The organism is Pantoea sp. R13S299, from assembly GCF_048515925.1.
Taxonomy (GTDB): Bacteria; Pseudomonadota; Gammaproteobacteria; order Enterobacterales; family Enterobacteriaceae; genus Pantoea.
On sequence record NZ_JBLYEF010000003.1, the window covers coordinates 285,721 to 341,456 of the forward strand.

At 52.5% G+C, this 55,736-nt stretch carries 59 protein-coding genes (1 of these 59 running past the window's edge); 30 read left to right on the plus strand and 29 right to left on the minus strand.

Annotated features, from left to right (window positions below):
• Positions 1-135: 135 nt before the first annotated feature.
• Positions 136-684 carry an AAA family ATPase gene (locus ACN1CO_RS15705; protein ID WP_419139745.1) on the plus strand — a complete coding sequence of 183 codons (549 nt, stop codon included), beginning with the start codon at positions 136-138 and terminating at the stop codon, positions 682-684.
• 15 nt (positions 685-699) lie between these two features.
• Here ACN1CO_RS15705 and ACN1CO_RS15710 read toward each other — a convergent pair whose 3' ends face one another.
• From ACN1CO_RS15710 to ACN1CO_RS15720, 3 genes are all read right to left on the minus strand, one after another.
• Complete coding sequence (locus ACN1CO_RS15710) at positions 700-1,128, minus strand: GFA family protein (protein ID WP_419139746.1); 429 nt, start codon at positions 1,126-1,128, stop codon at positions 700-702.
• Positions 1,129-1,219: 91 nt separating this feature from the next.
• Positions 1,220-1,849: a LysE family translocator gene (locus tag ACN1CO_RS15715; protein WP_419139747.1), complete on the minus strand. Its 630-nt coding sequence runs from the start codon at positions 1,847-1,849 to the stop codon at positions 1,220-1,222.
• 134 nt (positions 1,850-1,983) lie between these two features.
• A complete protein-coding gene (locus ACN1CO_RS15720) occupies positions 1,984-2,493 on the minus strand; it encodes an N-acetyltransferase family protein (protein WP_419139748.1) in 510 nt (169 codons plus the stop codon).
• 63 nt (positions 2,494-2,556) lie between these two features.
• Here ACN1CO_RS15720 and ACN1CO_RS15725 point away from each other — a divergent pair, with 63 nt between their 5' ends.
• Positions 2,557-3,135, plus strand: coding sequence for a helix-turn-helix domain-containing protein (locus ACN1CO_RS15725; RefSeq protein ID WP_419139749.1), 579 nt, complete (start codon positions 2,557-2,559; stop codon positions 3,133-3,135).
• Between the two features lies 1 nt (position 3,136).
• Here ACN1CO_RS15725 and ACN1CO_RS15730 read toward each other — a convergent pair whose 3' ends face one another.
• From ACN1CO_RS15730 to ACN1CO_RS15745, 4 genes are all read right to left on the minus strand, one after another.
• Complete coding sequence (locus tag ACN1CO_RS15730; RefSeq protein WP_419139750.1) at positions 3,137-3,586, minus strand: GNAT family N-acetyltransferase; 450 nt, start codon at positions 3,584-3,586, stop codon at positions 3,137-3,139.
• A 301-nt stretch (positions 3,587-3,887) separates the two neighbouring features.
• Positions 3,888-4,919: a methionine synthase gene (locus tag ACN1CO_RS15735; protein ID WP_136196319.1), complete on the minus strand. Its 1,032-nt coding sequence runs from the start codon at positions 4,917-4,919 to the stop codon at positions 3,888-3,890.
• Positions 4,920-4,946: 27 nt separating this feature from the next.
• Complete coding sequence (locus ACN1CO_RS15740) at positions 4,947-5,927, minus strand: DUF1852 domain-containing protein (RefSeq protein WP_419139751.1); 981 nt, start codon at positions 5,925-5,927, stop codon at positions 4,947-4,949.
• Positions 5,928-6,206: 279 nt separating this feature from the next.
• Positions 6,207-6,917: an IclR family transcriptional regulator gene (locus ACN1CO_RS15745; RefSeq protein WP_419139752.1), complete on the minus strand. Its 711-nt coding sequence runs from the start codon at positions 6,915-6,917 to the stop codon at positions 6,207-6,209.
• Between the two features lie 173 nt (positions 6,918-7,090).
• On the opposite strand from ACN1CO_RS15745, the gene ACN1CO_RS15750 reads away from it, so the two are divergent.
• Positions 7,091-7,783 carry an RraA family protein gene (locus tag ACN1CO_RS15750; RefSeq protein WP_419139753.1) on the plus strand — a complete coding sequence of 231 codons (693 nt, stop codon included), beginning with the start codon at positions 7,091-7,093 and terminating at the stop codon, positions 7,781-7,783.
• Positions 7,783-8,733 (plus strand): hydroxyacid dehydrogenase, encoded by a 951-nt coding sequence (locus ACN1CO_RS15755; protein WP_419139754.1) that lies wholly within the window; start codon positions 7,783-7,785, stop codon positions 8,731-8,733. The genes ACN1CO_RS15750 and ACN1CO_RS15755 overlap by 1 nt, the downstream gene beginning before the upstream one ends.
• Positions 8,734-8,766: 33 nt before the next feature.
• Here ACN1CO_RS15755 and ACN1CO_RS15760 read toward each other — a convergent pair whose 3' ends face one another.
• Entirely contained in the window at positions 8,767-8,940 is a 174-nt protein-coding gene (locus tag ACN1CO_RS15760; protein WP_419139755.1) for a hypothetical protein, read from the minus strand.
• 164 nt (positions 8,941-9,104) lie between these two features.
• Here ACN1CO_RS15760 and ACN1CO_RS15765 point away from each other — a divergent pair, with 164 nt between their 5' ends.
• The gene (locus ACN1CO_RS15765) at positions 9,105-9,419 is read left to right on the plus strand and encodes a hypothetical protein (RefSeq protein WP_419139756.1); all 315 of its coding nucleotides are present in this window, start codon (positions 9,105-9,107) and stop codon (positions 9,417-9,419) included.
• A gap of 311 nt (positions 9,420-9,730) precedes the next feature.
• Here the strand turns inward: ACN1CO_RS15765 and ACN1CO_RS15770 are convergent, their stop codons facing one another.
• Together ACN1CO_RS15770 and ACN1CO_RS15775 are read right to left on the minus strand one after the other, a co-directional pair.
• Positions 9,731-10,270, minus strand: a complete 540-nt coding sequence (locus ACN1CO_RS15770) for an ester cyclase (protein ID WP_419139757.1) — start codon at positions 10,268-10,270, stop codon at positions 9,731-9,733.
• 81 nt (positions 10,271-10,351) lie between these two features.
• Positions 10,352-11,071 (minus strand): SDR family oxidoreductase, encoded by a 720-nt coding sequence (locus ACN1CO_RS15775; protein ID WP_419139758.1) that lies wholly within the window; start codon positions 11,069-11,071, stop codon positions 10,352-10,354.
• 215 nt (positions 11,072-11,286) lie between these two features.
• Between ACN1CO_RS15775 and ACN1CO_RS15780 the strand changes: the two genes are divergently transcribed.
• A complete protein-coding gene (locus tag ACN1CO_RS15780; RefSeq protein WP_419139759.1) occupies positions 11,287-12,198 on the plus strand; it encodes a LysR family transcriptional regulator in 912 nt (303 codons plus the stop codon).
• A gap of 74 nt (positions 12,199-12,272) precedes the next feature.
• Here ACN1CO_RS15780 and ACN1CO_RS15785 read toward each other — a convergent pair whose 3' ends face one another.
• On the minus strand, positions 12,273-13,613 hold the full coding sequence (locus tag ACN1CO_RS15785) for an MFS transporter (RefSeq protein ID WP_419139760.1): 1,341 nt from the start codon (positions 13,611-13,613) through the stop codon (positions 12,273-12,275).
• A 421-nt stretch (positions 13,614-14,034) separates the two neighbouring features.
• Between ACN1CO_RS15785 and ACN1CO_RS15790 the strand changes: the two genes are divergently transcribed.
• Positions 14,035-14,505, plus strand: a complete 471-nt coding sequence (locus tag ACN1CO_RS15790; RefSeq protein WP_419139988.1) for a DUF1203 domain-containing protein — start codon at positions 14,035-14,037, stop codon at positions 14,503-14,505.
• 234 nt (positions 14,506-14,739) lie between these two features.
• Here the strand turns inward: ACN1CO_RS15790 and ACN1CO_RS15795 are convergent, their stop codons facing one another.
• Positions 14,740-15,615 (minus strand): LysR family transcriptional regulator, encoded by an 876-nt coding sequence (locus ACN1CO_RS15795; protein WP_419139761.1) that lies wholly within the window; start codon positions 15,613-15,615, stop codon positions 14,740-14,742.
• A 100-nt stretch (positions 15,616-15,715) separates the two neighbouring features.
• Between ACN1CO_RS15795 and ACN1CO_RS15800 the strand changes: the two genes are divergently transcribed.
• A complete protein-coding gene (locus ACN1CO_RS15800) occupies positions 15,716-16,690 on the plus strand; it encodes a nitrilase family protein (RefSeq protein ID WP_419139762.1) in 975 nt (324 codons plus the stop codon).
• Positions 16,691-16,854: 164 nt separating this feature from the next.
• Here the strand turns inward: ACN1CO_RS15800 and ACN1CO_RS15805 are convergent, their stop codons facing one another.
• The gene (locus ACN1CO_RS15805) at positions 16,855-17,328 is read right to left on the minus strand and encodes an Lrp/AsnC family transcriptional regulator (protein WP_419139763.1); all 474 of its coding nucleotides are present in this window, start codon (positions 17,326-17,328) and stop codon (positions 16,855-16,857) included.
• A gap of 269 nt (positions 17,329-17,597) precedes the next feature.
• On the opposite strand from ACN1CO_RS15805, the gene ACN1CO_RS15810 reads away from it, so the two are divergent.
• A complete protein-coding gene (locus ACN1CO_RS15810; protein WP_419139764.1) occupies positions 17,598-18,224 on the plus strand; it encodes a LysE family translocator in 627 nt (208 codons plus the stop codon).
• A 156-nt stretch (positions 18,225-18,380) separates the two neighbouring features.
• On the plus strand, positions 18,381-19,181 hold the full coding sequence (locus tag ACN1CO_RS15815; RefSeq protein ID WP_419139765.1) for an SDR family oxidoreductase: 801 nt from the start codon (positions 18,381-18,383) through the stop codon (positions 19,179-19,181).
• Positions 19,182-19,360: 179 nt separating this feature from the next.
• Here ACN1CO_RS15815 and ACN1CO_RS15820 read toward each other — a convergent pair whose 3' ends face one another.
• Positions 19,361-19,909 (minus strand): TetR/AcrR family transcriptional regulator, encoded by a 549-nt coding sequence (locus ACN1CO_RS15820; protein WP_419139989.1) that lies wholly within the window; start codon positions 19,907-19,909, stop codon positions 19,361-19,363.
• Positions 19,910-20,037: 128 nt separating this feature from the next.
• Here ACN1CO_RS15820 and ACN1CO_RS15825 point away from each other — a divergent pair, with 128 nt between their 5' ends.
• The 6 genes from ACN1CO_RS15825 (at position 20,038) to ACN1CO_RS15850 (ending at position 25,987) form a co-directional block, all read left to right on the plus strand.
• A complete protein-coding gene (locus tag ACN1CO_RS15825; protein ID WP_419139766.1) occupies positions 20,038-21,126 on the plus strand; it encodes an alkene reductase in 1,089 nt (362 codons plus the stop codon).
• Between the two features lie 75 nt (positions 21,127-21,201).
• A complete protein-coding gene (locus ACN1CO_RS15830) occupies positions 21,202-21,984 on the plus strand; it encodes an SDR family NAD(P)-dependent oxidoreductase (protein WP_419139767.1) in 783 nt (260 codons plus the stop codon).
• A gap of 123 nt (positions 21,985-22,107) precedes the next feature.
• Positions 22,108-22,926: an oxidoreductase gene (locus ACN1CO_RS15835; RefSeq protein WP_419139768.1), complete on the plus strand. Its 819-nt coding sequence runs from the start codon at positions 22,108-22,110 to the stop codon at positions 22,924-22,926.
• A 55-nt stretch (positions 22,927-22,981) separates the two neighbouring features.
• The gene (locus ACN1CO_RS15840; protein ID WP_419139769.1) at positions 22,982-24,004 is read left to right on the plus strand and encodes an NADP-dependent oxidoreductase; all 1,023 of its coding nucleotides are present in this window, start codon (positions 22,982-22,984) and stop codon (positions 24,002-24,004) included.
• A gap of 168 nt (positions 24,005-24,172) precedes the next feature.
• On the plus strand, positions 24,173-24,649 hold the full coding sequence (locus ACN1CO_RS15845) for a glutathione peroxidase (RefSeq protein WP_419139770.1): 477 nt from the start codon (positions 24,173-24,175) through the stop codon (positions 24,647-24,649).
• A gap of 549 nt (positions 24,650-25,198) precedes the next feature.
• Positions 25,199-25,987: an alpha/beta fold hydrolase gene (locus ACN1CO_RS15850; RefSeq protein WP_419139771.1), complete on the plus strand. Its 789-nt coding sequence runs from the start codon at positions 25,199-25,201 to the stop codon at positions 25,985-25,987.
• A gap of 162 nt (positions 25,988-26,149) precedes the next feature.
• On the opposite strand, the gene ACN1CO_RS15855 is transcribed toward ACN1CO_RS15850, so the two are convergent.
• Together ACN1CO_RS15855 and ACN1CO_RS15860 are read right to left on the minus strand one after the other, a co-directional pair.
• Positions 26,150-26,698 carry a GNAT family N-acetyltransferase gene (locus tag ACN1CO_RS15855; protein WP_419139772.1) on the minus strand — a complete coding sequence of 183 codons (549 nt, stop codon included), beginning with the start codon at positions 26,696-26,698 and terminating at the stop codon, positions 26,150-26,152.
• A gap of 144 nt (positions 26,699-26,842) precedes the next feature.
• Positions 26,843-27,571, minus strand: coding sequence for an SDR family NAD(P)-dependent oxidoreductase (locus ACN1CO_RS15860; RefSeq protein ID WP_419139773.1), 729 nt, complete (start codon positions 27,569-27,571; stop codon positions 26,843-26,845).
• 98 nt (positions 27,572-27,669) lie between these two features.
• On the opposite strand from ACN1CO_RS15860, the gene ACN1CO_RS15865 reads away from it, so the two are divergent.
• Positions 27,670-28,053, plus strand: coding sequence for a winged helix-turn-helix transcriptional regulator (locus ACN1CO_RS15865; protein ID WP_419139774.1), 384 nt, complete (start codon positions 27,670-27,672; stop codon positions 28,051-28,053).
• 106 nt (positions 28,054-28,159) lie between these two features.
• Here the strand turns inward: ACN1CO_RS15865 and ACN1CO_RS15870 are convergent, their stop codons facing one another.
• Both ACN1CO_RS15870 and ACN1CO_RS15875 read right to left on the minus strand, forming a co-directional pair.
• Positions 28,160-29,407, minus strand: a complete 1,248-nt coding sequence (locus ACN1CO_RS15870; RefSeq protein ID WP_419139775.1) for a diguanylate cyclase domain-containing protein — start codon at positions 29,405-29,407, stop codon at positions 28,160-28,162.
• Between the two features lie 283 nt (positions 29,408-29,690).
• Complete coding sequence (locus ACN1CO_RS15875) at positions 29,691-30,092, minus strand: nuclear transport factor 2 family protein (protein ID WP_419139776.1); 402 nt, start codon at positions 30,090-30,092, stop codon at positions 29,691-29,693.
• A 272-nt stretch (positions 30,093-30,364) separates the two neighbouring features.
• Between ACN1CO_RS15875 and ACN1CO_RS15880 the strand changes: the two genes are divergently transcribed.
• The 4 genes from ACN1CO_RS15880 to ACN1CO_RS15895 all read left to right on the plus strand — a co-directional run bounded on the left by ACN1CO_RS15880 (position 30,365) and on the right by ACN1CO_RS15895 (position 33,816).
• The gene (locus ACN1CO_RS15880) at positions 30,365-30,919 is read left to right on the plus strand and encodes a TetR/AcrR family transcriptional regulator (protein WP_419139777.1); all 555 of its coding nucleotides are present in this window, start codon (positions 30,365-30,367) and stop codon (positions 30,917-30,919) included.
• A gap of 63 nt (positions 30,920-30,982) precedes the next feature.
• On the plus strand, positions 30,983-31,564 hold the full coding sequence (locus tag ACN1CO_RS15885; RefSeq protein WP_419139778.1) for a TetR/AcrR family transcriptional regulator: 582 nt from the start codon (positions 30,983-30,985) through the stop codon (positions 31,562-31,564).
• 53 nt (positions 31,565-31,617) lie between these two features.
• Positions 31,618-32,721 (plus strand): alkene reductase, encoded by a 1,104-nt coding sequence (locus ACN1CO_RS15890; protein WP_419139779.1) that lies wholly within the window; start codon positions 31,618-31,620, stop codon positions 32,719-32,721.
• A 321-nt stretch (positions 32,722-33,042) separates the two neighbouring features.
• Entirely contained in the window at positions 33,043-33,816 is a 774-nt protein-coding gene (locus ACN1CO_RS15895; protein ID WP_419139780.1) for a hypothetical protein, read from the plus strand.
• 122 nt (positions 33,817-33,938) lie between these two features.
• Here ACN1CO_RS15895 and ACN1CO_RS15900 read toward each other — a convergent pair whose 3' ends face one another.
• Positions 33,939-35,009, minus strand: a complete 1,071-nt coding sequence (locus tag ACN1CO_RS15900; protein WP_419139781.1) for a LacI family DNA-binding transcriptional regulator — start codon at positions 35,007-35,009, stop codon at positions 33,939-33,941.
• A 265-nt stretch (positions 35,010-35,274) separates the two neighbouring features.
• Between ACN1CO_RS15900 and ACN1CO_RS15905 the strand changes: the two genes are divergently transcribed.
• Complete coding sequence (locus ACN1CO_RS15905) at positions 35,275-36,537, plus strand: maltoporin (RefSeq protein WP_419139782.1); 1,263 nt, start codon at positions 35,275-35,277, stop codon at positions 36,535-36,537.
• Between the two features lie 109 nt (positions 36,538-36,646).
• Here the strand turns inward: ACN1CO_RS15905 and ACN1CO_RS15910 are convergent, their stop codons facing one another.
• The 6 genes from ACN1CO_RS15910 to ACN1CO_RS15935 all read right to left on the minus strand — a co-directional run bounded on the left by ACN1CO_RS15910 (position 36,647) and on the right by ACN1CO_RS15935 (position 44,137).
• The gene (locus ACN1CO_RS15910; RefSeq protein ID WP_419139783.1) at positions 36,647-36,961 is read right to left on the minus strand and encodes a glucose PTS transporter subunit EIIB; all 315 of its coding nucleotides are present in this window, start codon (positions 36,959-36,961) and stop codon (positions 36,647-36,649) included.
• Positions 36,962-37,406: 445 nt separating this feature from the next.
• Positions 37,407-39,467: a beta-galactosidase gene (locus ACN1CO_RS15915; protein ID WP_419139784.1), complete on the minus strand. Its 2,061-nt coding sequence runs from the start codon at positions 39,465-39,467 to the stop codon at positions 37,407-37,409.
• 41 nt (positions 39,468-39,508) lie between these two features.
• Positions 39,509-40,702, minus strand: a complete 1,194-nt coding sequence (locus ACN1CO_RS15920) for a glycoside hydrolase family 53 protein (protein ID WP_419139785.1) — start codon at positions 40,700-40,702, stop codon at positions 39,509-39,511.
• 3 nt (positions 40,703-40,705) lie between these two features.
• The gene (locus ACN1CO_RS15925) at positions 40,706-41,557 is read right to left on the minus strand and encodes a sugar ABC transporter permease (RefSeq protein ID WP_003851665.1); all 852 of its coding nucleotides are present in this window, start codon (positions 41,555-41,557) and stop codon (positions 40,706-40,708) included.
• A 10-nt stretch (positions 41,558-41,567) separates the two neighbouring features.
• Positions 41,568-42,917, minus strand: coding sequence for a carbohydrate ABC transporter permease (locus ACN1CO_RS15930; RefSeq protein ID WP_419139786.1), 1,350 nt, complete (start codon positions 42,915-42,917; stop codon positions 41,568-41,570).
• Complete coding sequence (locus tag ACN1CO_RS15935; protein ID WP_419139787.1) at positions 42,917-44,137, minus strand: extracellular solute-binding protein; 1,221 nt, start codon at positions 44,135-44,137, stop codon at positions 42,917-42,919. The genes ACN1CO_RS15930 and ACN1CO_RS15935 overlap by 1 nt, the downstream gene beginning before the upstream one ends.
• Positions 44,138-44,462: 325 nt before the next feature.
• Between ACN1CO_RS15935 and ACN1CO_RS15940 the strand changes: the two genes are divergently transcribed.
• Positions 44,463-45,581 carry an ABC transporter ATP-binding protein gene (locus ACN1CO_RS15940; RefSeq protein WP_419139788.1) on the plus strand — a complete coding sequence of 373 codons (1,119 nt, stop codon included), beginning with the start codon at positions 44,463-44,465 and terminating at the stop codon, positions 45,579-45,581.
• 114 nt (positions 45,582-45,695) lie between these two features.
• Here the strand turns inward: ACN1CO_RS15940 and ACN1CO_RS15945 are convergent, their stop codons facing one another.
• Together ACN1CO_RS15945 and ACN1CO_RS15950 are read right to left on the minus strand one after the other, a co-directional pair.
• Positions 45,696-46,259 carry a hypothetical protein gene (locus ACN1CO_RS15945; protein WP_419139789.1) on the minus strand — a complete coding sequence of 188 codons (564 nt, stop codon included), beginning with the start codon at positions 46,257-46,259 and terminating at the stop codon, positions 45,696-45,698.
• A gap of 70 nt (positions 46,260-46,329) precedes the next feature.
• The gene (locus ACN1CO_RS15950; RefSeq protein WP_013196080.1) at positions 46,330-46,671 is read right to left on the minus strand and encodes a hypothetical protein; all 342 of its coding nucleotides are present in this window, start codon (positions 46,669-46,671) and stop codon (positions 46,330-46,332) included.
• Positions 46,672-47,066: 395 nt separating this feature from the next.
• Here ACN1CO_RS15950 and ACN1CO_RS15955 point away from each other — a divergent pair, with 395 nt between their 5' ends.
• From ACN1CO_RS15955 to ACN1CO_RS15970, 4 genes are all read left to right on the plus strand, one after another.
• On the plus strand, positions 47,067-47,504 hold the full coding sequence (locus ACN1CO_RS15955) for a DUF2628 domain-containing protein (protein WP_419139790.1): 438 nt from the start codon (positions 47,067-47,069) through the stop codon (positions 47,502-47,504).
• A gap of 364 nt (positions 47,505-47,868) precedes the next feature.
• Complete coding sequence (locus ACN1CO_RS15960) at positions 47,869-49,728, plus strand: M48 family metallopeptidase (protein ID WP_419139791.1); 1,860 nt, start codon at positions 47,869-47,871, stop codon at positions 49,726-49,728.
• Positions 49,729-49,824: 96 nt separating this feature from the next.
• The gene (locus ACN1CO_RS15965) at positions 49,825-50,793 is read left to right on the plus strand and encodes a YiiG family protein (RefSeq protein ID WP_419139990.1); all 969 of its coding nucleotides are present in this window, start codon (positions 49,825-49,827) and stop codon (positions 50,791-50,793) included.
• Between the two features lie 99 nt (positions 50,794-50,892).
• On the plus strand, positions 50,893-52,410 hold the full coding sequence (locus tag ACN1CO_RS15970) for a hypothetical protein (RefSeq protein ID WP_419139792.1): 1,518 nt from the start codon (positions 50,893-50,895) through the stop codon (positions 52,408-52,410).
• Between the two features lie 23 nt (positions 52,411-52,433).
• Here ACN1CO_RS15970 and ACN1CO_RS15975 read toward each other — a convergent pair whose 3' ends face one another.
• Entirely contained in the window at positions 52,434-53,318 is an 885-nt protein-coding gene (locus ACN1CO_RS15975) for a LysR family transcriptional regulator (protein WP_419139793.1), read from the minus strand.
• A 123-nt stretch (positions 53,319-53,441) separates the two neighbouring features.
• Between ACN1CO_RS15975 and gstA the strand changes: the two genes are divergently transcribed.
• Positions 53,442-54,047, plus strand: a complete 606-nt coding sequence (gene gstA / locus ACN1CO_RS15980; protein ID WP_419139794.1) for a glutathione transferase GstA — start codon at positions 53,442-53,444, stop codon at positions 54,045-54,047.
• A gap of 106 nt (positions 54,048-54,153) precedes the next feature.
• Entirely contained in the window at positions 54,154-54,891 is a 738-nt protein-coding gene (locus ACN1CO_RS15985) for an alpha/beta hydrolase (protein ID WP_419139795.1), read from the plus strand.
• Here ACN1CO_RS15985 and ACN1CO_RS15990 read toward each other — a convergent pair whose 3' ends face one another.
• Positions 54,892-55,203: a cupin gene (locus ACN1CO_RS15990; protein WP_419139796.1), complete on the minus strand. Its 312-nt coding sequence runs from the start codon at positions 55,201-55,203 to the stop codon at positions 54,892-54,894. It lies immediately after the preceding gene.
• A gap of 209 nt (positions 55,204-55,412) precedes the next feature.
• Here ACN1CO_RS15990 and ACN1CO_RS15995 point away from each other — a divergent pair, with 209 nt between their 5' ends.
• A protein-coding gene (locus ACN1CO_RS15995; protein WP_419139991.1) for a hypothetical protein crosses the window boundary here: on the plus strand, positions 55,413-55,736 show its 5' end (the start). 357 nt of this gene lie beyond the right edge of the window; only the first 324 of its 681 coding nucleotides appear in the window; the start codon lies at positions 55,413-55,415; its stop codon lies beyond the right edge, outside the window.

The following is a 55,736-nucleotide window of genomic DNA, read 5'->3' on the forward strand; positions in this document are numbered from 1 at the left end:
TTCAATCCGTGATTCAGGCAACTTTTTTAGGTTTAAGGTAGGACGACATGACTTTATTTCATCATGGGTTCAGATATCTTAAGCTGGCCCCCAGCAGATCAGCGCATCCTGACAAGGAAATTCAGAGGAAGAGTTGTGATTAATACACTTTCTTTAGAAGCGCTCGGGCCACGTATTTGTATTATGGGCCCGTCGAACAGCGGAAAATCGACCTTGGCTGATGCTATTTCCCGCAAAACAGCCTTACCCGTTGTTCATCTGGATCAACTTCACCATATTCCGGAAAGTCAGTGGGTTCCCACAGCACCGGCAGAGTTTCTCCGTTTACATGCTGACGCGGTGAGTCAGGAAAAATGGGTAATGGATGGGAATTACACAAAGTGCATTGAAGAGAGACTCACTCGTGCCACAGGATTAATTCTTCTCGATATAAAAGTGCCAGTGGCGCTGCTTCGGTATATTCGCAGGTGCTACTCCTCCACACCGCGAATTGGCGGTATCGGAAAGAGCAGAGAGCATATGACCATTGAGATGCTGAAATATATTATCCACACTGCCCCGCAAAATCGGCAGCGCCATAAGAAGCTTTACGACCAGGCCAGACTGCCAAAACTTCTGCTTCAATCTTCAGGTGATGTTAAAGCCTGTCTGGAATACTGGGGCTTAAAACTGAAAAATCAGTAACCCACGCAACTGCGATTAATCAACGAGCTTTAAGCTCGCCAGAAGCGCATTCAGCGATTCAACTGGCCCGGTATGTTTTGTATCTGAACGGGTTGTGTCCCAGGGCATTGCGTCATCGTTACAGTAATCCCCAATGCACTGCATATCGGCAGGATCATTGAGTAAACCCACCGGAATCCAGATATAAGGCTTACCACGCAACAGGTTAGGTACGGTAGAGCCACAACTGGAACAAAAATCGTTGCGATAACCTGTGGGTTTTCGCCACGAAGCGATCTGACTTTCACCGGATAGCCAGCTAAAGTCCGCCTCATTCACCAGCGTCGCCAGGTTGAAGCCGGTTCCGCTTTGCTTTCTGCACAGTGAACAGTGGCAGCGATAAAAGCGTTCGGGGGTGACTGCTAATTCAAAAGTCACGGCTTCACACAGACATGCTCCTTTCATTAGATCGCCTTGTGGGTTGGGATTGAGGGATTGCCTGGTATTTTCGGTTCTGAAACAGCAGCGGGTAACTATCGGTCATTCCTGATCGTAATCAGCTACGGCTGAATAACAGTTTCAGCCCAGCCAGACCAAAGCAACAGGCTAACAGCGCATCGAGTCCACGACGAATCCGACGGTAAAAGGCGCTCATCACAGCGGTTGAGAACAGCAGAGCGTAACCGCCGAATACAAAAACGCAGATGGCCGCACAGCCGCAGAGAATGATCGGTAGCGTTGAAGCGATCCCCTCCGGCTTCAGCGCAAATGACATAATCGCCACCCAGGTGAGAATGGCTTTGGGATTGCCGATATGCAGCAGGATGCCCTGACGGAACAGCCTGCCATACGCGACCCGCTCATCGCTGGCGGTAAAGTCACTGGCTTCCGTCCGGCGCAAAGCAGATTTGCCCGCTTTAAACGCCAGCCAGAGCAGATATAAACCACCGCCAATTTTTAACGCAATCAGCAACTGTGCGAAGGTTGCCAGCACGGTCAGTACACCGCAGGCGGCCAGCAGTGCCCAGATCATCGACCCAGTCACCACACCCGCCGCCAGCGCCAGTGCAGCACCTCTGCCCTTTTTCATTGCCGTGCCCATAATGGCCATATTGCTCGGTCCGGGACTCGCCGTGGCAACAAAATAGGTGGTGAAGATCAGGATTAACTCTTGTGAAAGCGCCATGATTTTCTCTGCGGTGGGGGTTATCACTCTGTTATATCGGCAGGCGTATGAATTTACAATTTATTCACACACTGCCGTTCAACTGACCGAAGCTGTCTGCCCCCACAAGCGCATTTACTCTAAGGCGCTGATCGTCAGGGATGACTGCGGTCATCCAGTCGCAGCTGCATAAATGTCAGATCCAGCCAGCGCCCAAATTTATTACCGACTTCTTTCATGGTGCCCACTTCAGCGAAACCCAGCTTTTTATGCAGCATAATGGATGCCCTGTTTTCTGATTCAATGCCCGCCACCATCACGTGCTTTTTGCCCTCACAGGCAAGCTGAATTAACGTCCGCATCAGGGCATCACCTATGCCTTGTCCGCGCGCGTTTTTATGAACGTAAACAGAATGCTCAACGGTGTGACGATATCCATCCCAGGGCCGCCAGTCACCATATGAAGCATATCCCAGCACGCTATCTTCATCGTCAGCGGCCACAATCACAGGAAAACCCGCCTGCTGACGACTGTGTATCCATGCGATGCGGTTAGCCACATCGACCCGGCTTTCATTCCAGATGGCCGTGGTGTTAAGTACCGCATCGTTATAGATCTCAGCAATTACATCTGCATCACTTTCATTAGCCGCACGAATAATCATAGTAGACACCCCTTTGCCCATTCACTAAAGTAGATGAATTGTACACTATGATAGTTATCCATTATGTTAGATGAAATGTCCAGCAAAGAAGACAACCTGAATATCCGTATTGGACAAAAGGTCAAAGAAGAGAGAGAAAAACGCGGCTGGTCACTGACTGAGCTGGCTGATCATTCCGGTGTTTCGCGGGCGATGATCCATAAAATTGAGCGTGGAGAGAGCAGCCCGACGGCGGTCCTGTTAGCGCGCCTCTCGGGATCTTTTGACATGAGCATCTCGCAGCTGCTGGCCCAGACCGAGGTGCAAACCGGCACGCTGGTCAGGCATGAAAACCAGCCGGTATGGCAGGATCCTGAAACCGGCTATCTGCGCCGGCACGTTTCACCAGGTGAGATGCCGGTCGATCTGGTCAGTGTCGAACTACCAGCCAATACCGCTGTGCCGATGCCCGCTATTTCCTATATTTCAAGACGCCAGTTGATATGGGTACTGGAAGGGTCATTGACGTTTGAGGCAGGGTCCAGCACTTATGAAATGGCCGCTGGGGACTGTCTGGAACTGGGCGATCCGGCTGATTGCGTCTTCAGAAATAACAGCAGCAAGGCGTGTCGATACGCCGTGATCGTCCTGCGTCCCGTCTGAGTTATTTAGCGGCATAAATATCAGGCCGCGTAATCGTCCAGATAAAGTTCTCGCGGTTAACGGGTTCATAACCGAGCTTTTCATAAAGCCAGGGCGCCGTAGTGGTACACAGCAGGATTCTGCGCAGTTTTATGAAAACCGGATGATCATGAACAGATTCCATGAGCCATCTGCTCAGCCCCTTGCCCTGATACGCTTCCAGAATATAAACATCACACAGGTAAGCGAAGGTCGCATAATCGGTAATCAATCGGGCAAACCCTATTTGTGAATCATCATCAAAGACGCCAAATGTCAGGCTGTTCTCTATGGACATGGCGACAGTATCGATATCAATACCTGCCGCCCAGGTTGAACGTGTCAGATACTGATGGATAGCCTTCTGGTCTAATTTTTTCTTGTCGGTGCTGATCAGATATGAGCTATTGCGCCATTCATATACGGTGTTCATCTTCCATTCCTTTCCCTGATTTCTAATATCGTTAAACATCAGGTTAGCCTGAACATGCTGTGACATCCCTGATCTCATATCAGATATAGCATGGCTCTGTTAGCAAGAGATCAGGATGAAAGATATTTTTAAAAATGAGGGGGCGGGAAAAGAGAAGTTGCAGAAGATGGGTAGTGGCGCTTAATTATTGCTGGCACATATCCGGGTGCATTCCAGTGCCAGGCACATGGATAAATACTCAGTCCGGCTTTTGATTTACAGCAAACAAATCACCAGCCGGACTGAGCCTGCTCAGGAAAGATTATTTCCCCAGAATCTCTCTGCGGACAATCTCTGCGCCCGCACTCAACGCATGCAGTTTGCCATTCGCAACCTGACGCGGCAGCGGGATCATGCCGCAGTTGGTTGAAGGATAGAGATTTTCAGCATCCACAAACTGCAGCGCTTTGCGCAGCGTCTCAGCCACGGCTTCAGGCGTCTCAATCTCATGGGTCGCCACGTCGATAGCACCGACCATGACTTTTTTACCGCGAATCAGCTCGATCAGATCCATCGGAACGCGCGAGTTCTGACACTCCAGTGAAACGATATCGATAGCCGAACGCTGCAGTTTTGGGAACACCTCTTCATACTGACGCCACTCGGTACCCAGCGTTTTCTTCCAGTCGGTATTCGCTTTGATGCCATAGCCGTAGCAGATGTGAACGGCGGTTTCGCACTTGAGACCTTCAATGGCACGCTCTAACGCAGCAATACCCCAGTCATTCACCTCATCGAAGAAGACGTTAAACGCAGGCTCGTCAAACTGAATGATATCCACGCCCGCGGCTTCTAACTCTTTGGCTTCCTGATTCAGGATTTTTGCGAATTCCCAGGCCAGCTTCTCGCGACTTTTATAGTGGTTGTCATAAAGGGTATCGATCATCGTCATCGGCCCCGGCAGCGCCCACTTAATAGGACGATCGGTCAGCTTACGCAGGATTTTCGCATCTTCAACAAACACGGGCTTCTGACGTGAGACTTCACCCACCACGGTCGGGACGCTGGCGTCGTAACGATTACGGATGCGAACCACTTCGCGCTTTTCGAAATCCACGCCGCTGAGGTGCTCAATAAAGGTCGTCACGAAGTGTTGACGGGTTTGCTCGCCATCACTGACGATATCGATACCGGCCCGAACCTGATCGTCCAGACACAGACGCAGTGCATCTCTTTTGCCGTCAACTAACTCGTCATCCTGCAATTTCCAGGGTGACCAGAGCACCTCTGGCTGTGCTATCCAGGAAGGTTTAGGCAGGCTGCCAGCGGTGGATGTCGGTAATAAGGTTTTCATAGCAGGTGACCTTCTATTTTTAATTAATCAAAGAACGAATTCAGCAGACCATTGCGCGAGAAGTGTCTGATTAGGCTTAATGAAATGCGCCTCAGTAAATTTGCCCTGCTCGACGGCCAGTCGGCTGCGCTCTTCGCGATCGTAAACAATGCGGGTTAACGAATAATCCTGATGCTGCAGCGTAGGCTGATAGCACTGTCCGGCTGCAGAATTCGCGTTATAAATTTCCGGGCGATAGATCTTCTGGAACGTTTCCATCGTACTGATGGTGCTGATCAGCTCAAGGTTGGTGTAATCACCGAGCAGGTCACCGTGGAAATAGAAAGCCAGAGGCGCAACGCTGCCCTGCGGCATAAAGAAACGCACTTTCAGGCCCATTTTTCCGAAATAAAAGTCGGTCAGGGAAGGCGCATCCTGCTGATATTCGATGCCCAGTACCGGATGCTGATTACCGGTGCGCACGTAGGTGTTTTTACTCGATACGCTCAGGCAGATAACCGGAGATTTACTGAAGCTCTCTTTATAGGCCGCTGAGTTCACAAAGCTTTTGAAAATATTGCCGTGCAGCTGACCAAAATCATCCGGCAGACTGAATTCTGTCTGGCCTTTGTTGTGCTCTGCCAGCACGACGCTGAAATCATAATCACGCACGTAGGATGAGAAGTTGTTGCCGACAATTCCCTCTGTGCGCTGACCAGTTTGATGATCCAAGATATGGGTTTTCAGAATTTCAATCGCCGGGAACAGCTCGTCGCTGCTTTCGGGACGCAGATTCAGCTCAGCAGAAATAATCTCAAGCTCGACTGAATAGCGATCGCTTTTTGGATTGTCCCAGTGCGCCAGCGCGTTAAAACGATTGTCGATCATCGCCAGGGCGTTATGCAGATTTTCCTGTCGTTTTTCGCCGCGCGCTAAATTAGCGAAGTTAGTCGTCGCCCGCGTATTTTTCGAAGGGTTATAGTTTTCGTCGAAACGAATGCGCTTAAGGGTAAAGGCTAAGTTTTTCATCGCTATCGGGTATCCTGGTCGCTGATATGAAAGGTTGCTTAAGGGTTATCCAGAGGTGTTATCCCTTAACAAGCATTCATATGACTCAAAGTTATTAACAATTCTTACTTTATGCCTCAACACTGAGTTGAAAAAAAGTGATTAAATTTCAACGAACATGAAGGAAATTCATGTTGAGGCAGGAAAGTGGGCTTTTTTTCATGAAGAGAGCGAGGCTTTTAACACTGGCGGTCAAATCCTTGTGTAAAAAGCCCCGCAGCAGGCGGGTTAAACTGACCGCTAGATTTTATAAAAATTATCGCACATCACTTTGTGTGCGCCTGATTTTACAGAGAGCCTGCTGGCCACCTCTTTCATCAGTTTACCCAAGCCACCGTCACACGTTGTCTGCGTCAGGCGAGATGCTGGCCCGGTCAGTGCCAGCGCCGCGATCAGTTTGTCATTTTCGCCAAACACCGGTACAGAGAACGCGGCGATATGTGGATCGCGCATACCCGACGTGAACAGCGGAAGTTCAGGTGCGGCGTCAAACAGAGGTTCGTTTAGCCCCCAGTAGCGAAGGACCTGTCCGATGGCAGAATTATCCAGCGGCAGGAAAGTACCCGGCAGGCGCGTTTCGCGCAGTCCTTCCGACGGCTCTGCCCTGAAAAGACAGAGTCGTTGCTCATTTTCAATCACATACCATGAGGCGCTTTCACCCGTCGCGGTCGCCAGAGCATGCAGTTCTGGCTGAACAATACTCGCCAGATGAAAAGACTGCTCATAGAGCTTGCCCAGATAAAGCAGTCTTGGCCCCAGAGTGTAAACGCCGTTGTCGCGGCGAATCACATAGTTCATGCGCTCAAGTGAGTTCATCAGGCGATAAACCGTCGTTTTATGGTAGCCCGACAGCTGCGCCAGGGCGGTAAGCGTCAGCGACTCCTCGCCAGGTTTGAAGCAATCCAGCAGCGCCAGCGCTTTTTCTACGGCAATTACGCCTTCATTCCCCATCGGTACGTCCTCCTGTGTGCGACGGCAGGCAGTTTACCGCGCAATTTGTGATTCACATCGTGTTTACATCACAAATGAACGCTTAACACTGGTGCGATCGGAATTAACATAGATATAGTTGTTTTATATTGTACAACATGATTGTACCTGGTAAAACGACAGAGGAATGATCTATGCCCAATGCAGAGAATACCTTCATCAATCGCGACATTACCCGTGTCGCGCCAGAGCTCGTAAAACAGGCTGCTCAGTTTCAGGCGGCAATACTCGCCGATGTGGCCGGACGTCGTGGAACGCTGCATGGCCGCATTAAACCCGTCTCCACCACAATGAAAGTCGCGGGCCCTGCTATCACCGTTGAAGTCCGTCCGGGTGATAACCTGGCTATTCACGTTGCGCTGGCAATTGCTAAACCTGGCGATGTGATTGTGGTCGATGGTAAAGGCGATATCAGCTGTGCATTGATTGGTGAGATCATGGCTACCCAGGCTGCTGCCTCTGGCATCGCCGGAATTATTATTGATGGCGCGGTGCGTGACGCGGATTCACTCAGCGCTAACGGCTTCCCGGTTTTCTCTGCAGGTCTGAATCCCTGCGGACCGACCAAGTCTGTTGCGGGACGCGTTAACTTCCCTGTTTCTGTCGCGGGTGCCGCCATTCAGCCGGGCGATCTCGTTATCGGTGATATTGATGGCGTGGTCGTTCTGCCACGTGAAGAGGTTCCTGCGCTGATCGTTTTGGCGCAGAAAAAACTGGATTTTGAGATCGGCCGCATTGCCGCCATTCGTGATGGCGACCTCCGCGCGCCGTGGTTAGAGAAAGCTCTGCATACCGCTGGCATGCTGGCCGACGGGGAGACATTGTGATGACAACCTCACGTCCCGTCATTCTGGTCACCGCTGCTGATCTGGCGCCGCAGGCGGTCAGCCTGCTGCATGCGTTCAACGTTGTTTATGCCGGCAAACAACCCGATGAAGACGCCCTGTTTCAGCTTTGCCAGCAGCATAATCCGGTGGCGATTATCGTTCGCTACGGAAAAATTAACGCCCGTATCATGGATGCCGTGCCTGCCCTGCGCGTGATTTCCAAACACGGCAGCGGCATCGACGTGATCGATCAAAAAGCCGCGGCTGAGCGTCATATTAGTGTGCAGTCCGCGCCAGGTGCCAACGCAGCGGCCGTGGCCGAGCATACCTGGGCGCTGATTCTGGCCTGCGCTAAATCGGTGATAACGCTGGATCAGCGTATGCGTCAGGGACACTGGGACAAGTCCACCCATAAGTCCGTTGAGCTGGAAGGCAGAACGCTGGGTCTGGTCGGACTGGGCGCGATTGGCGGTCGCGTTGCCCGCATTGGCCGGGCTTTTGGCATGAAAGTGCTCGCCTATGATCCCTTTGCCAAAACCTTTCCTGATGAGTGTGAATCTTCCTCTCTTGACGATCTGCTGCAGCAGGCTGATGTCATTTCGCTGCACTGTCCGCTGACCGAACAGACGCGCCAGATGATTAATGCAGAGAAACTGGCCATGTTTAAAAAAGGGGCCATTCTGGTGAACACCGCACGAGGCGGTCTCATTGATGACGATGCATTGTTAGCGGCGCTGAATAATGGCACCGTCGCCTGGGCCGCACTGGACAGCTTCCCTGCTGAACCGCTGACGGCCCCGCACATCTGGCAGAGTGTCGAGAAGGTGATTCTGTCGCCACACATTGGCGGCGTTAGCGATAACTCCTATGTGAAAATGGGCACCGTTGCGGCCAGTAATATTCTGACCGTTCTGGCAGAACCGCTGAAGAAAGCCACGCCAGTAGCCTGAGTTGCGGGTCTTTATAAGCCGACTTAATCCGTTTTAGTCGGCTTTTTGTTGCGGCCAAAAATAAGTGGTGACGGAGAGTGCGAACGGGCGAGGATAGAGAGCGAAATCTGCAACGTCATATTCTTCAGACAGGTTGATACGATGCCCTGCGTTTACGACAGCGACGCAGATTGAACGATGCCCATAAAAGGGATGATCGGGCGGCATTATGTTGTTCCTGTTAAGCGCGACTGATTTTTCAACGAGATAGATGTTAATGAGCTTGCGGAAAATGTTGCTTTTTTGATCTGTTACGGTTTAAAACTGTTATGCAGTTTTTGATCAGACCTGTTTGCTTTTAACCTCTATCTTTAAAATCCTAGGAAAAAATCATGAAACAAAAGCTCTTTGTTATTTGTTCTCTGCTTGTATTGAGTGGCTGTAGCACCATGTCTTCTAATGAAGCCATTCCTCCCTTGCAGGCTGAGACGGCAAAAATGCTGGGTCTGGGTTCTTCTGATGAAATTACTGTAACGAATGTCTCTGCCACTAATCCGGATTCGCTGGGCTCGCAGATGCTGTCTTATCGTGCAACAACTGACAAAGGCCGTACCTTCGATTGCCAGTCGCAGATGATCCCGGGGATCCTGGGGCAGGAACCTGTCGTCACAACACCGAAATGCACACCAGTTAAAGTACATAATTAAAAAAGTCCTCCCCGTCAGTTCACTGAGCGGGGAGGATTTCTTATTTGTTGTACGGAGAGTTTTCTTGTGGCAGCGACATTGATGTGTGCGGGTAGCTATATGGCTGGCGAGCAGTAGCGGAAAGCAAAAGTCGTTTTATCCTTCTTTAATAAAAACTTATTTTCGTTCACCACTGAGATGTTCATCTCCTCATTTATTGCGGGTGCTTGCCCGACGCCAGCATCGATACATTGTTGCGCCACTTTATAAGTCTTTCCCTTCTTTTCATGCAATTGCAGGACGCAGCCATGGGTATGGATCAAGGGCTGTAATTACTCGTAACGCCCCAGCTGTTTCATGAGAGTCAGGTTGTCTTCTATATGCCAGTTAGCCTGGATCTGACCTGCTTTAATCTGATAAATATCGGTGGCAAGAAAATCAACTTTCTGACCTTTGCCTTTCAGCTGATCAAATGTTCCAGTGAAGTGTCCGCGAAAGTGGAGATGCGAAACCACTCTGTCTCCCGCAACAATCATCTGCTCAACTTCACAGCTTAAATCGGGTATTGCGCTGCGAAAAGTACGCGAGGCCATTAATGCACCTTTCAGGCCTTGTTTACGACCTTCAGGCGGTGTTTTATCTATGAAGTCATTCGCCAGCGACTGCCGGGCGAAATTTTCATCACCTGTATTCCAGAATGTGGCATAACGCCTCGCGGCGTTTTCGCTTTCTGACACCCGCGCCGCTGACAGTCCGGAGTCAGCGATCAGCTTATCGGGCTTTACCAGAGTCTCCTGAGAAGAAAAAGCCGCGCTGGATGCACTCATCAGCACAAGACCCGCCAGTAATGAATAAAACATTTTTTTGGTCATAAGCGTTACCTGATCATTCAGAGCCATGGGTGGAGAAAGATTTCCGTCTGCTGGCCGGGAAATCCTTCCGGATGTGCGGTATCAGCTGATGAGTGCCCCGCCCTCGATATCAATGACGGCACCCGTAACGAATGCGTTATCAATCACGAACAGATAGCCTTTGGCGATGTCTTCTGCCCTGCCGTATGTTTTTACCGGCAGGTTTTCAGCCGCGCTATGAAGCATTTTTTCGCGTGCCGCTTCGGCCATACCTGCATGTGCTTCTGTATCAGTGAGGCCAGGACTCACCACATTCACGCGCAGCGGAGACAACTCTTTTGCGAGCACTTTGGCGGCAGACTCTATGGCGGCATTCATCGTAGTCTTCACAATGGCGCCTGCCACGGGCCGACGGGCCAGAAAACCGCTGGTCAATGTCAGTGTCCCTGCGGGTAGGATGTTTGCGCTCAGGTGCCGCGCAACATGCATGGAGCCCCAGAACTTAGTATCAAACGCCTGTCTGGCGGCGCTGAGATCTATCTGTGAAAGCGGTCCACCCGGTGCCTGCGATCCCGCTGTGAACACAATATGGTTAATTTCGCCGAGCGTTTCACTCAGCCTGATGACTTCTGATTCATTACTGACGTCCAGTACCTGCGTCGTAATGACAGCACGCGTTGCACACAGAGACTCGCGTGCAGATTCAAGCTTCTCACCGTTGCGGCCCGCAATAATCAGTTCACCGCCACGTTCGGCCAGCGAACGGGCAACCGCAAAACCAATGCCAGAAGCTCCCCCGATAATTAACGTTTTAGTGCTCATAGCTACTCCTCATGGATGTCACAGGCTGTGATAGTGGGTAAAACCGACTTCAGTTCTGACAAAGAGCGCGTCGGGGTCGTCGGGCATTTACCTTCGAAAAGTGACGCACTTTTCATAAAGACCTCTTGAAAGGTTTCAGTGAGAGAACTTTACCGACACTGGCTTTTATTGATAATGGCAGAGAAGCAATAATGACTTTTCAGGAAAGGTGAATAATGGGCAAGCTGGAAGATATGGCGCTGGTTGTCGAAGTGGCTGAAACGGGAGGTCTCTCCGCGGCCGGGAGGAGGCTTTCACTTTCACCGGCTTCGATGACAGCCAGACTGAAAGCCATTGAAGAGCGTTATAAGACCCGGCTGTTTTATCGCTCGACACGTTCCCTGACGCTCACAAAGGCAGGTGAAGAGTTTTACCATGCTGCCCTTCGCGTCCTGAATGAGGCTAAACATGCGGAATCCCTTCTGACGCAGAAAGAAGGTGTGATCGGCGGAAACATCCGTATTTCAGCTCCCTCCGACTTTGGAAGACAGTATCTCAGCCCTGCTCTGCTGGACTTTTCACGGGCTCATCCGGATGTCAGTGCATCGGTTTATCTGGGTGAGCGCGTCGAGGACCTGGTTGCCAACCGGCTCGACATGAGCATTCGCTTCGGCAACCTGCCGGACAGCAGCCTCGTAGTCAGAAATATTGCGCCTAACCACAGAGTACTGGTCGCATCAGATGACTATCTCAGGTCTGCCGGAATGCCTGACACGCCAGACAGTCTTCTCGCTCATCGCTGCCTTGCTCTGGAGGCTCACGGCGTAGTCATGAACGAGTGGCGGTTTGAGGAGAATGGCGTCAGTAAAAGCATCCGCGTGAGCCCGGCAATGACGTGTGATGACGGCGCGCTGCTGCGTCAGTGGGTACTGGCCGGAGCGGGTATCGCCTGTAAATCGTGGTGGGATGTCAAAAGGGATGTTGAGCATGGAAAGCTGAAGGTTCTGTTTAAAGAGAGCTTTATCGGGTTTAGCCGCTTCGACAGGAAAAACGTCGGGCTGCAGTTTGTTTATCCACAACGCAAGTTTCAACCGTTACAGGTTTCAGCATTCAGCGAGTTTTTCATTGGCTGGCTGAATAAAGATTAGTGCTCAGGTTGATTTAAAGGGTTCGGGGAGTTCACCTGCGGACGCGCTAATCCGCGTCTGCAGGTGAGATGACATTACTTACTGACTGCCGAAGCGTTATTTTCTACTTCGATGCTTAACTCTTTTTTACGCCCCATCACCAGCACCGCGATACCTCCGACACCACACAGGACAGCCAGAGGGATCATAGCCAGCGTATGGCTGCCGGTCGCCTGATTAATGATGCCGTAAACGTTAACCATCAATCCTCCACCGATCAGGTTCGCCATCGCGCCGATAGCCGCCAGACCTGCGGCCGCCGTAGTGGATGACATCCATCCCGATGCCAGCGCCCAGAATGGCCCTTTCATGGAGTAGGCACCGATCAATACCAGCGACAGAATGACAATGCTGCCGGTCAGACTGTTAGTGATAAAGGCCGAAAGCAGACCACCCGCAATCAGGAACAGCGTTAACGCGGTGTGCCAGCGACGCTCGCCGCTACGATCAGAACTTCTGCCCCAGACAATCATCAGAATCGATGCCAGACCATAAGGAATCGCATTCACTAAACCGGTTGTCAGATTATCCAGACCGAACGATTTAAGCAGCTGCGGAGACCAGACGCTCAGCGTTGAGCCAGCCGCAGACGCGCCCGCATAAATCAACGCCATTACCCAGATATGTTTGTGACGCAGTAACTGCCAGAGAGAGATATGACCAATCGCTTTCTTCTTCGCATTTTCAGCTTCAAGCGTACTGTTCAGCCACGCTTTTTGTTCCTCATTCAACCAGCTGGCATTAGAGGGCCGATTGCTCAGTAAAAAGAACGCTGCAATCCCCAGAATCACCGCCGGAATGCCTTCCAGGATGAATAACCAGTGCCAGCCGCGCATGCCGTACCAGCCATCCAGTGACAGAATCAGACCTGAAATCGGCGATCCGATGAAGTTCGCTGCCGGGATAGCCACCATGAAGGTTGCAATGACACGAGCACGGTATTTGCCGGGGATCCAGTACGTCAGATACAGAATCACACCAGGGAAAAATCCTGCCTCAGCGGCACCCAGTAAAAAGCGCAGGACATAGAGTGTATTGGCGCTTTCAACAAAGGCGGTACAGACCGAGATGATGCCCCATGACACCATGATGCGAGAGATCCAGATTTTTGCGCCGATCTTCTGCATGGCGAGATTGCTGGGGACTTCAAACAGGAAGTAACCGACGAAAAACAGACTGCTCGCAAAACCAAATACCGCTTTCGATAACCCCAGATCTTCGTTCATCTGCAACGAAGCCATACCAATGTTGCCGCGATCGATAATGGCAATCAGATAACAAACAATCAGGAAGGGCAAAATGCGCCAGACCACCTTCTTAACGGTCTGCTGCTCAATGTCGGCAGAGAAAGTCGTGATGTGCTGTTTTTCAGACATGATGATCCTCACAATTTTGTCATCACTTTACGCGCAATACGCAAAGCGTCTTGTTGTACTCTGTAAAACATCAATGTACTCAGTAAAACCATTATCACGATAAAAATTCATCCCCGCCGGAAGATGTAATCAGGTTGTGTTATTTGTCACAGAAAAGTATTCAGCAGTTTTAGTTTATGTGACGAGCATGTCGTTAACGGGGTTGAGTTCAGCGAATTTGTTCTGAGGGGATGAGGAGAGAACGGGGATGAGTGGGAAGATATGGGCGTCTTTTGAGATTAAATGACTGAAGAATGCATCAACGGAAACTTTCTAAGGTTCATGCCACGGCATTCCCCTGACCGAAAACGGCGAGTGACGCCTCCGTGTATTCGATAACGTAATGACTCACAGTGTATCGATGACAACCGCAGGGGATATGATGAACTACAAAATTTCCGGCCTGAAAGCCGAGCCGTTTGCTCATCTTTTTGGACAGAGCGAAAGCTATCTGAACAAACACAATGCCATACGACAAACGGTAGAGTGCTATCCTGGTTATCCTGACCGAATTTTATTGTGCGATATCCCTGTCGGCGAGAACGCTCTCCTGATCAATCACATCTATCAGCCTGCAGACACACCCTATTTTGGCACTCATGCGATTTATATCCGGGAGGGATGTACTCAACAAGGCATATACATCAATGAATTACCGGAAGTCATGCAAGGCAGAGTTCTGTCACTGCGAGCCTTTGACGAGAAGCACTTTATGATAGAGGCGGATATCGTTGAGGGGAAATCTGCTGAAAGCCTCATTGCGCAGTTTTTTAACGATCCACAGGTGAGTTATATCCAGATACATAATGCGAAACGGGGATGCTATTCCTGTTGTGCAGAGCGTTGTGAATGACCAGTCAATGCTGAAAGCCTTTCCTGTTATAAGTATCTCTCAGTTATTTTTACATCGACCGGCACTGCGCGAGTATCAGGCAGCCAGTTCGCCGTCAATGGCGGGCTGGTGAATTACTGATTACTCTGAAGCATTCGTGTGCGAAGCCGATCGGAAAGAAAAGATCCCCAAACCTGGCCATCATTCCGGCCAGGATTACCTGGAAAATCTTCTGCTGCCACCGAAACAACAGCGCTAATCCCTTTCGTCAGCCATGCCCTTTCTTATACTGGCAATAAAATTGTCGCGGATAACATCTTCGTGGCTCGCGTTCCATGCGATGCCAACCTCCCAGCTTAACGACTCACCCGTTAAAGGAATGATAACCAGTTCCGGCGGCGCAATATGCATAACACTGTACGGCACCAGGGAGACACCGATACCCGCGATGACCAGCGCAACAATAGTTTGTATATCATCGCTTAATTGAGTGGATGAGATGAAAAGACCATTGTCATGCAGAAATCGGTCGATTTGCGCATTCAGACCCCGTCCTCGCTCAGCTTGGAGCCGCAGCAGAGGCCGTTTCTTCAGCCATTCAGCAGCAAGCATGGAGGGTGACGTTGCAGGTGCAATCAGAACCAGCCGATCGGTAAACAACGGCAGGTAATCAAGCGCGACGGGTGGCGGCACTCTGACAAAACCGACCTGAAGTTCATCGTTCTGCAAAAGCTCGTACTGCTGAAATGAAGGAAGATCCGTTAGTGACATCTCTATTCCCGGATGGTCACGACGAAATTCAGCAATATAGCGTGGTGCCAGATAAAAGCTTGAGAGACCGAACCCAACGGCTACATGCCCTTCTATCCCTTTTGATACCCGCTCTGCATGATGCATAAATAACCGGGTTTGCCTGACCACTTTCTCCGCCTCTGGCAGCAAACGTCTGCCACCGGCAGTCAGTGTTGCGCCATGGCGACCGCGCGTGAAGAGTGATATTTCCACCATGGATTCAAGAAGATTGATCTGTTTGGTCAATGCTGGTTGGGAAATAAACAGCGCCCGAGCCGCGTCGGCATAATTTCCTTTTTCAGCGAGTATCAAAAAGGCCTTAAGCAAGCGGATGTTCATTTTTGCATTCCAGAAGGTTATCGAAAATGGAAATGATTTGATTATACCGTTATCGATAATCGTTATGTAATCCAGTTTCGCTTACTACTGGAGATACCCCATGAGCAAAATCACATCCTTAAAGGCTGCAACCGTGCAGTTTCAGCACCAGGCAAATAACAAAAAATACAATCTGCTAATAATGGAGAAGTTTATTGAGCAGGCCGCTATTCAGCAGGTGAAGATCCTCACTTTCCCTGAGATGTGTATCACTGGCTACTGGCATGTACCCAAGCTCTCTTCGGCCGACGTGTCTGCTCTCGCAGAACCGATCGTGGGGAGTCCTTCCCTGAAACTCATTCGTTCTCTGGCAGTAAAACATCAAATGCTGATTGGTGCCGGCTTGATTGAAAGAGCCGACGATGGCCGCCTCTACAATGCCTATGTTGCCTGTATGCCGGATGGATCCATGCAGACTCATCGCAAGCTCCATGCTTTTGAACATCCGTCAATCAGCAGCGGTGACAGCTTTACCGTTTTTGATACGCCCTGGGGTGTGAAAGTCGGCATCCTGATTTGCTGGGACAATAATCTGGTGGAGAACGTGCGAGCAACCGCATTGCTGGGTGCAGATATTCTTCTCGCGCCACATCAGACAGGCGGTACCGATTCCCGAAGCCCTTACGCGATGAAACCCATTCCGTTAGCGCTCTGGGCGGAGCGGGAAACGCGAAAGGAAGAAATTACTGCTGCGTTCAAAGGGCCAAATGGCCGGGAATGGCTGATGCGATGGCTACCTGCCCGTGCACATGACAACGGATTATTTATTCTTTTCAGTAATGGCGTAGGTGCAGATGATGACGAGGTGCGCACAGGCAATGCAATGATCCTGGATCCTTATGGGCGAATCATTAATGAAACCTGGGCAGCTGAAGATTTTATGGTAAGCGCGGAGCTGGATTTGAGTCTGCTTGCAATGAGTACAGGGCGGCGCTGGATCCATGGCCGCCGTCCTGATTTATACCAGATTCTGACACAACCGCAGGGCTATGAACGCGATGCCATTAGCGCACGATTTTCTGATGAGACACCTTAACCCGTCGCGGCTATCCGGACGCATCACTCTGCCAGAAAAATTGTCAGGGTGCGGCGTCGTAAACAACCCCGGCCTCTTTTTGATGCTGATGTGACTGACATGCGGACTATTAGCTAAAACTTCTAGCTAAAACTTCAGCCGCTGGCTTTCCCGGCGGCGATAGTTTACTCAGCGATTTTTTTGATAGGATAAGAAACGAGTGGCTTGATTTCTTTCAGCACAAACATGCTCTGCATTTCTTTAATGCCTGGCAATCTGCGCACCACTGACATTGCGAAATCAGCATAGGAGTCCAGATCCGACGCGACAACCTGTAGCAGAAAGTCGGCATCGCCACCGATGCTATAGCAGGCAACCACATCCTCCAGCGCAGTCACTTCTTCTTCGAATTTTCTGGCCTCGGCTTCACTATGACTGTCAATGACGACCCGAATGAAAACCATCACGCCCAGACCGATTTTCTTGCGGTCAAGAACAGCACGATAGCCCTGAATCACCTCTTCTTCCTCAAGCTTGCGCACTTTGCGCCAGCAGGGAGAAGCTGAGAGGTTTATCTTTTCTGCCAGGACCTGGTTAGTGACGCGAGCATCGTCCTGTAAAATCTCTAGGATTTTCATATCTGTCGGGCTAAGGGCCATAAGGGGAGATTCCTTTCGTTATTGCCGCTTTAAAGGGTTATTCTTACCTGAAAATGAGTATTGAGTAAATGATATAGGTAACAAATTCCTGCCTCATTGCGACATAATATATTTACTTTCTCAAAGCGTTATTACGAATAGCAAAAGTGGAAAACTGAATTCAGATTGAATGTATATCGCGATCTTATTTTAAATAACTCACGAGCAGGTCATTTATTTAAAGTATTAAACTCCCTCGATCTTCAAATAATATTATGGAAGGAAAAACTATGTCAGATATTGCCCAGATAATATCTTATATGACTGCACTCGGTTTAGCCGCCGCAATTCCGGGGCCGGGAATGACCGCATTAGTCGCTCGCAGCGTGAGTGGTGGCGCAGTAGCGGGCTTTACGATGCTGGCTGGCCTTATTCTCGGGGATTTGATTTATCTATCTGTTGCGGTATTTGGTCTGGCAGTAATTGCTCATAGCTATACCTCCGTCTTCACGATGATTAACTGGGCTGCTTCACTCTATTTATTCATGCTGGCATGGCAATTCTGGTCCCACCAGCCTCAGGCAATAAATATTGACCAGAAAGCGACAAAACGAGAACTGGCGTCAGCCTGGTTTTCAGGGCTGACCATCACGCTTGGGAACCCTAAGACCATCGCTTTCTATCTGGCGATACTGCCTCTGGTTATCTCTCTGGATAAGGTCTCGCTGCAGATTTGGGGATGGATTCTGGTTCCGCTTACCGTGGTCGTGCTTTTGAGTGTTGGCGCGGTTTTTATTCTGGCCGCGCTCAGAATTCGTCATCTTCTGACCAGTGCAAAAGCGCAGCGACTCCTTTTCCGTTCAGCCGGAGCCATCATGATGCTGGCCGCGGCTGGGATGGTGGTGAAGACGCTTTAAAATTCATTCCTACCTTCAGAGGATCAACTCTTCCTGAACCTGCCTGTCAGGCGCAACCACAGCCAACCCTGCACTTCGCATCTATAATTCAGTGACTCAGGCCTATGCACTCGTCCAGGTTAAGACGCTCATCATTAACAGAATTAAGGAAGCCTCATGATCTTTTCTCTTAAAAATCAGGTTGCGCTGGTTACCGGTGCCAGCTCGGGTCTCGGCTATGGCTGCGCAGAAGCACTCGCTAAAGAAGGTGCCTGTGTGGTGGTCAACTACCACAGCCAGGCGGAACCAGCCGAAGAGCTGGTTGAAAAAATTCGCGCAGACGGTGGCCGTGCCATCGCAGTGAAGGGAGATGTATCGAAAGAGGCGGACGTTGAGAATCTCTTTCACCAGACGATCGCTGAATTTGGCAGACTGGATATCCTGGTCGCGAACTCAGGACTGCAGAAAGATGCTCCTTCCATCGAGATGACGCTTGAGGAGTGGAATACCGTTCTGGACGTGAACCTGACCGGACAGTTCCTCTGCGCGCGTGCTGCGTTGCGTCAGTTCCGCAGCCAGGAGCATCGCCCGGATCTCAGCAGAGCGGTGGGTAAGATTATTCATATGAGCTCAGTTCATCAGCTCATTCCGTGGGCCGGGCACGTCAACTATGCGGCGTCAAAAGGCGGCGTCGATATGCTGATGAAAAGCCTGGCTCAGGAGGTGGGCGAAGATCGGATTCGTGTCAATGCGGTGGCACCAGGCGCTATCGCGACCGCCATCAACAAGGAAAACACCTCGGGTGAAGCAGGCAAAGAGCTGTTAAAACTCATCCCTTACGGGCGCATCGGCGCGGCTGAAGATGTCGCGAATGCTGTCGTCTGGCTTGCCAGCGATCTATCTGACTATGTTCACGGCACCACGCTGTTTATCGATGGCGGAATGAGCCTTTATCCCGGATTCCGCGACAACGGCTGAGTCATGCGGCACGGTACCAGCCTGGTGGCCGACTGATTGATAACCTGTATGCCAGAAATGTATCCGGAACGGGAAGTCCGGATTACGCATTCCCGCAGCGCTTAAAAAAAGTCAGCAGGCTGGACAGTTCACTTTGTGCCGTACTGGTTTTATTCCCGTTGAACGATAAGAGTGCCGGTTCAATCTTTAGAGTCATCCGGACTGAGTAAACGCGCACGGCAGACCTCAAGAATCTCATCAGCAAGTCCGGAACCATCCGGACAGGCACGCGAAAGCATCAGTGCACCAACAAGTTGCGCAATGGTATTTATCAGCTCTTCACGCGTGACATTTTCGGATTCTAAGACGGCAATTTGCCGTTCAATTCCGGCCGCAAACGTCTCGCGGATTGATTCAGACTGCCGGGCTGCATCGGTGCCCAGAGCCGACATCACGCACCCCTTTCCCATGTCATCGCGATGTCGCCGGGAAAGGTAGTACTCAATAAATGCTTCCCGACCCACACCTCTGGTTTTTTCTGCCGACTGAGCAAAACCGCAGCTCATCGCTTCAGCTAACAAGTCCGCTTTCGACCCAAAATGCTTGTAGAACCCGCCATGCGTTAACCCTGCGGCTGACATCAGTTCAGCGACACCTACCCCATCGTAACCACGCTCACGAAAAAGCTCTGACGCCGTTTCAACGACCCGCACCCGGTTTTCGCGTACCTGCTCTTTTGAAACTTTCATTTTTTTCCTCCTGAAACAGAGCCCAAGTATACATTGATGATGATCATAATCAAACCAGTTGACTTTAATGATTACGATCATCATCATTAGTTCATTGCTTTGAACCGCTAATCCACAGAGAGATAACCATGACCAATCAATCCTTATTTCAACCCTACGAACTGGGATCTGTAACGCTGGCGAATCGCATCGTGATGGCACCGCTGACACGTAACCGTGCCGGAGCAGGTCTGGTCCCCGGTGAACTGGCTGCGACCTATTACGCCCAGCGTGCCTCAGCAGGATTGCTGATTACCGAGGCTACGCAAATCTCAGCAGAGGCGCAGGGTTATCAGGATACGCCGGGGATCTACACCCATGCTCAGATTGAGGGCTGGCGTAACGTTACTGACGCCGTACATGCCAAAGGCGGGCGTATCTTTGTCCAGTTATGGCACACAGGTCGAATCTCGCATGTCGATTTACAACCAGGTGGAGCCGCCCCGGGCGCGCCGTCAGCCATCCGTGCAGAGACCAAAACTTTCGTAAACAACCGTTTTGAGGATGTTTCAGAACCCCGAGCGCTTGAGCAGCACGAGATAAAAGTGATTGTCGCCGATTTCAGAAAGGCTTCAGCCAATGCGATTGCCGCCGGGTTTGATGGTGTAGAAATACATGGTGCCAATGGCTACCTGCTGGAGCAGTTTCTGAAAGATGGTGCCAATCAGCGAACCGATGAATATGGCGGGTCTGTAGAGAATCGTGCACGCCTGCTGCTGGAAGTCGTAGAGGCCGTTACCGATGAGATCGGCGCAGAACGTACAGGCGTTCGCATCTCACCCGTCTCACCCGCTAATGCGATTTCATGCAGCGATCCGCAGCCACAATATGATTACCTGACAGAGCAACTTGATGCTTCAGGTATCACCTATCTGCACGTCGTTGAGGGCGCGACAGGGGGGCCCCGTGATGCATCACCGTTCGATTACGCCTCACTGCGCCGCCGCTTCAAAAACACTTACATCGGTAACAATGGCTATGACCTGACGCTGGCGTCTGACCATCTTGCACAGAACAAAGCCGATTTGTTTGCGTTCGGCCGCCCCTTCATTTCTAACCCCGATTTAGTTGAAAGACTGAAGACGGGGGCGCCTCTGGCCCCTCTCAATCCCGAAACACTTTATGGCGGTGGTGCGCAGGGCTACACCGATTATCCAGCGCTTAGCAGTAACAGCTGATTAATCACAGGATTTCACGGTTAACGCTACGTCGCTGAAACCGACTTTTACCCAATAAATGAAGAAGATAAAATCATGACTAATGCTTCAGTCCTCATTACAGGCGCATCAACAGGTATTGGTGCTGTGTACGCTGAACGATTTGCGCGTCGTGGACATGACCTTGTTCTGGTCGCTCGCGACAACACGAAATTAGAGGCACTTGCCGCACGACTGCGACAGGAAAACAGTATTTCCGTCGATGTTCTGCCTGCCGACCTTACGCAAGCGAGTGATTTAGCCGCCGTTGAAGCGCGTCTTCGGGAAGACACGCGGATAGGCATTCTTATCAATAATGCAGGTATCGCTCAGTCCGGCAGTTTTACCGAGCAGACACCTGATTCCATTGAACGGCTTATCGCACTTAACGTCACTGCCCTGACGAGACTGGCCAGCGCTGCGGCTCCTCGTTTTGCAGACGCCGGAGAAGGTTCGATCGTCAATATCAGTTCAATCGTCGGACTCGCCCCGGAATTTGCAATGACGGTTTACGGTGCAACCAAAGCCTTTGTTCTTTTCCTGTCGCAGGGAATGAACGTTGAGCTGTCATCAAAGGGTATTTATGTCCAGGCAGTGCTCCCCGCGGGTACCTACACCGAAATCTGGGATCGTGCCGGCATCGATATCAGTAACTCTGCAAAAATGATGGAAGTGGGCGAACTGGTTGACGCTGCTCTGGCGGGTTTTGACCGCCGCGAACTCGTGACGATTCCGCCTTTACATAAAGCTGAGCGCTGGGATGTGCTTGATGCCTCCCGTCAGGGTCTGTTGTCTGACATCAGACAGGCAGAGGCCGCTGAGCGATACAAAACGCGTTAGTTAAGACCTGCTCAGCAGAATGCCCTCAGGGGGTTCTGCTGAGAGATAAATCGATGACTAATCAGTTATTGCGGTCTCTTCTCTGAAGGGAAATCCGAACCCACTTACAAGAGCGTACTCAGAATGAGCCAAAAACGTGTAGCACTGGTGACCGGCGCATCTTCAGGTATTGGTGAAGCCTCTGCGAACAGACTTTTAGCAGCGGGTTATAAAGTGTATGGCACCAGCCGTCGTGGTCCACAGGCGGGTAAACAGCTCTTTCCATTACTCACTCTTGATGTGACTGACGACGCTTCGGTAGAGGCTGCTATTAACGAATTGATGGAGCTTGAGGGTCGAATAGACCTGCTGGTGAACAATGCAGGCTTTGGCGTCGCTCCGGCAGCGGCGGAAGAGAGTTCTGTCGAACAGGCGAAGCATATCTTCGACACAAATTTCATGGGTATCGTCAGGCTGACACGCGCCGCACTGCCTCACATGCGTCGTCAGGGCAGCGGGCGCATCATTAATATCGGTTCAATTCTGGGGGTCGTGCCACTGCCCTATGTCGCACTCTATGCGGCCAGTAAACATGCGGTCGAGGGGTATACAGGGGCACTTGATCATGAACTGCGTACCCAGGGCATCAGGGTTTCTGTCATTGAGCCGGCATACATAAAAACGCAGTTTGAAGCCCATAATATCGAACCGGATGCGAAGCTTGAAGAGTATGAACTTATCCGGGCTAAGTTGAAGAAAGTGGTCGGTAAGGCTATGGCTGAAGCGGAAAGTCCGGAGGTCGTCGCTGCGGTGGTGGTTAAAGCTGCCCAGTCCGCACGGCCAAAAATACGCTACACGGCGGGAACGCTCGCAGCAAAACTGAATTTCGTACTCCGGTTTGCGCCCGCAACCCTGCTGGATAAAGTCGTGCGGAATAGCCTTCAGCTTGATACGAGACCTTAAAAATGAAATTTGCGCGACAGGCTACGGTCTGGATGTTATTGCACAGGATGAATAAATGAAAACCAGGACGATGAAAGCTTTTACGTTTAAACGCTACGGAAAATCACCTGAGCTGGGGTTTGAAAATGTGGATTCCCCTTCCCCCGGTGCCGATGAAATCCTGGTGAAAGTTTATGCTGTGGGTCTGAATCCGATAGACAACATGATCCCTACGGGAATATTCAAACCGGTTTTGCATTTTAAACTTCCGGCAACTCTTGGCAGTGATCTGGCGGGTGTGGTTATCGCAACAGGAAGTCGGGTGACGCGTTTTAGTCCGGGTGATGAAGTTTTCGCCAGCATTTTCGACCGGGGCATTGGCTCACTGGCCGAGTTTGCACGGGTCCCTGAAAGTCTCGCGGCCCTCAAACCTGAAAATCTGGATTTCGTTCAGGCTGCTTCGCTCCCGATGGTCAGCCTCACCGCCTGGCAGGCTTTCACTGATAGAGCCCGTTTACGGCCAGGGCAGAGGGTGTTCATTCCGGCAGGTTCGGGAGGAATTGGCAGCATGGCGATTCAGCTGGCGAAACATCTTGGCGCAAAGGTCGCGACGACGACCAGTTCAGCTAATGTGGAGTGGGTCAGTCAGCTGGGCGCAGATAAAGTGGTTGACTATAAAAAGCAGGAATTCGAAAACGTGCTGAGTGGCTACGATCTTGTCCTCGGCACGCTTCGGGGGGATTCGATTGAGAAATCCATGGAAATCCTCAAACCGGGTGGAAAAATAGTCTCACTGACCGGGCCTTTAGACGTTAATTTCGCGCGCAACAGACAGCTTAATATCGTCCTGCGGATGATATTTGGCCTCATGAGCCGCAGGATTTTGCGATTGTCGAAAAAGCGCGGCCTGGATTATTCTTTTCTTTTTGTTCGTCCTGATGGCAATCAGCTGAGCGAGATTGGCAAATTGATAGAAGCTGGGAAAATCAAGCCGGTGATTGATCGGGTGTTCCCTTTTGCAGAAACTCAGGATGCTCTTCAGTGGCTTCAACAGGGGCATGCTAAAGGTAAGGTCGTGGTTAAAATTCATGAGGAATAACTGCCGGGGTTTACATCAGAAGCGGAAATAATCATTAACGCTTGGCGGTAACGTCTGAAATCCGGGTGCCGGGCCTGCTAACTCAGTACCTGCTCTCCATGTTCCACCTCCCTCATGTGCACTGTGCTAATGTTGACGTAATACAGATTCCGCTCTGAGGATTACAACATGTCTCCCTTTTATCAACTCACGGCCACCAGCCTGAATGGCCAGCCTGTCCCGATGGCCGACTACGCTGGTAAGGTGGTGCTGGTCGTTAACACCGCCAGCCATTGTGGATTCACGCCACAGTACGCAGGCCTTGAAACACTCTACAAAAAGTATGCCGATCAGGGGTTGGTGGTGCTGGGTTTCCCCTGCAACCAGTTCGGTAAGCAGGAACCCGGCGGAGCCGATGAGATCGCGCAGACCTGCCACATCAACTACGGAGTGAGTTTTCCGATGTTTGGCAAAGTGGACGTCAATGGCACCTCAACGCACCCGATTTTTCATTACCTGAAAGATGAATTACCCGGCGTTTTGGGTAGTCGTATTAAGTGGAACTTCACTAAGTTCCTGATTGGGCGCGACGGCAAACCACTCAAACGATTCGCCCCGACCACCACTCCGGAGAAAATGGAAGCAACCATTCTTGCTGCCCTTTGACGGCATAACATTGGCTGGTAACCATCAACCAGGAGGATGAATTAACGATGTTGAGGATCCGACATTTATTATCCCTCGTGCCCTTTTCGCTCGGGATATTTCGCCTGCCGGTATCGGCGAATACTCAGATTCTCCTCACCCAACAACTTGCTGCCGGCGAAAGCCAGAATGGTCTGGATGGATAAAGCGGTTCACCTGATGGTCAGAATGGCAGGAAAGGCGTTTCTGGCACCGATTGTCTTAATGGCGGCAACGCGGGCTCTGGCGGGGCTGTAGGTCTGGGTGGTCGCGGAGGCAGTAATGGAGGCCAGAACGGAATTCCGGGGATGAGCGGCACTTAGACGTCAAAGTCAGTCCTGCTGTTCCGGGATTAATGGGGCAGCTAACTCTTTACCTGGGCATACGTTATTCCGACAGTCATCAGCCAGTCCATTGCGTACCCGATACTCATCAACCATCACATTAGTGCTACTCCGTTATTAAATTCTTTTTTATTCATACGGGAGCGAATAGGTTATCTGTTCATTTACTTTATGAAGAGAGAATAATATGCCGGTTTTACACACAGAGTATGGCGATATTGATTATCAGGATACAGGCTCAGGCGACACGACGTTGTTCCTTATGCCTGGATGGTGCCAGCCAAAAACCGTTTTTGAAGATTTCACTAAACTGGCTGCCGTTGACTTCCGCGTTGTCACGATAGACTGGCGTGGACATGGAAAATCATCGACCAACGGTCAGGATTTTGACGGTGCAGCGTTATTATCCGATGCTCTGACGCTTATTGAACATCTTGGCCTGACCCGGATAGTGCCTGTTGCCGTTGCTCACGCCAGTTGGATATCTATTGATCTGGTGGAAAGTTTAAAAAATCGCATACCTGCTGTGATATTTCTTGATTGGATCATGAATGAGCCTGAGCCTGAATTTTTCGATTTGATCAGGGACATGCAAAAGGAGGAAAGCTGGCAACCTGCACGAGATGCCCTCTACGAATACTGGCTGGCAGAGAGTGACTCTCCCGTAATGATCCATCATCTGAAAACGGAGATGGCTGAATCCAGCTATCAGCTTTGGCGTCTTGCTGGTCAGGTCATTGCTGATGCCTACCATAAATATGGTTCGCCACTCCAGCGTCTCGAAAAGCTCAAAAATCCTCCTCAGGCTACCCACATCTACTCCCTGGACAGAAGCGATAATTACCTTGCTCTTCAAGAATGTTTTTCCGGGAAACATGATTTCTTTCAAGTGAGGCGGTTAGAGAAGGCCAGAACGCATCTGGCCGTGCTTGAAAGACCGGAAGATGTGCTGGAAGAAATAATGAAAGTGCTTTGAATGTTTTGGTTCGCTGCGTGACAAGTGGACTTTTGCACTTTTGGCAGCAGCGAATGCAAATTGTTACCTGCGATCCAGGTATGAGTCGGATTGTCGCGGATTCGGGAAATAACCTCGCCTGCTTCATCTCTGATGGGAATCCATCAGGTCTGATTAATACAATCAGCGCAATGCCTTTGAGAAACAGACAGCTTCTGACCTGCCTATGTAGGGGCCGTAATTTTCAATAGAAATATAACCATTTTTCTTGTAGAAATTTACAGCCCGATAGTTGATGTGTCGGGTTTCCAGCCTAAGCTCGGTATATCCCATCTCTTTTGCAGATTGTTCAAGAAAAGTGAGTAAAGCACAGCCAATCCCAGCCACACTTCGGTCTGAAAACATTCTCTTAAGCTCGGCTATATTTTGCGTTAAAGGCCGTATAGCACCGCATCCTACCGGTTTACCTTCAAAATTCTTTGCTAATGCCCATAAAGCTTTGTCATCACTCATTGCTTCAACGATGAAATTGCTTTTGCCGCTATCACCTGTAATAGCGGCAAGTTCTGCTGATAGCAATTCGATTAAGTGATTAGATTCTGAAGAAAATGGAACTGATTTCTCTACTGTTATCATGGCCATACCCTTCTCAGGATGAATATAACCAGCATAAAGCATCCGGCTAAGGAAAGCAGCAGTCCAAAAAGGATGATGGGAAAACGCTATTCCCAAACCATCCCTGGGGTGGCATGTCTGCAACTCGCTCAAACCGAACGTGAGTCTGACCCGTTTTATATTTGATATTCCGCAAATATAAACCCTGTTGCTATCCCCGCCATACCACTAAGCCATCACACATCACCCGGCCAAAATCCCCTATGCCGTCATGCCGCCATCAATCACCAGTTCGGTGCCGCTGACGTAACTGCTTTCATCGGACGCCAGAAACAGGGCTGCAGCCGCTACTTCATCAGGATTACCCAGTCGCTTTGCCGGGATCCGTGCGCTTAGCGTCTGCCTGATTTCATCGCTGGCCTGGCTAAACATCGGTGTGTCGGTGGGGCCAGGGCTGAGTGTGTTAACTCTGATGCAGCGCGGTGCCAGTTCGCTGTTCCACGTGCGCGCATAGGATCGCACTGCGGCCTTGCTGGCGGAATAGGCAGCATAGCCGGGATTAGCGATGCTTCCCGCAATCGAACCCACCAGCACAACGCTGCTACCCTCACTCATGAGTCGCACCGCATGCTGCATCGTCAGTACCATGGCACGTACATTCAGATTAAAGATGCGATCAAGGTGCTCCTCCGTGGTCTCTTCCAGGCTGGCAGGTTCTGACACGCCAGATGAGTTGACGAGGATATCAAGTCGGCCAGCTCTTGTTGTGAGCGTTTCAAACAGACGCTTAAGGTCGCTTGTGCGGGTGATGTCAGCTGCAATTGCCTCGACGTCCCCGCCAATCAGCGCAACGGCTTCTGCCAGCTGAGCTTCACGTCGGCCCGTTATAAATACCCGTGCACCTTCCTGCACAAAACGACGGGCAACAGCGAGGCCGATACCGCTGTTACCACCTGTGACCAGGGCGATCTTTCCACTTAGTTTCATCATTACAACTCCGGATAGAGGTTAGACACCTGATGGTATATTTATTATATTTAGTGTCAATTACGCACCTGATGTACACCAGATATCCCCAAGGAAACCTCATGACCACTGATATCACCGCAGTGCTGGCCGAAATCAATAGCACGCGCCCTATCCTGGAACAGGTGGCAAACAAGTGGTCAGTGTTGATTCTGACCGTGTTGTGCTCCCAGCCGTCACGTTTTAACGCCATCAAGCGCAGGCTCGATCCCATCACCCATAAGTCCCTGACGGAGGCATTACGGCGACTTGAGCGCAACGGACTGGTAAACCGACACGTGATTGCCTCATCTCCGGTGGCGGTCGAGTATTCGATCACGCCGCTGGGCCGGACGTTGCAGGATCCTTTTATCGCGCTGGTGAGCTGGGCGAAGCAACATGGGGGAGCGATGGAACAGGCACAGGTGATTTATGATGATGAGCGGGATGTCGTAGAATCTGCATGAACGTAGCCCGAGCGACGTTCGTGCACGTGGATAGCGTCAGGTTGATGCGCGAATAAGTTCAGGATAAGCAGGGCCGGTAGCGGAGACCCACAATCAAATGCGTCAACTAATCCGCGGCCGCCTCAAAAAACTGATAAGACCCATCGCGGCGTGCTTTGGCCTGATACATCGCCTTGTCTGCGTTTTCGAATAGCATTTTGGCTGATGCCGTGCCGAAGCGGGCAAGGCTGATGCCGATCGCCGCGCCGATGCGCACGTCCATGTTATCAATGGCGAATGGTTCCTGCAGGCTGTCGATAATCCGCTGGGCAATGGCGGAAGCGGCTTCGCGATTGCTGCACTTCGCTGCCACGACAAACTCATCTCCGCCCAGTCGCGCCACCGAGTCGCCCGGACGCATGCAGCGTTGCAGTCGTTCGCTGACCTGTTGCAGTAGAGCATCGCCTGTCGCGTGCCCCATCAGATCATTCACCGCCTTGAAGCCGTTGAGATCGATAAACATCACCGTGGTAAAGGCCTGATCGTCCACCTGCGACAGCATGCAGCCCACTTTCTCGATGATCCAGGCACGATTATGCAGGCCGGTCAGCGTGTCCAGAGTCGCCAGCTTCTCAAGATCACGCATCCGTTCTTTATCCCGGGTGATGTCACGGGAGACCAGTACGGCACCGATATTTTTTCCAGTATTGGGATTGGTGACGCCACAGGCTTTGGTGCCCAGATTGATGTAATGGCCGTCACGATGCAGTTTGCGCACCTCAACCACATCCGGCAATACTCCCCCGCTAAAGATGCATGAGAGTGCGTCAGTGGCAGTTTCGTGATCGTCGGGATGCAGGAAATCCAGCACTAACTTGCCTACGACCTCCTCGGCAGTCCAGCCAATCATTTCGCTATAAGAAGGCGAGATTGAAACATACCGGCCTTCCGCGTCGCAATGGGCAATCAGGTCGGTGCTGTTTTCAATTAGCAGGCGATATTCTGCCGCCGTGCGCAGCGCATCCTCCAGCGCTTTGCGCTGTCCGGTGACATCAAGAATGAAGCCATTATATTGCAGATGAGATGTCCCAGGCTGGGAATCAGGCAGGCCCGACAAAAGGACACGGCGCGTCTTGCCATCCAGACAATGGATGGGCACTTCAATATGAAAAGGGGTCAGCATTTCCAGTGCGGCGGTCAGTTTCAGCGCGATCTTCGCATCGTCGTCAGCCTGCGCCAGCCTTAACCATGAACTCAGCGTCACGCCTTTCAGTTCAGGCATCAGCCCCGCCGGGCTTGCCTGACTGGCGACGCAGATCCCTTGGGCGTCTGTAGACCAGACAGCGGTAAAAGAGGGTTTGATCATTGTGTTCATGGCGGCCGACTCCGATGTTGCGGACGATATTAAATAAGCTCAATACTCGTCGCTACAGACCTGATTATAACCGTAAATGCCCGCCTGAAGCTGAAGGCCGTTCCGGGTACAGGTTCATCATTGCAGGAATACCCGCCATAAAACGCTGGCTGAAACCGGAGCCTTTGCGGCTACAGTTTCTGAGTGACCATTTCCCTATGGTTCTTCGCAAAAAGTCTATGACAGCATGCAGTGTCAGAAGTATGAGCCTGAGGTTATCGGCTCATTGGGTTTGAATCTTTAATCACGCTCCATTTGAGGTCAGCGCTGGAGTATGTGTGTGATAGATTTTGCTGACCACAGTCCAGCGATCGTTCACTTTCAGAAGATTGAAAAAGTCGGTAAAGCAGAAGCCCGAAATGTCATCGGTGTCGATGCGCGCGCTGGCGGCTGACCCGACAATATCCACGCGTACGATGGCCGCTTTCGCCTCAGGTGATGGACGGAAAGCCGTGTCAATGGTGTCAAACAGTCCCTGAATCGGACCGCCACTGAGATTGCCATCGCTGTCGACGCCAAAAATGGTCGCGCTAGCGCTGAAAGCAGGCTTCATCAGCGCGCTTTTCGCCTGCTTGCCGCCCTCATTGTACTGATCCAGTACGGCCACGATAGCGTCATAGTCCTGCACATAGGTTGTGTTATTCATCTGTTTCATCTCCATTATGATTAATCCGGTATCCAGTCGGATACCGCTCTTTTGCGTCAGCGCAGCGGTAATCGAAACGCCTGAAGGAATAACCTCTTACTCAGAATGCGCCAACATTTATGTAGTGAACACTACACAATGTTATTATTGTATAGTGATCACTATGTAATGTGTCAAGACAATGATTGAGGCCGCCTGTGAATATGCCTGACCCGCCATCCCTCCCTGAAAAGCCGAAAGGCAGGCCGCGAAGCTTTGACCGTGATAAAGCGTTGCTGAAGGCGCTGGATCTTTTCTGGCGCAAAGGTTTTGAGCCTGCATCAGTTGCCGAGCTTTGTGCCGCTATGGAAATCAATCCACCCAGCCTCTATTCCGCCTTTGGCAACAAGGCAAAGCTCTTCCTGGAGGCGGTGAATTACTATGAAACAACGTACTGGAAAGCCACCTGGTTACGGCTCGAAGAAAGGGATGAAATAGGTGAGGCGATTGACTGCTTCTTTAGCGAAGCCGCAGATATCCTGCTCTCCCCTTCCGCGCCCTGCGGTTGCATGGTGGTGCTGGCAGCCATCAATGTTTCAGCTGAATCGACGGATGTGGTCAGAGCGGTCAGCGTTCTGCGACAGGAGGGAAAGGATCTGTTTGAAAAAAGGCTGACCAGAGCGGTACAGGATAAACAGCTGCCAGCGGATACCAATACCGTCGCGCTGGCAGCCGTTCTCAATACTCTGCTGGAAGGCATGTCGATTGAGGCAAAAGATGGTGCAACGCTTCAGAGTCTCAAGCTGATCGCTGAGCATGCCACCCGCTTGCTTCCCATCAGACGCTGACAGCACAAAACAGAAAATAAGTTACTAGACGACCGGTCAGTTTTTGATTAGAGTGTGCCAATCATGAAAAAACAAACAACTGATATGCGCCAGCACATCATTGATGTAGCAAGGGCGATTATTACTCACAAAGGCTACAGCGCCGTCGGGATTTCCGAAATTGTGAAAGCGGCCGGTATTCCGAAAGGCTCGTTCTATTACTACTTCCCGTCAAAGGAAGCATTTGCTGAAGCGCTGCTGAATCACTATTTCAGTCACTATCTGCAGGAAGTTGAACATCAGTTAGGCGGGACCGGCACGGCAAGAGAGCGACTGATTCGCTATTTCACTTTCTGGAAAACGACTCAGGGTGCAGACCTGCCTGAAAGCAAATGTCTGGTAGTGAAACTGGGCGCAGAAGTCTGTGACCAGTTCGATAATATGCGCCATGTTCTGGCAACCGGCACGCACGATATCATGCAGAGAATCGCCGCCTGTATCCGTCTGGGTCAGGAAGATGGCTCCCTGCCCGCCGTTAAGGATGCGACTGAGACGGCAGAAGAACTCTATCAGCTCTGGCTCGGTGCCTCACTGATGGCAAAAATTCACGATCCTGACAAAGCCTTTAGTCAGGCGATGAACGCAACAACGCGGCTACTTGGGTAGCCGTATTTTTTTACTTACTTACTAGACGACCGGTCAACTATTTAGAGGTTTATATGACTGACAGCAGCACCCGTACCGATTTATTCTCACCCGTTGCAATGGGCAGCCTTGAGCTGGCCAATCGCATTGTCATGGCTCCGGTTACCCGCAGCCGTTACGGTGAAGATGGCGTGCCTGATGAACTCCATGCCACTTACTACGCCCAGCGTGCCGGGGCTGGCCTGATTATTTCTGAAGCCACCAACATCTCTCCGCAGGGACGCGGCTATGCCGCAACGCCCGGAATATGGAGCGACGAGCAGGTGGCTGGCTGGAAAAAGGTCACCGAGGCAGTCCACGCCAAAGGTGGCAAAATTGTCTGCCAGCTATGGCATGTCGGCCGCTTTTCCAGCGTGGAACTTCAGCCTGGCGGCGAGCGTCCGGTAGCCCCTTCAGCCATCAAAGCGGAAGGCCAGACTTACACCGTTAACGGTTTTGTACCGGTTTCGACGCCGCGTGCGCTGGAAACCAGCGAGATCCCAGGCATTATTGAACAGTACAAACGTGCAGCGGAAAATGCCCTGCGTGCAGGGTTTGATGGTGTAGAGGTTCACTCAGCCAACAGTTATCTGCTCGATCAGTTCCTGCGGGATTCGACCAATCACCGTACCGATGCCTGGGGTGGCTCCATCGCAAACCGCGCCCGTCTGACACTTGAAGTCACAGAAGCTATCGTCAACATCTGGGGCAATGACAAAGTGGGTATCCGCCTTTCTCCGGTCACGCCTGATGCAGGGAATACTCCGCCAGACAGCAACGTCATGGCGATGTATGGCTATCTCATTCAGCAACTCAACCGGTTCAATCTGGCTTATCTGCACTTTGTTGAGGGCGCGACGGCCACCTCGCGAGAGGTGCCTGCCGATGTGGACATGGACGCGCTAAGCGCTCAGTTCGACGGTCCGTTCATTGGCAACAACAACTATGACCTTGAGATGGCCATCAGCCGCCGCAATGCGGGGATCATCGATGCGGTTGCCTTTGGACGCCTGTTCATCTCCAACCCGGATCTGGTGAAACGTCTGCGCTTTGGTGCCGAACTGACTATTGCGCCAAAAGAAGCCTATTACGGCGGTGGTGCCCGGGGTTATACCGACTGGCCGGAAGGCAATTTCTGATCACTCTTTAGGGCGGATGAGCATCCGCCACTTTTCAACAACACGCGCATGGCGAACCGGGAGCGTCACAGGTCTTAGGGGCAGTAAAAGATGATAGGCAGACTCAAGGAATCAGCATTTTCCTTAATATTTTAGCAGTGGCAACGGCGCTTTATTTAAGACGCCCTCACCTCAAATTACAGTGATAGTGCCGCTTCCGTCATCAGTAGGCACTGTTGTCTATCCTGATAAACATTCCTTCAGCTTAATCTTTTCTTAAGATTAATCCTATAACCTCTCCGCTGTATTAGCCCATGTTGGGCTTTTCCGGAGTATCACCCTATGCAAAATAACAACACAGCCTCTCACGCTCTGAGTAAAGTTCCGGCCGTCACCGCGGCTTTCTGGTTAACCAAAATCGCTGCGACTACCCTGGGTGAAACCGGCGGCGATGCGGTGACCATGTCGATGAATCTGGGGTATCTGACCGGAACACTGATTTTTGCCATCATCTTCCTGATCGCGGTGGTGGTGCAGATCAACCGCAATAGCTTCAACAAATGGATTTACTGGTTCACTGTGGTCGCCACCACCACGGTCGGCACAACGATGGCAGATTTTGCCGATCGCTCACTCAACATTGGTTATCTGGGCGGCACCCTGCTGCTGAGCACACTGCTGGTTCTCTCGCTCTTCCTGTGGAAAATCACCTGCGGCACGGTCGCGGTGAGTTCCGTGAACAACGCGGTCACCGAGAGTTTTTATTGGGTCACCATTATGTTTTCGCAGACGCTGGGCACGGCATTAGGTGACTGGACGGCAGACACAGAAGGTCTGGGCTACGATGGCGGGATACTGCTGTTTGTTGGTGCACTGGTGATCATCTGGGCGGCCAGCCGCTTTACGTCACTTTCACGCACTGCACTTTTCTGGGCGGCCTTTATCCTGACACGACCACTGGGTGCTGTTGTCGGCGATTTTCTGGATAAACCCCTTGCCTCAGGCGGACTGGCGCTGAGTCGCTACGGTGCCTCGCTGACGCTGGCACTGATCATCATCGCCTGCCTGGTAGTTCTGCCACAGCGCCCGGCGATGAAGACGGCAGCGGCAAATTAAAAAGCGCCGACGGCTGAGTGACAGATAACGCGTTCAAACAAATCATCAGGGCCGCCAGCAATGGTGGCTTTTTTGTTCCAGTCGATGCACGTTAATCACGCCGGTCCTGCCGGGATTTCAGGCTACTCAAGCCGGCTGGCAATAAGCCGCAGCTGTTCGGCAATCTGCTTCAAATCCCGCTGCTGCTGCCCGGCGCTTCCGGTCGAACTGCGCACCACCAGTTTTGCTGGCAGAATCGAAGAGGAGCGCTGCTCATCCTGCTCGCTGGCTAACAGCAGACGCGCGACCGCCTCTTTGCCCTGCAAATCCAGATCCAGCGACACCGTCGTCAGCGCCGGATGGAAGAAGGCGCTTTCATAAGTATCGTCGTAGCCAATCACCGAAATCTGCCCTGGCACCGCCACGCCGCGCTGATGCAGCGCGCTCAGCACACCCAGCGCCATCTGGTCATTGCCCACCAGCAGCGCACTAAATTCCGGCGCTTCCCGCAGCAGTTGCAGCACCCCGTTGTAACCACTCTGCGCATCCCAGTTTCCGTGACTAACGCTGACCGGCTTCAGACGATAACTCTCCAGGGTATCCAGCCAGCTCTTTAACCGCAGATTGGCGGAGACGGACTGCTCAGGCCCGGCCAGCAGCGCGAATTCACGATGCCCCTGCTCATAGAGATATTTAACGCTGGCGCGGGTGCCATCAGCCGGATTAAACGAAACGTTAAACACCGAACTGTAGGGATCGACATCAAGAAAAAGACAGAGGATATCTTCGTTCTCCTGCACGATTTTCTCAGCATCACTGCTCTCCAGCGGGACGTTGATGATGACCTTATCCACCCGCTGAGACTTCAGCTCATTGATACAATTCTGCAGACTTTGATTGACGTTCTCATCAATCATGGCGATCAGCACCTGATAGTCCGCTGCGTTGGCATAACGTTTAACCGCAGCGGCCACCTGTGAAGGCGCATGTAAAGCCAGCGATGTAGTCACCAGACCCAGCGTCGTGCTCTGCTTCCCCACCAGCTGCTGCGCCAGTCGGTTAGGCACGTAACGCAGGGTCTCAATTGACTGTTCCACCTTGCGCCGCGTTGATTCTGAGACGTTCGCCGACTTATTCAAAACCCTTGATACCGTCTGATATGACACCCCGGCGTGACGGGCGACATCCTCTAAGGTGGCATTTTTTGATTTCATATTTCGCATCCCTGATGACCGATAACGGAATGGTATCACAGGCGGAAGTTAAGCCAGACTGCCGCAGTCACATTGCGCGAATGAAAATTAAAAGTAATACCTTCACATATTGAAATTTGGTGATCTGATTCACTAATCGTTACAAATACCGCCACTTTATTTGCAGTGCATCACACATTATCGCGATTTTGTTTGTCACTCATCTGGCAAAAGGCGTTTACTGCCGCTGTAATGTGAACGTATTACAAATAAAATTGAGGATAACATGGAAACAAGGTTACGTACTGCTGCTGTGGCGCTTGCTGCGGCCCTGACTTCCCCGACGCTCTATGCCGCTATCGACAACATTGATTTCCATGGCTATCTGCGTGGTGGCGTCGGCGTATCGCAGGATGGCGGTATTGAAGAGTATCAAAAGAACAAGGTGGGCCGTCTCGGCAACGAAGCCGACACCTATGGCGAGGTTGAGCTGGGCAGCGAGGTCTACAAAAAGGATGACGTCAGTTTCTACGTCGACACCATGGTCAGCATGTTCTCCGACGGCTCTAACGATAACGAAACCACCTTCGGCGACGATGCGCAGTTCGGTTTACGACAGCTGAACCTGCAGATCAAAGGGCTGGTGCCGGGTGACAAGGATGCGGTGATCTGGGGCGGTAAACGCTACTACCAGCGTCACGATCTGCACATCATTGATACCAAGTACTGGAACATCTCCGGCTCGGGTGCCGGTATCGAAAACTACACGCTGGGTCCGGGTGCTATTTCATTTGCGTGGATTCGTGGCGATGCCAATGACGTGGATTACCGCGTCGATGGCGATAACGACGTCAACATCAACTACCTCGATCTGCGCTATGCCGGCTGGAAACCCTGGAGCGGTGCCTGGACTGAGTTTGGTATTGATTACGCTATGCCGAACACCACCAACAAACAGAAAGAATATGGTGGTCTGTATGACGCGGATAACGGCGTTATGGTCACCAGTGAAATCAGTCAGGACGTGTGGGGCGGCTATCAGAAACTGGTGTTCCAGTACGCCAACAAAGGCCTGGCGCAGAACATGATTTCGCAGGGCGGCGGCTGGTATGACATGTGGAACGATACCCAAAATGCCACCGGCTACCGCGTGATCAACACTGGCCTGCTGCCGATCACCGACAAGTTCTCACTTAATCAGGTCTTCACCTGGGGTTCAGCGGATGATGTCACCGCGCAGACCAGCAAAAGTACTCTGCTGTCGCTGGTGGGTCGTGGACAGTATCAGTTTACCCAGTATGTCCGTGGCATCGGCGAGGTCGGCAGCTTCTGGCAGAAAGATGAGAACAAAGTGGGCAGTGACTACAGACAGGCGGGTCAGAAATATACGCTGGCGCTGGGCCTAGCTGCCGGTCCCGAATTTATGTCACGTCCGGAACTGCGTCTGTTTGCTTCTTACCTGAATGACTCAGAAGACGGACACAGCTTCAAAGACAACACCAGTAACAATACCTGGAACTTCGGCGTACAGGTCGAAGCCTGGTGGTAACCGCGCAGTCTCCTCATTGTGATCATTGTTAAGCTCTTATGCAGGGGCTTATTTGGATAACCGGCGACGGTTATCCATTTTTTTTACTTCGTATTTTTACAGCGGTGTTTTATTCCGGCTTGAAGAAACGGGCTTCGAGAAGCTGACGCAACTGGTCGGATTGCTTACCAAAGATCGCATGCACCTCATGCCCCAGAATCACCACGCCAATCGCTCCGGCCTTCTGCAATCCCGCCGTATCCACCGCCTTCAGCGACGTTACCTTCACACGCAGCCGCGTTAAACAGGCGTCCACCTGCTCAATATTCTCACGCCCGCCAAAGCAGTTCACCAGACGCTCCAGAAGCTCGCTGTCTACCTCAAGCTCTTCCACCGTCAGCGGCTGCCGACTGAAATATTGCTTAAACGATTTCAGACTCACCATGTTGTTCTCCTTCAGATAATAAAAAGGCGGGCTGCTGCCCGCCACTCACGACTGATAAACGAAAACGAGGGGTACAGGCTCGGGACCGCTCACAGAATATACACGCTTCGTGCATCTATCCTGCAATCTGCCTCTGAAAAAACCTGCCCTACATCAAGAGTAAAACCCAGCTATTCCTACAGACAATGCCCGGTCTCAAAAGCGATGGGGGCATATGCCTGTAGCAAAGCATCACGGGCCAGGGACAAAAACGCCGGGAGCGTTTTTGAACAACGCAACGCGTTGGCCCGGCTACGGGCGCACCTCAGGGATGAGGTGCGTAATCGCCCGTGCTGAGCGGGCAGGGATGCCGTCTTTTGCGTCTTTGCGGAAGGCATATGCCCTCTGAGCCGGTAAGCAGACTGCCAGCAATCGCCAACAAACCTGCCCCTGAGCCTGAGTAGCTCTACTCCAGCGGCACACTCAAAACTCTGCACCCCCACGGCCCCAGCGTCAGCGACTCCCCCACACCCGAGCCATCCACCAAATCACTCAGCCCGGCAGGCAACGACACCTGCTGCGTCTGCGCCGTAAAGTTCTGCACAAACAGAAACGCCTGCTCACCATCGGTACGGCGCTGCACCACCACGCCCGGCGGCAAATCACTCGCCAGCGCACGCGGTAATCCCAGCTGCTTAATCAGCGCACCATAAAAATCCCGATGGAACGACAGATCATTACGCGACGCGATATACCAGGCTTTACCCTGACCGACCCGATTCATCGTCACCGCCGGGGTTCCGGCATAAAAATCACTCTCGTAACTGGCCAGCGCCGTCGCGCCCTCCAGATGAATATGCTCGCAAAGCTCCCGCGCCTGATACGGCCCGCTCAACCCCAGCTCATTGCCACGCACCCCGCGCACGCCGTTAAACTCCTCATCGGTCAGACTATCGATCTCTTCTGACCAGATGCCGAGCAGCGGACGCAACGGCCCAGGGAACCCGCCGGGATAACAAAGATCGCTCTCATTCACGATGCCGCTCCAGTAGCTGGCCACGAAATGCCCGCCCCGCTCAACATGCGCTTCTGCTCGCGCCGCGAAACCGTCGCGCACCATATAGAGCATCGGCGCAATCACCAGATCGTAACCACTGAAATCGCTGTCGCCATTAATCACATCTACCGCAACGCCCTGCTCCCAGAACGCCCGATAATGCTCGTTCACCGTGCGCTCATAGTGCAGACCAATATTGCGCGGACCCTGTGCGTTATCCATCGCCCAGCGACTCTCCCAGTCGAAAATAATCGCCACCCGCGCCTCAACCCGACTGCCCATCACCGGCGTCATCGCGGCCAGCATCCGGCCCAGCTCACTCACCTCACGACCGGTGCGCGTATCCAGATGACCGACATGATCGACGACGGCACCATGAAACTTCTCCACCGAACCCCGGCTCTTACGCCACTGGAAATACTGCACCGCGTCCGCACCGTGCGCCACCGCCTGTAACGACGACAGAATATGCATTCCCGGCTTCTTTAACTTGCTGGTCGGCTGCCAGTTCGTCGCGCCCGGCGTCGACTCCATCAGCACGAACGGCTTGCCCTGCTTCAGGGTCCGCATCAAATCGTGATACATCGCGGTATAACAGGCGAGCGTGGTCTCATCCTTCTCGTTGTGCCACATCGGGTAGCTATCCCACGAGATAAAATCGAGCGCCGAAGCCAGCTTCCAGTAATCGTAGTCGTAGAAATACTCCATGAAATTGGTGGTGGCAGGCAGATCGGGATTAGCCTGCTTCAGTGGTTTAATCTCCTCGCGACAGAAGTCCGTCACCTGATCGGTCATAAACCGCCGCCAGTCCAGATTCAGGCCATGAATCGACATCTCACCCTGAGGCGCAGGCGACACAATCTGTGACCAGTCACTGTAAGTGTGACTCCAGAAATCGCTCCACCAGGCGAGATTCAGCTTCTCCAGCGTCTCATAGCGGCGCTGCAGCCAGCCGCGAAACGCCTCCTGACAGCGATCGCAGTGACACTCGCCGCCATACTCATTGGAAATATGCCAGCCGATCACCGCCGGATGCTGCGCATAACGCGCCGCCAGCCTGCTGTTCATCGCCTGCACTTTCTGGCGATAGACCGGCGAGGTCATACAGTGGTTATGACGTCCGCCATGCAGGGCCGGCAAGCGATCGCGCCCCACCCTTAACACCTCCGGATACGCCTGCGACATCCAGGCCGGACGTGCCCCGCTCGGGGTTGCAAGAAACACGGAAATCCCCTGCAGCCAGAGTGTATCGATCACCTCATCCAGCCAGCCGAACTCATAGCGCCCCTCTTCCGGCTCCAGCTTCGCCCAGCTGAAAATACCCACCGACATAACGTTACAGTTCGCCTGCTTCATCATGGCTACGTCGTCATCAATAATGCCCGGCTGGTGCGCCCACTGTTCCGGATTGTAGTCAGCACCATGCAGCAGCCGGTTAACCCGGGCGCTGAGCGGGGGAAATTTATTCATACCTGTTCCTCAGAGGAAGAGATCAGCGTTAACGCTGATAGTTAATGAAAAACCTGTAGCGAAGGCAGCGCCTTGCCGTGACAGTCAAACAGCGCCTGGTTTTCGCGGGCGTTACCCTGTTTCCATTCGTCGTGGATATATTTCATGCCAGCAGGTGTGGCCCAGGTATTGCCGGGCGCGGGGATCCACGCCGGTTCCCAATAGACCACGCCCTTTCCGCGATGGTCCGGCACCGCCAGCACCGCTTTAATCAGGTCATGCAGATAGGCCGCCTGGCCCGCGACTGTGCCGGGATAGCCGCCCGCTTTCTCCTCTTTCGCCTGGAAACTGTTCTCGGCGTTGTCACAATTTTCCAGCGTGTAGCCGTAGGCCGCTTCCACCACCATCACATCCTTGCTATAGCGACGGGAGATATCATCCATGTTGGCTTTCAGGGCGCTGATAGGGCCATTCCAGTAGGTGTACATCGACAGGCCAATCACATCGAACGGCACATCACGCTTAACGATTTCGTCGAACCACCAGCGGAACGTGTCATTTTTCGTGCCTTCAGCCAGATGCAGCATGATCTTCACCTGATGCGGATCGCTGAGGTTCTCGCGCAGCCCGCTGATGCCCGCTTTCAGCAGGCCGGCCAGGCGATCGAACTCGCCGCCGTTCTGGCCCCAGCTCTTGCCTTCCGGCCAGAGCATGCCGCCGTTAAGCTCATTGCCAATCTGCACGATATCCGGCATCACGCCTTCCGCTTTAAAGCGGGCGATAGTGTCGCGCGTATAGTCATGCACCTGCGTTTCCAGCTGCGGAAAGGTCAGCCACTGCCAGGCTTTGGGTTTGAACTGCTTGCCGGGATCGGTCCAGAAATCGCTGTAATGAATATCCAGCAGCAGCTTCAGTCCCGCCGCTTTTACGCGCTTCGCCAGCGCCAGTGTGGTCGCCAGGTCATTGCCGCCACCGCCGTAGGTGTGACCGCTGCCGTCGGTGGGATCGACCCACAGCCGCAGCCGGATCGTATTGATACCGCTGGCTTTCAGAATGGCGATGGCATCCTGCTGCTGGTTATCCGCGTTGTAGAATTTCGCGCCCTGCTTCTCCAGCTCAGCCAGCGAAGAGATATCCGCGCCTTTGATAAAATCGGTTGGCCACGGCCCGGCAGAGGCAATGACAGGCTGATCGGCGGCGAGCAGCGGTGTCGCCCAGGCCAGCGCCAGGGCGAGAATCAATGTTTTTGGCGTCATGATTTATCCTTTAGTACTGCCTGAGGCCAGGCCGGAAACGAAGTACTTCTGCAGGGCCAGATAGAACACCGCCACCGGCACGGCGATCAGCACGGCACCCGCCGCATAAGTGGTGTAGCTGGCGCCCATTTTTTGCGACACCAGGTTATAGAGGCCAATCGGCAGCGTGAACTGCTCCGGCGTACGCAGAATGGTGCTGGAAAGAATGAAATCACCCAGCGGCCCGGTGAAAGAGAACAGCGCGACGACGGCCAGAATCGGCTTCGACAGCGGCATGATGATCTCAACGAAAATGCGGAAGTTACCCGCCCCGTCCATGCGCGCCGACTCATCCAGATCTTTGGGAATCGAGTCGAGATAGCCCTTCATCAGATAGGTGTTCATCGGGATCATCCCGCCGACGTAGATCAGCACCAGCGCCAGATGGCTGTTGATTAATCCCAGCAGCTGCGACAGCACGAAAATCGCGATCAGCGCCGAAAACTGCGGGATCATCTGCAACAGCAGAAACAGCATCAGACCGTTCTGCCTTCCCTTAAACCGGAATCGGGAAAAGGCGTAGGCGGTACAGCTGACACTGATGAGCGTCAGCACCATGGTCAGGAAACTGATTTTCATCGAGTTCCAGTACCACGTCATATAAGGCACCGTGCCGTTGAACAGGTCGCGGTAGTGCTGCAGCGACGCATTCTCCGGAATGATCGAGCTGCTGAGCAGGCTGTTGCCTGCATTCAGTGATGCCCCTACCGTCCAGACCAGCGGATAGATAATGATGGTCGAGACGGCCAGCACTACCAGCCAGGTCAGCGACAGGCGTATCCACCTTTCGCGTTTAATACTGCCGGACTTCGCCATAACTGCTCCCTTACGCCATCTCATCTTGTTTAAACGACCGGGTCGCGCGGAACTGCCACAGCGCCAGACCTACCACGAATATCGACAGCAGAATGGTGATGGTGGCCGCGATAGCGTATTGCGACGACGACATGGTGAGCTTGTAAATCCACGACACCAGGATATCGGTTCCTCCGGCATTCGATCCCGCCACGGCCGGACCGCCGTTGTTAAACAGATAGATGATGTTGAAATTATTAAAGTTAAAGGTGTATTGCGTGATGATGATCGGCGCAATGGCGTAGAGCACCAGCGGCAGCGTGATGGTTTTCAGCCGCGTCCAGGCGCTGGCACCATCCATAATGGCCGCCTCATACAGGTCGTCCGGGATCGCCTGCAGCACACCGGTGGTCATCGCGAAGACAAACGGGAAGCCGAGCCAGGTCTGCATCATGATCAGCGCCGTTTTGGTCCAGAACGGATCGGTCATCCAGGCTTTAGGCGCGATGCCAAAGAAGTCGAGAATCGCGTTGTTGATCACCCCAAAGCTGTCGTTAAACATCCCGGCAAACACCAGAATGGTCACAAAGCCCGGCACCGCCCACGGCAGGATAAAGATGGTGCGGATTAGCGGTTTAAAGCGCAGGTCTTTCTGATTCACCAGAATCGCCAGCATCACGCCCACCGTGCACTGCAGCGTGGTCGCCAGCAGCGTCCAGACCACGGTCCATTGCAGCACGTCAAAGAACGTGGAGCGCCAGATCGACAGCGTGAAAATGTTGATGAAGTTTTTGAACCCCACCCAGTCCACCAGCTTCGCCGGAGGCGTGTGATAGAGGTTGTAGTTGGTGAAGGCGATGGCGAAACCAAACAGAATCGGAAACACCACCACAAATACCAGCAGAATAAAGCCCGGCGAAATCATCAGATACGGGAAGCCGTCGCGTAGCAGTAACTGATATTGCTGACGCACGCTGTTAAGCTGCTGGCCTTTGTCGCGCTTAACACCGTTGACCCACGCGTCGCGCACCGACACGCCCCAGACCGCCACGCCGAAGGCGGCAATCAGCACGCTGATAATCCCCTCTGCCAGCAGGAAAATAGAGTTATCGCGCGGTACCGATTCACCCAGCGTATACAGCCCCCAGAATCCCTCACGCAGAAAATCGTGAAAGACGCCGGTAAAGCTGCTGAGCAGAATCAGAAAGCACAGCCCTTTCGCCCACTGACGATGGTAAAACTGGCCGAAGCCAGGCAGCAGTGCCAGCAGCGCACCGGTCGTCGCATGACGACGCGGACGCTTAGCCGTCACCAGATGTTCATCGGAAGATATCGCCACACCCTGATCCTTATCCTGTACGGTTATCCCGCGAACCGGCATTACTGGTTGCTGGCCTGCATCGCTTCAATCTGCATGCTGATCTGCTTCACTGCGTTATCCAGCGCCGCTTTTGGCTCCTGCTTACCGGAAACGCTCAGTTCCAGCGCCGCATTGGCCGGACCCCACACTTCCTGCATCTCTGGCACGCCTGGCATGGCTGACGCACGCGCTGCCTGCACCGCAACCGCATTGGCCTTCTCATCATTTTTGATAATCGGATCGTTCATCAGCGCAGTAACCGGTGGGATCTCCTGGGTTTTCTGATAGCGCTCTTTCACGTATTGCGGCTGGTTGATAAAGGTGAGGAACTTCTGCGCCAGCGCCTGATCTTTACTCCAGGTCGATACCACATAGCCTTTCACGCCCAGGAAGGAACTCATCGGCTTGCCGTTGGGCAGCAATGGCAGCGGTGCCACGCCGTAGTTAATTCCGGCAGCCTGATAGGGCTGGAACGCCCACGGCCCATTGATCACCGCCGCCGCTTTCTTCTCAGTGAACAGCGAGTCGATGGCGTTAAGGCCGTTGTCACCCATGATCCCGCCCGGCAGCAATCCTTCACTGAAGAAGCGCTTGAGATAAGTCACCGCTTCCACGCTGCCCGGCGTGTTCAGCCCGATATCTTTGGTGTTAATCGCGCCTTTGGCGTCTTTGCCAAAGATGTAAGAGCCCATCGGTGCCATCACACCCCAGCTGTAGTAAATCTGGTCAAACTTAGCGAGCAGACCGTACTGCTTCGCCTCGCGCTGCTTCTGCGAGAAAGCGCGGTACTCATCCAGGGTTTTCAGCGGCGCAGGTAGCAGATCTTTGTTGTAGATCAGCACCAGGGTTTCCACCGCCTTGGGGACGCCGTAGACCACGTTGTTCTGTGTAAACGCCGCCATCGCCGACGGGGTGTAAGCACTCTGCTCTGCCGCGTCGATTTTCAGCGGTGCCAGCAAGCCCTGCACCACCGCGCTACCGAGCTGGTCGTTGGGGATCACCAGCACATCCGGGCCGATTCCCGCCGGGCCATCCAGGCGCAGCTTCTCGATCTGCTGTGCAAACGGCATCTCCTGCACTTTTACTTCTACGCCAAACTGTTTCTGAAAATCGGCGATCGCCGTTTTGATGCCTTCTGATTTCTTAATGTCTTCCCAGACGGTGAGTTGCTGAGCGGCCCAGACGGATTGATTTAGCATCAATGCTGAAAGGAGTAGCGTAACGCTGATTTTGATTTTCATTGCTGGCCTCGTGTGAAGGTATGACATTTTAAGCTGTCATTTGCTGTTGTTCTTTTTTCAGACACATGCTGAACAGGGATTCATCAGACATGTGAAACGTGAATAACGTATCGCATTTGTGCCATACGCTACGCGGAACAGGTGCTGCGCTCCAGCCCGTTTGCACCAATGTGTGATCGGTATTACAGAAATCAAAAACAGCGATAGGGCGCACTCTGGCTGAACGTTATAGTCAGCGCAGGCACCATCAGGGCTGACGTGAAAAAAGACTAACTGTTATACGTCATACATTTTAGCCGCCAAATCTCCTGCCGTGAGGATCAGTATGTCCAGTATCAGATTGAGAAACGTCACCAAACGCTTTGGTAAAACAGAAACGCTGAAAAATATCGCGCTCGATATCGAGGCCGGTGAATTTGCGGTCTTCGTCGGTCCATCAGGCTGCGGTAAATCCACGCTGTTGCGGCTGATTGCCGGGCTGGAAGAGATCAGTGAAGGCGAGATTTTGATTGGCGATGAGGTAATGAATGATGTCGCGCCTTCGCACCGGGGCGTGGCGATGGTGTTCCAGAGTTATGCACTCTATCCCCATATGACGGTGGCGGAGAATATCGGCTACGGCCTGAAGGTCAACGGGCTGCCCAGGGCGCAGATTCAGCATCAGGTGGAGATGGTGGCGAAAACGCTGCAGCTGGGGCAGTTGCTGGATCGCAAACCTAAACAGCTTTCTGGCGGGCAGCGTCAGCGTGTCGCCATTGGTCGCGCGATTGTGCGTAATCCTCGGGTGTTTATGTTTGATGAGCCACTGTCGAACCTGGATGCAGAGCTGCGTGTCGATATGCGGCTGCACATTGCTAAGCTGCATCAGGAGCTGAAAACCACCATGGTTTATGTCACACACGATCAGACGGAAGCGATGACGCTGGCCGATAAGATTGTGGTGATGAACTACGGCAAGGTGGAACAGGTCGGCTCACCGATGGAACTCTATTACAATCCGATCAACCGCTTTGTCGCGGGCTTTATCGGTTCACCTAAGATGAACTTCCTGCCCGCACGCGTGGAGCAGTGTGGCCCTGCCGGGCTGGTCGCCGTAATCAATGATGGCGAACACCGGCTGCAACTCCCCCCGCCCAGCCGCCCGTTGCAGCCAGGTGATGAGATCACGCTGGGCATCCGGCCGGAGCAGTTGCAGATCAACGGCGATGCGCCTCTGAATATCGACTTCCACTGCGAAGTCGTTGAGCGCCTCGGCAATAATACGTATCTGTTTGGTCAGAGCCACGGCCACGACGGCTTCAAGATGCTGCTGCCTGGCGATGTGCATTTCCGCCCTTATCAGACGCTGCGTCCCACCTTCCATTCGCACCACTGCATGGTGTTTGATGCCGACGGAACACGTATCAGCGCGGATATTGAGATGCCGCAGGTGCGCGCGGCCTGAAGTGAGTGTCTGAGGGATGTAACAAGAGGCCGGAAACGGCCTCACACTGCTGACAAACTTAAATAAGGCTAAATCTGGCAGCAACGAATAACTTATTCGCGCAGCTAACCCGGCTTATTTGCCCAGAATATTGTTAACCGCTTTCAGGTGGCCAGCCTTGTCTTTGTGATTTGAAACCACCTGAATAACGGTGAATTTCTTGTTGGCGACGGCCAGCAGAGTAGCCTGCTGCACATCGTTGCCACCCATTTTATCAGTGGCTTCAATATGATAGACCGGCAGACCATTGGCGTTTTCAGTCTTCTCACTGATCACCGTATAAGAAGGTGATGCCTGCTTCTGCTTGTCTTTGATAGACTTGCCGCCTTCAAGAAAATCAGCGTCACTGCCACCGCGCGCAATGACCGGGATCTCTTCTTCGCCAATGATCAATACGCGTTTTTCCTGCTTGTTCACATACATAGTACCCGGACCGCCGCCCGGAACAGGCTGCTTTTCATAGCCCTGCAGTTTGAAAGTCTGTTTACCATCCAGCAAAGAGATCGTCTGCGTCTGCGTCTGCGGATTTGCGGCTTGTGCCGTTTTCGCTTCGGCTGCTGATGCGATCATCGGGGCGCTGCCAAGAGCAGCGGTCAGGCAGAGGGCACCCATAATGTTTAATGATTGACGTAATTTCACCGTGAACTCCTTCGTGTTGTGGATATTTCCATTTCACCGACACCCATCGGGTGTGGGCGAGGCAGAGGCGTTATCGGGTCAGGTCGTAAATACAGATCCCTGAGCCGAGCAGTAACAGAATAATCGGCCAGTAGAGAACGGGGATAAAAAAGAAGTTGTGGGTTTTTTCGGGGGCCATCATCGGCTCGCTTTTCGTCGCCGTAGCGATGGAATCCAGCCATTTTTCCTGCCGCAGCGCCCAGACGAAAACCGCACAAAAAAGAGCGGCAACGATGAGCGTCGCGCCTGTCGCCCATAAATGCGCGAGGAAGAAACCGTCGTAGTAATAAAAATCCAGCACCCATTTACACAGCAGATAGGCGGCACAAATTAATAATGCGACAAAAAAACCGACTCCGCTCCAGGCGATCATCTTTATATCCTTTAAATGGGTGAGGAACGAGGAATGATTTTCTGAAAATTAACATATTTTTATCATTGTAGCGATATTTTCTTTGGTGCTAATATTCTCGCTGACCCGCTCAGGCCGTATCGAACTGTTTCATTATAAAACGCCTGATGCTGCCAGGGTTATTTCCTGAGGTTGTTGCTCATCCCGAATCCGGTGTGTCGTTAATAGCGCACGCCGGACGCGGCAGAGCTATTTGTTGCGCTGCGATATTATTTGCGTGTGAATGAATCGCGGCTGTGGCATTACTGTTTTTAAAATTCGCATTAGCTGTTTCGGTGAGTGGAATTTATGCCACTGTCATCCGTATGAAACAGTAAGGTGCCCGACAGATTTTTGCTTAAAGCATGGAGGTTAGCATGGAACAACTCACTGAAAATAATGGCAAAGAGACTATCTCTAAAAAGTACAGTGCGAAGTGGCAGGCCCGCTTTGATTTTTTTGACCGTCATGGTGCTCCCAGTTCACCCGGCTTCAGAGAGGCATTAAAACAGCTGACTTTCAGGCAAAAATTCAGAGTAAACATGAATTTAATTGCCTTCCTATTCGGCCCGATTTATCTGTTTGTTCTCGGCCTGTGGAAGAAGAACATCATGCTGATTTTAATTATGATGGCTGTTTATACTGTTGTGATCATCGCCTTAGCGATAGTGGGTATGGAATTTCCACGGTATCTTCAGGTCGGTCTGAGCTATGGCTTTAATGCACTGTATGGCATGACGACGAATTACAATTATTACCTGAAAGAGAAAAAAGGTGACAACAGCTGGAATCCCTTTAAAGGAATACGCTGGTAATTCTTTCAGCGCGGCGGGCAAAATAGTAAAGCTGGTGTAGCGTCAGCAGACAGGCAGCTTTTCAAACTTTATAGCTTAGGCTGACCGAAATAAATAATGAATATTAACTCAAATTATTGCTGTCGCGGCAGAACAACAGGGTGCCGTCAGGAGAATAATCTGCTGGCAACCTGACAAGCCCATGAAATATTTTTCTGCGCTTTCAGGAACAGGTGCTGACTGGCTTACAGCACTTTGCATTAATTATCATATCGCTGAAGCTCGCAAACATGTCCCGCAAAGTGTAGCCGGGTCAAGGGTATTCTTTTAGGAATTTCCTTAAAAAGCAGCTTCCCCTTTCACTGACATATAGGATGTTATTATTTTGAAATCATTAACGGAATTGAAAAAGGGTTATCTGAAGGTATTTCTCTGGCTGCTGTTCACACTGTTTCTGGTCCCCGTGATCACCCTGGTTTTTGCTGAATATGGCAACTCGCAACTCGACCAGCAGTACACCCAGTTCTTCATGAACGATGCGCAGGAGCAACATCAGGATACCGGCAAACTGCAGGCATTTTTGCAGCAGAATCCGCCGTCCAGCGTCTGTGGTCCGGTTGATGAAAATCTGCAGGATTACAAAAATGCCGTCTGCGAACCGCAATCGGAGCTGTGGCAGTTCTACATGATGGATAAAGTGGCTATCTGGACTCTCATCGGCAGCGGCGTGGTCCTGCTGATGGTGTTACTGTTCAGCGCGCTGGCCTTTAAAAGCCGCCGGGGACAGGTCATCAGTCTGGCGCTGGCCCGTAAATTCCTGATGCTGGCCTGTTCTCTGGAAGTCATGGTTCAGGGCGCAATGCTGGTCTGGCTCTCATTCTGGGGTACTGCTTTCTTCACGCAAACCTACTATCCAAAGCTGGTGATGGCAGTCGGCCTGCTGGTGCTCGCCGGTATGTATTACATGATCAAAGGCATCTTCAAAAAACTTCCGCCGGAAGAGAGTATTGAAGGCGAAGTCGTGACCCGCGAAGCCGCTCCGGCACTCTGGTCACAGATTGATATGCTGGCCGCCAGAGTGGGCACTACGCCACCCGATCATATCGTTGCGGGCATCGACACCAACTTCTACGTGACGGAAGCCCCACTGAGCGTAAACGGGCACCCGCTCAGCGGTCGAAAACTCTATGTCAGTATTCCACTGCTGCGTCAGCTCACTGTGGCGCAGGCGGATGGTGTGATGGTTCATGAGCTGACCCACCTTCATGAAGGCGACACCGCCTCTGGCGCACTGCTGGGACCGAAGCTGCACCGCTTTGACCTCTACCTGCAGCTGATGGGTCAGAACCTGGCTACGCTGATCGTCTACTACCCGCTCTATCTCTATCGCATGCTGTTTGAGCTGGCGTGGCAGCGCAACAGCCGTGAACGTGAGTTTGTGGCGGACCGCAATGCCTCAGCGCTGGTCTCCCCGGCCGCGATTATCGAATCGCTGATCAAAGTGTCGGCCTATGCCAGCTATCGCAGCGAAGTTGAGCGTAACTTCTTTAATGACCGGACGCTGCACGAAAACGAACTGGGCATCAGCAAAGCTATCGCTGCCGGTCTGCCAGCGCATGTCGCCACTCCGGACTTTATCAGCATTGTCCGTGAACAGAATGTGCCGCATCCGTTTGATTCCCACCCACCGCTGGCAGAAAGGATGCGCAACGTCGGGTACAACATCGACGAAGCCGACTATGCCACGGTCGCCGCCGATTTCCCGGCCGAGAGCTGGGTCGATCTGATGCCGGTTGCCAACGAGATTGAACAGCAGCTGTGGCAGAAATATGAACGCGACTTCTCCTCGGTGCATGAGGAGAGTCTGGCCTGGCGCTATCAGCCTGAAGGTGAGATGGAAACCGCGCTGGTGCTGAAGCATTTCCCCAATGTGCCTTACACGCTGAAAGATGGCTCGCAGATTGTCATCACCTGGCAGGGTATTGTTTCGCCGAAAACGGGCGAACTGCTGGATTGGGATAACGTTAAAAACATCAACGTCATTCGTAATTTTGGCCGCGATAAGCTCTACGTGCAGCATGAGCAGCCGAACGCTAAGGGCAAAAAGCGCAGTGAGATCCCCTTGCCGGGCCTGAAGAAGGAGATTGAAGCCTTCAAAAATATTCTCGGCCTTTACTGGCATCGTCATCAGACGGTCCGGGCATTACTGAAAGAAGAAGCAGAGGCAGCGGCGCAAAGCGCCTGACCCGCAGTGCATCATCTATTCAGAATTTGTATTTCTGACTCAACAAATAAAGGAGCTATTGTGTTTAAAAGAGCAAGCAGGGCCCTATTACCCGGGATGCTGGTGACCGCCCTTGTACTGCCACTGGCCGCATGCGACAACAGTGACAAAGCGGATGCAAAACCGGCTCCGCAGAGCCAGCCTCAGGCTGCTGCAGAGGATGCGACTGCGCAACTCACCACTAAACTGAACGCCTATGTGGGATGTTTTAACACCACCGATGGATCGGTCCGTGACAGTGCTCTGCGCTATGTAAGCTGGATTGCGAATGTTGAAAAGGGCCCCACCGGCAAGGAGCGTAACGTCAACCTGCTGGGGGATATCACGCCTTACGAACTGGATAAATGTACTAAAGCTATCAATGAGGCATCAAAGGCCAGTCCCAAAATGCCGGCGCTGGATGAGGCAGCCACACAGTATCTGGCGGATTTAACGGCGCTGCAGCCGCTGGTTTCAGAGGCACACCTTTACTACAGTCAGGACGATTACAAGGATGATGGCTTTGCGAAAGGCAAGCAGATGCATCAGCCGCTCATGAAAGCGTTTGACCGCTTTATGAAATCCAGCGACCAGTTCGGTGCCGAAGTTGAGAAAGAGAACAATGCCCTCACCGCTGCGCAACTCGTTGAGATTGAAAAGTCTGAGGGCCGCCATAGTCGCTACTATCGCCTGGCGTTAGTCACTCAGGCTAAACAGCTGGCGACCGTGTTTACCGCGTCCGCGCCCGATGTAGCGGAGATGACAAAATCGATTGATGCTTACAGTGCGCTGCTGGCTGAGGCAGGAAAGGCAACGGCCAGCGAAGCGGGCAAACCATTAACCTGGTCCATCTTCCAGGAGAATGCAGGAACCTTCCTGAAAGACTGCAAAGATCGCATGCGTCGGGTTCGCGATAAAACCCCTTACAGCACAGGCGAGCAAAGTCTGCTGAAAGGAAGCGGTAATACGGGCTGGATGGTATCGGGTTCACCGATGCGCGTTTTAAAATCCTATAACGAACTGGTCGAGGCCAGTAACCGCCTGTAAGCTGGCTGCCCGCCCCCATGAGATTCCGGGGCGGGCTGGCACAGCCCGTTAGCCTGTTGCGATTTTCTGACCGTAAATTTTATCCATAGAGGAGCGAGAGTGCAGGCAAAGGTCGGTGATATCTACAGCGTGTTTTCCCCGCAGTTGCAGCAATATGTCGCCTGCCAGGTTACACACCTCCAGCAGCCCACAAATCCTAAAGGCAAAGCCCTTGCAGCCATTCTGCAACTCGACTGGGCGGGCGATCATCTGCCCGACAAAACCGAAGCCAGCCGTATGCAGCCTTTGCGCTGCAGCTACTATTTTCTCAAAGAGAGTTTCGATCACGGTTATGTTCCCGCCGGGGTGCCTCCAGGGCATGTGTTGATTGCTAACCTGCCGCCGCTGGTCGACCACGAAGTCAGCGCCTATAAATTTGGCTGGGACGTGGGAGACAGTCTGGTTCGTCAGCGTAGCTGGGAGAAGATCGACCCGGTCCGGCGTGCGCAGTTTAAGGCTGCCTCTGGCGCGCGCAACGTCATCGTCGGTGGTCAGACACTTCGGGAGAACACTACCCGTATCAATGACAGCATCCTGCAAAGCCTGACTGACCTCTCTGAGCTTGATCGGCTGCCCTGTCTGATGACCCTTGAGACCTCGCAGGGCACGCCCGAGCTGATGGCCTACATCCGGCAGCATCCGTTTATTAACGAACTGCACTGGCAGTCCGCCGTGGTCAGCGAGATCGATGTCGGGACGACACACCTGTCGCGCTTTATCCTCCATCCGCAAGGCGTGAGTCGTGTGCGGCTGAATCCTGATCTCTCCCTGCTGTCACTCACCGCAACGCCATCGTCCGACTTTAGGGTTGAGGCGCATCAGGAAGGACGTAACCTCTGCCTGCAAGGTTCGCAGGATTTGCCGTTACTGCAGGGTCTCGATCGACTCGGGGCGTTGTCACTGACGGGCGTAAAAGCGATCGATCTGGCACCTTTAGTGGAGCGTTTTCCCTGTCTGACTGAGCTGCGTCTCTGGGGAAATCCCGGTGTGGTCAGCCAGATGCAGAGTATTGCCGCACTGCCACAGTTGCAGATGCTGACTCTCTCTGACATTTTTGGCTTTGCCGCGGCCGACTTTCCCCGGCCCGAACAGTTGCCGAATCTCTCCAGTCTGTGGATGACCAGCATCCCGTCTGATGTGGTGAGTTACGTCAGAACCGCCTATAAACAGGCGACAGCACTGGGGCTGGATCTCTCGTTGAGTAAGGCCCGCAAGCCGGAGTGGCTGGCTGAGAACCTGCATAATCCGTTCCGCGACTGGGATGGTCGCGAACATATTTCAGCCACGCATGCCCGAAAAGCGGCGCTGGCTTACAAAAATCTGCGGGCTGCAACACAAAATATTACCAGCAGCATGGATGTCGCAGCCCTGCTGTCCGCCGCCGTGACCGCCTACACCGAAGCCTTTAATCTCATCGACCGGCGTTCGAAGGCGATCGAGACGGTGGAACGTGAAGAGATCTACACTGTACTGTTTGATGTCCTGAATTCGCTGGAGCAGAAGCTGGGCGGGCAAGGCGCTTCATTTATGGATCAGCCGCGGCTTTACCAGCTGTTCGACCAGCTACGCGAATTCTGAGTTATAGGGCTTCTACCGACGGGTCATGTAGCCGCTGACTGACCCTGTCCTTTTCGCACGCCTTTCAGCAGTGCCTGCGTCACATCAGACGCTTTTCCTGAGGGCGAACAGACCAGCCCGAACTCACGGTGTATCGCAGGAATTACCGGCACCACAGACAGACCGCGCAGCTCCGCTGGCAGGGCTGATTCTGGTACCAGCGCAACACCCATCCCCTCTCGTACCAGCAGGCAGGCGCTGATCCAGTCGCGGACGTTTACCCGCACGTCGGAGAGCTGAAATCCCGCCTGTTCGATCAGGCTTTTGCCATTCACCCTGCACCCACCTGTGGCCAGGACAAAGGGCTGATCTGCCAGTGCCTGTAGGGTGATGCCGTTCGCCCCGCTCAGCGGATAGCTGGCTGGCATAACCGCGACCCAGGCATCCTGTCCTAAAATCACATCAGCACGTCCGGGCGCCGGGTTCATCACCACACCCAGTTCAACGGTGTCTGCTGCCAGCCACTCCTCAACTTCTTCGTCTGTTCCTTCGAGCACCACAACCTCCATGCCGGGATGCAGACGCTTAAAGCTCCGCAACAGGCCAGGCAGAAGTGTGGAGGTCACAGAGGGAAAGCTGGCAAGCCGGATACGTCCGCCCTGTAACCCCCGACTCTCATCAGCCAGCTCACGGATCGCTTTGAGCTGCACCAGCATTGTTCGCGCATGTTCAATCACCTGTTCACCCAGGGCGGTGACGCCAATGTGCCGACGCTCACGCACGAACACCGGGAACCCGAGTGACGACTCCAGCTGAGCAATCGCCTGGCTGGCAGCGGACTGGGTCATGCCTGTCGCTTCAGCAGCGCGCGAAATATTGCTGGCATCCGCCACCGCCACCAGCAGACGCCAGTGTTGAAGATTCATCATAGTTAGCAGTAGCTCAGCTAATAGTTAACTTATTAAGCATTAATTTTACATTAGCGCTCAGGTTAAGCACAGTGCATTCAGGCACGACAATCTCAATTCGCTTTGAATTTCTCAGGAGGACAGATGAAACTTTACTACGCCCCGGATACCTGTTCGCTTTCGCCCCACATCGTACTGCGTGAACTGGCACTGACGTTTGAGCTGGTTAAAGTGGACAACGGGAGCAAGCGAACCGCAGACGGACGCAACTTTCGCCTTATCAACCCCAAAGGCTATGTCGCTGCGCTGGAACTGGACGACGGGAAGATACTGACTGAAGGACCAGCGATTGTGCAGTACCTCGCCGATCTGAAGCCGGAAAGCAGGCTGGCACCACCAGCAAAGAGCTGGGAGCGCGTTCGGTTGCAGGAGTGGCTGAACTTTATTACCAGTGAAATCCATGCGGGGTCCGCGCTGCTGTTCAACAAGGCACTGCCGGATGATGTCCTGGCGATCTTTCGTGAGAAGCTGTTCCGGCGATTCGACTATCTGCAGACTACGCTGGATGAAAAAGCTTATCTGCTGGGGGCGTCATTCAGCGTTGCTGATGCTTACCTCTTTACCGTATTGGGCTGGTGTAAGTTGTTTAATATTGAACTGGATCGCTGGCCTGCGCTGGTGGCATATAGGGCGAGGATCAGCGCGCGCCCTGCAGTGCAGGCGGCCTTACTGGCAGAGGCGTCACAGTAAACACGGCAAGGCTGGCAGTCCGGACTCTGAAATGGGCAAAGACTTATCGTTTAATCCGCGATGGGTTAATCTCTCCGGACTGACGTTTTAGCAGGGAGTCGGCTTTATGAATAACAGCGCGAAGGTGGAAACCGCTCTTCTCAGTAATGCCGGAAAGGAATTCGAGGTCACGCTATTGAGCGCAAAGGAGGCCAGGCACTGCATCCTTTTCGCGGCCGGTGCTGGCGGGAGCCCGCTGCGTCATCTGGAGATTTTGCAGACCTTTAGCCGGAATGATATTTCAGTGGTCGCGCCCCATTTCGAACGGTCAATCTCACCCATGCCTACAAAGGCTGACCTGCTGGAACGTAGTCAGAGGCTTGCCCTTGCCCAATGTGAATTTGCTCAGGATTATGCGTCGATTACCGGTGTCGGCCATTCCCTCGGCACCGTGATTCTGCTGATGCATGCCGGGGCGACGGCCTGGACCCGCACCGGAGAGAAGGTGACTTATTCCGGCCGTCAGTATCTGAATCAACTGTTCCTGCTAGCCCCACCCGCGGATTTTTTCAGAGCACCTTCGGCACTCGCATCCGTGCAGGTGCCGGTGAAGATCTGGACAGGCGAGAAGGACATGCTGACACCGCCATCGCAGGCGCTGTTCATCCAATCAGAATTAGAAATGCAAACGGCGACCGATGTTTGCGTGGTTAAAGATGCCGGTCATTTTACCTTTATGAACACGTTGCCGCCGCACATCACAGACACCCACCCTTCTCGCGAATCGTTTCTGCTTAATCTGGGAGAGGAGATATCCCGGTTCGTCATGGGTGATCAGGCTGGCCCAGGCAATACATCACCCTGATTAGACCGATCCCTCTTTTTCAATGACCAGCACGCGGGCGACGCCCTGTGGACGGGCAATGTGCTCTGTTCCTTCACTGGCGTAAAAAATGTCACCCGCTTTAAGTATCCGACTTTTAACGTCGCCCTTTTCCTTATATTGCATTTCCACACACCCATCCATGACAGCAAACACCTCCTGTCCGTCGTTGATGTGCCACTTATAAGGCTGATCGGTCCAGTGAAGTTTCACGCTGACATTATCGAAGCTGGCAATATGCTGTGAGTCCCATGCCCTTGAGCCGGTAAACTCCTTACTACTGTAAAAATTCATCTTTTCTCCCTCAACAGATGTGCTTTAGCGTTATCAATATCAGAGCGAGTGGATGGATTCTACACATCCGCCTCTTGTTGTCCTGATCTGTCCCCAGGTTGTCCGTTTAAGGGCAATTGATCACTTAAGGATTAATCGAATAGCTTAAAAGACCGGGCAGAAATAATATGGAAAAAGCCTGTATCCCTATCAATGCCAAAAGGTCTGTCATGTCATCGATGAGTCTGCAAAACCTGTATCGTTCAACAAACGAAAACACCGCCGCTATCTGGGCGGAAAATGCAGGAATCGGGGAAATTAAAAGGGGAAACTACTACGATCCGGTAAGGCTGGCGCTTGCCTCGGGCATACAGCCACGGGTTTCCACTGATGTCTCACGTCTTACTGGCGAATTAAAGCAGCTCATAAAAGATGATCCCCTCGCCGATGTTTTGCCAACTGCGGGTTTCCATTTAACCTTCCTGCCCCTGACCCCGCCGCTGTTTAACGAAAACGAGCCACTGCCAGAAAAAGTGGAAGAATTGACGAAGATC

Coding starts and splice junctions, on each gene's coding strand:
- ACN1CO_RS15870 (WP_419139775.1), bottom strand. CDS start 29,407: ATGAACACAATGATCAAACCCTCTTTTACCGCTGTCTGGTCTACAGAC.
- ACN1CO_RS15865 (WP_419139774.1), top strand. CDS start 27,670: ATGACCACTGATATCACCGCAGTGCTGGCCGAAATCAATAGCACGCGC.
- ACN1CO_RS15760 (WP_419139755.1), bottom strand. CDS start 8,940: ATGCCGCCCGATCATCCCTTTTATGGGCATCGTTCAATCTGCGTCGCT.
- ACN1CO_RS15735 (WP_136196319.1), bottom strand. CDS start 4,919: ATGAAAACCTTATTACCGACATCCACCGCTGGCAGCCTGCCTAAACCT.
- ACN1CO_RS15940 (WP_419139788.1), top strand. CDS start 44,463: ATGTCCAGTATCAGATTGAGAAACGTCACCAAACGCTTTGGTAAAACA.
- ACN1CO_RS15785 (WP_419139760.1), bottom strand. CDS start 13,613: ATGTCTGAAAAACAGCACATCACGACTTTCTCTGCCGACATTGAGCAG.
- ACN1CO_RS15900 (WP_419139781.1), bottom strand. CDS start 35,009: ATGAAATCAAAAAATGCCACCTTAGAGGATGTCGCCCGTCACGCCGGG.
- ACN1CO_RS15845 (WP_419139770.1), top strand. CDS start 24,173: ATGTCTCCCTTTTATCAACTCACGGCCACCAGCCTGAATGGCCAGCCT.
- ACN1CO_RS15895 (WP_419139780.1), top strand. CDS start 33,043: ATGCAAAATAACAACACAGCCTCTCACGCTCTGAGTAAAGTTCCGGCC.
- ACN1CO_RS15950 (WP_013196080.1), bottom strand. CDS start 46,671: ATGATCGCCTGGAGCGGAGTCGGTTTTTTTGTCGCATTATTAATTTGT.
- ACN1CO_RS15820 (WP_419139989.1), bottom strand. CDS start 19,909: ATGAAAGTTTCAAAAGAGCAGGTACGCGAAAACCGGGTGCGGGTCGTT.
- ACN1CO_RS15990 (WP_419139796.1), bottom strand. CDS start 55,203: ATGAATTTTTACAGTAGTAAGGAGTTTACCGGCTCAAGGGCATGGGAC.
- ACN1CO_RS15775 (WP_419139758.1), bottom strand. CDS start 11,071: ATGAGCACTAAAACGTTAATTATCGGGGGAGCTTCTGGCATTGGTTTT.
- ACN1CO_RS15930 (WP_419139786.1), bottom strand. CDS start 42,917: ATGCCGGTTCGCGGGATAACCGTACAGGATAAGGATCAGGGTGTGGCG.
- ACN1CO_RS15765 (WP_419139756.1), top strand. CDS start 9,105: ATGAAACAAAAGCTCTTTGTTATTTGTTCTCTGCTTGTATTGAGTGGC.
- ACN1CO_RS15715 (WP_419139747.1), bottom strand. CDS start 1,849: ATGGCGCTTTCACAAGAGTTAATCCTGATCTTCACCACCTATTTTGTT.
- ACN1CO_RS15955 (WP_419139790.1), top strand. CDS start 47,067: ATGGAACAACTCACTGAAAATAATGGCAAAGAGACTATCTCTAAAAAG.
- ACN1CO_RS15915 (WP_419139784.1), bottom strand. CDS start 39,467: ATGAATAAATTTCCCCCGCTCAGCGCCCGGGTTAACCGGCTGCTGCAT.
- ACN1CO_RS15825 (WP_419139766.1), top strand. CDS start 20,038: ATGACCAATCAATCCTTATTTCAACCCTACGAACTGGGATCTGTAACG.
- ACN1CO_RS15740 (WP_419139751.1), bottom strand. CDS start 5,927: ATGAAAAACTTAGCCTTTACCCTTAAGCGCATTCGTTTCGACGAAAAC.
- ACN1CO_RS15890 (WP_419139779.1), top strand. CDS start 31,618: ATGACTGACAGCAGCACCCGTACCGATTTATTCTCACCCGTTGCAATG.
- ACN1CO_RS15750 (WP_419139753.1), top strand. CDS start 7,091: ATGCCCAATGCAGAGAATACCTTCATCAATCGCGACATTACCCGTGTC.
- ACN1CO_RS15755 (WP_419139754.1), top strand. CDS start 7,783: ATGACAACCTCACGTCCCGTCATTCTGGTCACCGCTGCTGATCTGGCG.
- ACN1CO_RS15885 (WP_419139778.1), top strand. CDS start 30,983: ATGAAAAAACAAACAACTGATATGCGCCAGCACATCATTGATGTAGCA.
- ACN1CO_RS15965 (WP_419139990.1), top strand. CDS start 49,825: ATGCTGGTGACCGCCCTTGTACTGCCACTGGCCGCATGCGACAACAGT.
- ACN1CO_RS15835 (WP_419139768.1), top strand. CDS start 22,108: ATGAGCCAAAAACGTGTAGCACTGGTGACCGGCGCATCTTCAGGTATT.
- ACN1CO_RS15710 (WP_419139746.1), bottom strand. CDS start 1,128: ATGAAAGGAGCATGTCTGTGTGAAGCCGTGACTTTTGAATTAGCAGTC.
- ACN1CO_RS15905 (WP_419139782.1), top strand. CDS start 35,275: ATGGAAACAAGGTTACGTACTGCTGCTGTGGCGCTTGCTGCGGCCCTG.
- ACN1CO_RS15830 (WP_419139767.1), top strand. CDS start 21,202: ATGACTAATGCTTCAGTCCTCATTACAGGCGCATCAACAGGTATTGGT.
- ACN1CO_RS15790 (WP_419139988.1), top strand. CDS start 14,035: ATGAACTACAAAATTTCCGGCCTGAAAGCCGAGCCGTTTGCTCATCTT.
- gstA (WP_419139794.1), top strand. CDS start 53,442: ATGAAACTTTACTACGCCCCGGATACCTGTTCGCTTTCGCCCCACATC.
- ACN1CO_RS15745 (WP_419139752.1), bottom strand. CDS start 6,917: ATGGGGAATGAAGGCGTAATTGCCGTAGAAAAAGCGCTGGCGCTGCTG.
- ACN1CO_RS15805 (WP_419139763.1), bottom strand. CDS start 17,328: ATGGCCCTTAGCCCGACAGATATGAAAATCCTAGAGATTTTACAGGAC.
- ACN1CO_RS15730 (WP_419139750.1), bottom strand. CDS start 3,586: ATGAACACCGTATATGAATGGCGCAATAGCTCATATCTGATCAGCACC.
- ACN1CO_RS15860 (WP_419139773.1), bottom strand. CDS start 27,571: ATGATGAAACTAAGTGGAAAGATCGCCCTGGTCACAGGTGGTAACAGC.
- ACN1CO_RS15925 (WP_003851665.1), bottom strand. CDS start 41,557: ATGGCGAAGTCCGGCAGTATTAAACGCGAAAGGTGGATACGCCTGTCG.
- ACN1CO_RS15840 (WP_419139769.1), top strand. CDS start 22,982: ATGAAAACCAGGACGATGAAAGCTTTTACGTTTAAACGCTACGGAAAA.
- ACN1CO_RS15800 (WP_419139762.1), top strand. CDS start 15,716: ATGAGCAAAATCACATCCTTAAAGGCTGCAACCGTGCAGTTTCAGCAC.
- ACN1CO_RS15935 (WP_419139787.1), bottom strand. CDS start 44,137: ATGAAAATCAAAATCAGCGTTACGCTACTCCTTTCAGCATTGATGCTA.
- ACN1CO_RS15725 (WP_419139749.1), top strand. CDS start 2,557: ATGTTAGATGAAATGTCCAGCAAAGAAGACAACCTGAATATCCGTATT.
- ACN1CO_RS15985 (WP_419139795.1), top strand. CDS start 54,154: ATGAATAACAGCGCGAAGGTGGAAACCGCTCTTCTCAGTAATGCCGGA.
- ACN1CO_RS15850 (WP_419139771.1), top strand. CDS start 25,199: ATGCCGGTTTTACACACAGAGTATGGCGATATTGATTATCAGGATACA.
- ACN1CO_RS15920 (WP_419139785.1), bottom strand. CDS start 40,702: ATGACGCCAAAAACATTGATTCTCGCCCTGGCGCTGGCCTGGGCGACA.
- ACN1CO_RS15810 (WP_419139764.1), top strand. CDS start 17,598: ATGTCAGATATTGCCCAGATAATATCTTATATGACTGCACTCGGTTTA.
- ACN1CO_RS15910 (WP_419139783.1), bottom strand. CDS start 36,961: ATGGTGAGTCTGAAATCGTTTAAGCAATATTTCAGTCGGCAGCCGCTG.
- ACN1CO_RS15780 (WP_419139759.1), top strand. CDS start 11,287: ATGGGCAAGCTGGAAGATATGGCGCTGGTTGTCGAAGTGGCTGAAACG.
- ACN1CO_RS15975 (WP_419139793.1), bottom strand. CDS start 53,318: ATGATGAATCTTCAACACTGGCGTCTGCTGGTGGCGGTGGCGGATGCC.
- ACN1CO_RS15815 (WP_419139765.1), top strand. CDS start 18,381: ATGATCTTTTCTCTTAAAAATCAGGTTGCGCTGGTTACCGGTGCCAGC.
- ACN1CO_RS15770 (WP_419139757.1), bottom strand. CDS start 10,270: ATGACCAAAAAAATGTTTTATTCATTACTGGCGGGTCTTGTGCTGATG.
- ACN1CO_RS15795 (WP_419139761.1), bottom strand. CDS start 15,615: ATGAACATCCGCTTGCTTAAGGCCTTTTTGATACTCGCTGAAAAAGGA.
- ACN1CO_RS15875 (WP_419139776.1), bottom strand. CDS start 30,092: ATGAATAACACAACCTATGTGCAGGACTATGACGCTATCGTGGCCGTA.
- ACN1CO_RS15720 (WP_419139748.1), bottom strand. CDS start 2,493: ATGATTATTCGTGCGGCTAATGAAAGTGATGCAGATGTAATTGCTGAG.